The sequence below is a fragment of the Massilimicrobiota sp. mt181 genome, assembly GCF_055420065.1.
This window is the reverse complement of record NZ_JBVAYN010000003.1, coordinates 57,672-115,342: the sequence shown is the minus strand read 5'-3', so window position 1 is coordinate 115,342 and position 57,671 is coordinate 57,672. Positions and strand designations below refer to the sequence as shown.

59 protein-coding genes and 3 other annotated features (2 of these 62 cut by a window edge) are annotated in these 57,671 nt (G+C 31.9%); of the genes, 46 read left to right on the top strand and 13 right to left on the bottom strand.

Going from position 1 to position 57,671, the window contains the following annotated elements:
* Both ACZYT4_RS02915 and ACZYT4_RS02910 read right to left on the bottom strand, forming a co-directional pair.
* Positions 1-448, bottom strand: partial view of an MFS transporter gene (locus tag ACZYT4_RS02915; RefSeq protein WP_463782159.1) — the beginning only. It extends 755 nt beyond the left edge of the window; 448 of the gene's 1,203 nt are visible here — the first part of the coding sequence; the start codon lies at positions 446-448; the stop codon falls past the left edge of the window.
* A 139-nt stretch (positions 449-587) separates the two neighbouring features.
* Entirely contained in the window at positions 588-1,652 is a 1,065-nt protein-coding gene (locus ACZYT4_RS02910; protein WP_463782158.1) for a branched-chain amino acid aminotransferase, read from the bottom strand.
* A gap of 243 nt (positions 1,653-1,895) precedes the next feature.
* Between ACZYT4_RS02910 and ACZYT4_RS02905 the strand changes: the two genes are divergently transcribed.
* Genes ACZYT4_RS02905 through ACZYT4_RS02890 form a run of 4 tightly spaced genes read left to right on the top strand, consistent with a single transcriptional unit; the run spans position 1,896 to position 4,705 of the window.
* Positions 1,896-2,573 (top strand): DUF969 domain-containing protein, encoded by a 678-nt coding sequence (locus ACZYT4_RS02905; protein WP_463782157.1) that lies wholly within the window; start codon positions 1,896-1,898, stop codon positions 2,571-2,573.
* A complete protein-coding gene (locus ACZYT4_RS02900; protein WP_463782156.1) occupies positions 2,573-3,592 on the top strand; it encodes a DUF979 domain-containing protein in 1,020 nt (339 codons plus the stop codon). The genes ACZYT4_RS02905 and ACZYT4_RS02900 overlap by 1 nt, the downstream gene beginning before the upstream one ends.
* Positions 3,593-3,605: 13 nt before the next feature.
* On the top strand, positions 3,606-4,247 hold the full coding sequence (pcp, locus tag ACZYT4_RS02895) for a pyroglutamyl-peptidase I (protein ID WP_463782155.1): 642 nt from the start codon (positions 3,606-3,608) through the stop codon (positions 4,245-4,247).
* Complete coding sequence (locus tag ACZYT4_RS02890) at positions 4,247-4,705, top strand: gamma-glutamylcyclotransferase family protein (protein WP_463782248.1); 459 nt, start codon at positions 4,247-4,249, stop codon at positions 4,703-4,705. The genes pcp and ACZYT4_RS02890 overlap by 1 nt, the downstream gene beginning before the upstream one ends.
* A 44-nt stretch (positions 4,706-4,749) precedes the next feature.
* On the opposite strand, the gene ACZYT4_RS02885 is transcribed toward ACZYT4_RS02890, so the two are convergent.
* Positions 4,750-5,271, bottom strand: coding sequence for a cysteine hydrolase family protein (locus tag ACZYT4_RS02885; RefSeq protein WP_463782154.1), 522 nt, complete (start codon positions 5,269-5,271; stop codon positions 4,750-4,752).
* 115 nt (positions 5,272-5,386) lie between these two features.
* On the opposite strand from ACZYT4_RS02885, the gene ACZYT4_RS02880 reads away from it, so the two are divergent.
* From ACZYT4_RS02880 to ACZYT4_RS02860, 5 genes are read left to right on the top strand one after another with little or no spacing between them, the layout of a single operon-like run.
* A complete protein-coding gene (locus ACZYT4_RS02880; protein WP_463782153.1) occupies positions 5,387-5,620 on the top strand; it encodes a FeoA family protein in 234 nt (77 codons plus the stop codon).
* Complete coding sequence (gene feoB, locus ACZYT4_RS02875) at positions 5,613-7,622, top strand: ferrous iron transport protein B (protein ID WP_463782152.1); 2,010 nt, start codon at positions 5,613-5,615, stop codon at positions 7,620-7,622. Before ACZYT4_RS02880 ends, feoB begins: the two co-directional genes overlap by 8 nt.
* Before the next feature lie 13 nt (positions 7,623-7,635).
* On the top strand, positions 7,636-8,277 hold the full coding sequence (locus ACZYT4_RS02870) for a lactate utilization protein (RefSeq protein ID WP_463782151.1): 642 nt from the start codon (positions 7,636-7,638) through the stop codon (positions 8,275-8,277).
* Positions 8,278-8,285: 8 nt separating this feature from the next.
* Positions 8,286-9,728 (top strand): 4-alpha-glucanotransferase, encoded by a 1,443-nt coding sequence (gene malQ, locus ACZYT4_RS02865; protein ID WP_463782150.1) that lies wholly within the window; start codon positions 8,286-8,288, stop codon positions 9,726-9,728.
* Positions 9,729-10,994, top strand: coding sequence for a patatin-like phospholipase family protein (locus ACZYT4_RS02860; RefSeq protein ID WP_463782149.1), 1,266 nt, complete (start codon positions 9,729-9,731; stop codon positions 10,992-10,994).
* A gap of 1 nt (position 10,995) precedes the next feature.
* On the opposite strand, the gene ACZYT4_RS02855 is transcribed toward ACZYT4_RS02860, so the two are convergent.
* The 3 genes from ACZYT4_RS02855 to ACZYT4_RS02845 are packed head-to-tail and all read right to left on the bottom strand — an operon-like array spanning position 10,996 to position 13,574.
* Entirely contained in the window at positions 10,996-11,787 is a 792-nt protein-coding gene (locus ACZYT4_RS02855; RefSeq protein ID WP_463782148.1) for a type III pantothenate kinase, read from the bottom strand.
* Positions 11,781-12,974, bottom strand: a complete 1,194-nt coding sequence (gene coaBC, locus ACZYT4_RS02850; RefSeq protein ID WP_463782147.1) for a bifunctional phosphopantothenoylcysteine decarboxylase/phosphopantothenate--cysteine ligase CoaBC — start codon at positions 12,972-12,974, stop codon at positions 11,781-11,783. Before coaBC ends, ACZYT4_RS02855 begins: the two co-directional genes overlap by 7 nt.
* A 9-nt stretch (positions 12,975-12,983) precedes the next feature.
* Positions 12,984-13,574, bottom strand: a complete 591-nt coding sequence (locus tag ACZYT4_RS02845) for an ECF transporter S component (protein WP_463782146.1) — start codon at positions 13,572-13,574, stop codon at positions 12,984-12,986.
* Between the two features lie 242 nt (positions 13,575-13,816).
* Between ACZYT4_RS02845 and rbr the strand changes: the two genes are divergently transcribed.
* Positions 13,817-14,470, top strand: a complete 654-nt coding sequence (gene rbr / locus ACZYT4_RS02840) for a rubrerythrin (RefSeq protein ID WP_463782145.1) — start codon at positions 13,817-13,819, stop codon at positions 14,468-14,470.
* 61 nt (positions 14,471-14,531) lie between these two features.
* Here rbr and ACZYT4_RS02835 read toward each other — a convergent pair whose 3' ends face one another.
* Entirely contained in the window at positions 14,532-15,734 is a 1,203-nt protein-coding gene (locus tag ACZYT4_RS02835) for an MFS transporter (protein WP_463782144.1), read from the bottom strand.
* Positions 15,735-15,813: 79 nt separating this feature from the next.
* Positions 15,814-16,698 (bottom strand): MurR/RpiR family transcriptional regulator, encoded by an 885-nt coding sequence (locus tag ACZYT4_RS02830; RefSeq protein ID WP_463782143.1) that lies wholly within the window; start codon positions 16,696-16,698, stop codon positions 15,814-15,816.
* Between the two features lie 161 nt (positions 16,699-16,859).
* Between ACZYT4_RS02830 and ACZYT4_RS02825 the strand changes: the two genes are divergently transcribed.
* From ACZYT4_RS02825 to htpG, 9 genes are all read left to right on the top strand, one after another.
* Entirely contained in the window at positions 16,860-17,564 is a 705-nt protein-coding gene (locus tag ACZYT4_RS02825) for a nitroreductase family protein (protein ID WP_463782142.1), read from the top strand.
* Complete coding sequence (gene vanR, locus ACZYT4_RS02820; protein ID WP_463782141.1) at positions 17,557-18,252, top strand: VanR-ABDEGLN family response regulator transcription factor; 696 nt, start codon at positions 17,557-17,559, stop codon at positions 18,250-18,252. Before ACZYT4_RS02825 ends, vanR begins: the two co-directional genes overlap by 8 nt.
* Positions 18,242-19,324: a sensor histidine kinase gene (locus ACZYT4_RS02815; protein WP_463782140.1), complete on the top strand. Its 1,083-nt coding sequence runs from the start codon at positions 18,242-18,244 to the stop codon at positions 19,322-19,324. Before vanR ends, ACZYT4_RS02815 begins: the two co-directional genes overlap by 11 nt.
* 129 nt (positions 19,325-19,453) lie before the next feature.
* Positions 19,454-20,512, top strand: a complete 1,059-nt coding sequence (gene vanG / locus ACZYT4_RS02810; RefSeq protein ID WP_463782139.1) for a D-alanine--D-serine ligase VanG — start codon at positions 19,454-19,456, stop codon at positions 20,510-20,512.
* Positions 20,490-21,236 (top strand): D-alanyl-D-alanine carboxypeptidase family protein, encoded by a 747-nt coding sequence (locus tag ACZYT4_RS02805; protein WP_463782138.1) that lies wholly within the window; start codon positions 20,490-20,492, stop codon positions 21,234-21,236. The genes vanG and ACZYT4_RS02805 overlap by 23 nt, the downstream gene beginning before the upstream one ends.
* The gene (locus ACZYT4_RS02800; protein ID WP_463782137.1) at positions 21,233-22,225 is read left to right on the top strand and encodes an acyltransferase family protein; all 993 of its coding nucleotides are present in this window, start codon (positions 21,233-21,235) and stop codon (positions 22,223-22,225) included. Before ACZYT4_RS02805 ends, ACZYT4_RS02800 begins: the two co-directional genes overlap by 4 nt.
* Positions 22,225-23,343 (top strand): serine racemase VanT catalytic subunit, encoded by a 1,119-nt coding sequence (vanT, locus tag ACZYT4_RS02795; RefSeq protein WP_463782136.1) that lies wholly within the window; start codon positions 22,225-22,227, stop codon positions 23,341-23,343. Before ACZYT4_RS02800 ends, vanT begins: the two co-directional genes overlap by 1 nt.
* A gap of 136 nt (positions 23,344-23,479) precedes the next feature.
* Complete coding sequence (locus tag ACZYT4_RS02790; protein ID WP_463782135.1) at positions 23,480-24,892, top strand: glycoside hydrolase family 1 protein; 1,413 nt, start codon at positions 23,480-23,482, stop codon at positions 24,890-24,892.
* 205 nt (positions 24,893-25,097) lie between these two features.
* Positions 25,098-26,993: a molecular chaperone HtpG gene (htpG, locus tag ACZYT4_RS02785; protein WP_463782134.1), complete on the top strand. Its 1,896-nt coding sequence runs from the start codon at positions 25,098-25,100 to the stop codon at positions 26,991-26,993.
* Between the two features lie 72 nt (positions 26,994-27,065).
* On the opposite strand, the gene ACZYT4_RS02780 is transcribed toward htpG, so the two are convergent.
* Together ACZYT4_RS02780 and ACZYT4_RS02775 are read right to left on the bottom strand one after the other, a co-directional pair.
* Positions 27,066-27,482, bottom strand: a complete 417-nt coding sequence (locus tag ACZYT4_RS02780) for a transposase (protein WP_463782133.1) — start codon at positions 27,480-27,482, stop codon at positions 27,066-27,068.
* Positions 27,483-27,523: 41 nt separating this feature from the next.
* On the bottom strand, positions 27,524-28,420 hold the full coding sequence (locus ACZYT4_RS02775; protein WP_463782132.1) for a transposase: 897 nt from the start codon (positions 28,418-28,420) through the stop codon (positions 27,524-27,526).
* Positions 28,421-28,583: 163 nt separating this feature from the next.
* On the opposite strand from ACZYT4_RS02775, the gene ACZYT4_RS02770 reads away from it, so the two are divergent.
* From ACZYT4_RS02770 to ACZYT4_RS02730, 9 genes are all read left to right on the top strand, one after another.
* A complete protein-coding gene (locus ACZYT4_RS02770; RefSeq protein WP_463782131.1) occupies positions 28,584-29,486 on the top strand; it encodes a hypothetical protein in 903 nt (300 codons plus the stop codon).
* Between the two features lie 54 nt (positions 29,487-29,540).
* Positions 29,541-30,077 (top strand): nitroreductase family protein, encoded by a 537-nt coding sequence (locus ACZYT4_RS02765; protein ID WP_463782130.1) that lies wholly within the window; start codon positions 29,541-29,543, stop codon positions 30,075-30,077.
* Between the two features lie 8 nt (positions 30,078-30,085).
* On the top strand, positions 30,086-30,319 hold the full coding sequence (locus ACZYT4_RS02760) for a hypothetical protein (protein WP_463782129.1): 234 nt from the start codon (positions 30,086-30,088) through the stop codon (positions 30,317-30,319).
* A 185-nt stretch (positions 30,320-30,504) separates the two neighbouring features.
* Positions 30,505-30,954, top strand: coding sequence for a MarR family winged helix-turn-helix transcriptional regulator (locus ACZYT4_RS02755; protein ID WP_463782128.1), 450 nt, complete (start codon positions 30,505-30,507; stop codon positions 30,952-30,954).
* Between the two features lie 28 nt (positions 30,955-30,982).
* A complete protein-coding gene (locus ACZYT4_RS02750; protein WP_463782127.1) occupies positions 30,983-32,377 on the top strand; it encodes an MDR family MFS transporter in 1,395 nt (464 codons plus the stop codon).
* Positions 32,378-32,411: 34 nt separating this feature from the next.
* Positions 32,412-32,619: a binding site (T-box leader), on the top strand.
* Positions 32,620-32,748: 129 nt separating this feature from the next.
* Complete coding sequence (locus ACZYT4_RS02745; protein ID WP_463782126.1) at positions 32,749-33,534, top strand: substrate-binding periplasmic protein; 786 nt, start codon at positions 32,749-32,751, stop codon at positions 33,532-33,534.
* 19 nt (positions 33,535-33,553) lie between these two features.
* The gene (locus ACZYT4_RS02740; protein ID WP_463782125.1) at positions 33,554-34,237 is read left to right on the top strand and encodes an amino acid ABC transporter permease; all 684 of its coding nucleotides are present in this window, start codon (positions 33,554-33,556) and stop codon (positions 34,235-34,237) included.
* On the top strand, positions 34,230-34,958 hold the full coding sequence (locus ACZYT4_RS02735) for an amino acid ABC transporter ATP-binding protein (protein WP_463782124.1): 729 nt from the start codon (positions 34,230-34,232) through the stop codon (positions 34,956-34,958). The genes ACZYT4_RS02740 and ACZYT4_RS02735 overlap by 8 nt, the downstream gene beginning before the upstream one ends.
* Entirely contained in the window at positions 34,958-36,097 is a 1,140-nt protein-coding gene (locus ACZYT4_RS02730) for an aminotransferase class I/II-fold pyridoxal phosphate-dependent enzyme (RefSeq protein ID WP_463782123.1), read from the top strand. The genes ACZYT4_RS02735 and ACZYT4_RS02730 overlap by 1 nt, the downstream gene beginning before the upstream one ends.
* On the opposite strand, the gene ACZYT4_RS02725 is transcribed toward ACZYT4_RS02730, so the two are convergent.
* Positions 36,092-37,402 (bottom strand): oligosaccharide flippase family protein, encoded by a 1,311-nt coding sequence (locus ACZYT4_RS02725; protein WP_463782122.1) that lies wholly within the window; start codon positions 37,400-37,402, stop codon positions 36,092-36,094. The two genes, ACZYT4_RS02730 and ACZYT4_RS02725, sit on opposite strands and share 6 nt — an antisense overlap.
* 79 nt (positions 37,403-37,481) lie before the next feature.
* On the opposite strand from ACZYT4_RS02725, the gene ACZYT4_RS02720 reads away from it, so the two are divergent.
* The 8 genes from ACZYT4_RS02720 to ACZYT4_RS02685 all read left to right on the top strand — a co-directional run bounded on the left by ACZYT4_RS02720 (position 37,482) and on the right by ACZYT4_RS02685 (position 47,949).
* Positions 37,482-37,769, top strand: coding sequence for a post-transcriptional regulator (locus ACZYT4_RS02720; protein ID WP_463782121.1), 288 nt, complete (start codon positions 37,482-37,484; stop codon positions 37,767-37,769).
* Between the two features lie 38 nt (positions 37,770-37,807).
* Positions 37,808-39,430 carry a single-stranded-DNA-specific exonuclease RecJ gene (gene recJ, locus ACZYT4_RS02715; RefSeq protein ID WP_463782120.1) on the top strand — a complete coding sequence of 541 codons (1,623 nt, stop codon included), beginning with the start codon at positions 37,808-37,810 and terminating at the stop codon, positions 39,428-39,430.
* A gap of 59 nt (positions 39,431-39,489) precedes the next feature.
* Positions 39,490-40,002, top strand: a complete 513-nt coding sequence (locus ACZYT4_RS02710) for an adenine phosphoribosyltransferase (protein ID WP_463782119.1) — start codon at positions 39,490-39,492, stop codon at positions 40,000-40,002.
* A 47-nt stretch (positions 40,003-40,049) separates the two neighbouring features.
* Entirely contained in the window at positions 40,050-42,266 is a 2,217-nt protein-coding gene (locus ACZYT4_RS02705; RefSeq protein ID WP_463782118.1) for a RelA/SpoT family protein, read from the top strand.
* Positions 42,267-42,328: 62 nt separating this feature from the next.
* Positions 42,329-42,811, top strand: a complete 483-nt coding sequence (locus ACZYT4_RS02700; protein ID WP_463782117.1) for a nucleoside-diphosphate kinase — start codon at positions 42,329-42,331, stop codon at positions 42,809-42,811.
* Positions 42,812-43,628: 817 nt separating this feature from the next.
* Positions 43,629-43,812 (top strand) — a binding site (T-box leader).
* A gap of 37 nt (positions 43,813-43,849) precedes the next feature.
* Positions 43,850-45,130, top strand: coding sequence for a histidine--tRNA ligase (gene hisS / locus ACZYT4_RS02695; RefSeq protein ID WP_463782116.1), 1,281 nt, complete (start codon positions 43,850-43,852; stop codon positions 45,128-45,130).
* Positions 45,123-46,889 carry an aspartate--tRNA ligase gene (gene aspS / locus ACZYT4_RS02690; protein WP_463782115.1) on the top strand — a complete coding sequence of 589 codons (1,767 nt, stop codon included), beginning with the start codon at positions 45,123-45,125 and terminating at the stop codon, positions 46,887-46,889. Before hisS ends, aspS begins: the two co-directional genes overlap by 8 nt.
* Positions 46,867-47,949, top strand: coding sequence for a M24 family metallopeptidase (locus tag ACZYT4_RS02685; protein ID WP_463782114.1), 1,083 nt, complete (start codon positions 46,867-46,869; stop codon positions 47,947-47,949). The genes aspS and ACZYT4_RS02685 overlap by 23 nt, the downstream gene beginning before the upstream one ends.
* A 59-nt stretch (positions 47,950-48,008) precedes the next feature.
* Here the strand turns inward: ACZYT4_RS02685 and ACZYT4_RS02680 are convergent, their stop codons facing one another.
* A complete protein-coding gene (locus tag ACZYT4_RS02680; RefSeq protein WP_463782113.1) occupies positions 48,009-48,146 on the bottom strand; it encodes a hypothetical protein in 138 nt (45 codons plus the stop codon).
* Positions 48,147-48,275: 129 nt separating this feature from the next.
* Here ACZYT4_RS02680 and murC point away from each other — a divergent pair, with 129 nt between their 5' ends.
* From murC to ACZYT4_RS02635, 9 genes are all read left to right on the top strand, one after another.
* A complete protein-coding gene (murC, locus tag ACZYT4_RS02675) occupies positions 48,276-49,586 on the top strand; it encodes a UDP-N-acetylmuramate--L-alanine ligase (protein ID WP_463782112.1) in 1,311 nt (436 codons plus the stop codon).
* Between the two features lie 64 nt (positions 49,587-49,650).
* Positions 49,651-49,950, top strand: a complete 300-nt coding sequence (locus tag ACZYT4_RS02670; RefSeq protein WP_463782111.1) for a DUF948 domain-containing protein — start codon at positions 49,651-49,653, stop codon at positions 49,948-49,950.
* A gap of 18 nt (positions 49,951-49,968) precedes the next feature.
* Positions 49,969-50,451 (top strand): YtxH domain-containing protein, encoded by a 483-nt coding sequence (locus ACZYT4_RS02665; protein WP_463782110.1) that lies wholly within the window; start codon positions 49,969-49,971, stop codon positions 50,449-50,451.
* A gap of 2 nt (positions 50,452-50,453) precedes the next feature.
* A complete protein-coding gene (locus tag ACZYT4_RS02660) occupies positions 50,454-51,473 on the top strand; it encodes a LacI family DNA-binding transcriptional regulator (protein ID WP_463782109.1) in 1,020 nt (339 codons plus the stop codon).
* A gap of 27 nt (positions 51,474-51,500) precedes the next feature.
* On the top strand, positions 51,501-52,754 hold the full coding sequence (locus ACZYT4_RS02655; RefSeq protein ID WP_463782108.1) for a chloride channel protein: 1,254 nt from the start codon (positions 51,501-51,503) through the stop codon (positions 52,752-52,754).
* Between the two features lie 41 nt (positions 52,755-52,795).
* Positions 52,796-52,994, top strand: a binding site (T-box leader).
* 35 nt (positions 52,995-53,029) lie between these two features.
* A complete protein-coding gene (gene tyrS, locus ACZYT4_RS02650; protein ID WP_463782107.1) occupies positions 53,030-54,256 on the top strand; it encodes a tyrosine--tRNA ligase in 1,227 nt (408 codons plus the stop codon).
* A 9-nt stretch (positions 54,257-54,265) separates the two neighbouring features.
* Complete coding sequence (locus tag ACZYT4_RS02645; protein WP_463782106.1) at positions 54,266-54,634, top strand: FKBP-type peptidyl-prolyl cis-trans isomerase; 369 nt, start codon at positions 54,266-54,268, stop codon at positions 54,632-54,634.
* A gap of 55 nt (positions 54,635-54,689) precedes the next feature.
* On the top strand, positions 54,690-55,526 hold the full coding sequence (gene truB, locus ACZYT4_RS02640; RefSeq protein ID WP_463782105.1) for a tRNA pseudouridine(55) synthase TruB: 837 nt from the start codon (positions 54,690-54,692) through the stop codon (positions 55,524-55,526).
* On the top strand, positions 55,526-56,443 hold the full coding sequence (locus ACZYT4_RS02635; RefSeq protein ID WP_463782104.1) for a bifunctional riboflavin kinase/FAD synthetase: 918 nt from the start codon (positions 55,526-55,528) through the stop codon (positions 56,441-56,443). The genes truB and ACZYT4_RS02635 overlap by 1 nt, the downstream gene beginning before the upstream one ends.
* Positions 56,444-56,471: 28 nt before the next feature.
* Here ACZYT4_RS02635 and ACZYT4_RS02630 read toward each other — a convergent pair whose 3' ends face one another.
* Positions 56,472-57,341, bottom strand: coding sequence for an ROK family protein (locus ACZYT4_RS02630; protein ID WP_463782103.1), 870 nt, complete (start codon positions 57,339-57,341; stop codon positions 56,472-56,474).
* Positions 57,342-57,481: 140 nt separating this feature from the next.
* Between ACZYT4_RS02630 and ACZYT4_RS02625 the strand changes: the two genes are divergently transcribed.
* On the top strand, positions 57,482-57,671 hold the 5' end (the start) of the coding sequence (locus ACZYT4_RS02625; protein WP_463782102.1) for an ATP-dependent helicase. 1,958 nt of this gene lie beyond the right edge of the window; 190 of the gene's 2,148 nt are visible here — the first part of the coding sequence; it begins with the start codon at positions 57,482-57,484; its stop codon lies beyond the right edge, outside the window.

The following is a 57,671-nucleotide window of genomic DNA, read 5'->3' as shown; positions in this document are numbered from 1 at the left end:
TTGCTAATGCTGTTGCCATTCCAAGCATTCCCATACCTTCAGAAAATCTTGAATGAGGGATAATGTCAGTAGCAATTGTTGAAGTTGAAGTGTTTGAACAAGCTAAGGCACATCCATGCGCCATACGGAATATAATGGCGAGAATAATGGAGCTGAAAGCTGTATAAACAAACAAATATCCCATAGGCATGAGAGCCATACCACATAATCCAATAAGCAAGATGACTTTTCTCTTACCATTATCTAACATCCATCCAATAAAGGGACGACAGATGACAGCAATCAATGAAAAAATCGTTGCACATAATCCAGAGACACTATCTGAATATCCTAAATAAGAAATGAAAAAAGGAAATGTAGATAAAATCATCAGATGATTTAAAAATACAAAGAAATTAATAATGATAATAATAATAAAGTTTTTTGTCCATAATTTTTCTGTTTTCATATGTTCCTCCTTAAAAAACAAAAAAGACGTAAGTCCATAATCTGGACTTACGCCTTCTTGCTGCTCAATAACGTTAATCATTATAGCAAAAAATTTTTTAAAATGCAAAAGTTTAATTAAATCATATTCTCTATATTCATTATTTAACAACTTTTGTCCAATGATATTGATCTTCTAATTTTCCCCATTGAATACCTGTTAAAGTATCATAAAGTTTTTGAGTTAAAGGACCTGTTTCAAAATTATGAATTGTTATTTTTTCTCCTTTATAACAAAGTTCACCAATTGGAGAAATAACAGCTGCTGTACCAGTTCCCCATGCTTCCTTTAATTGACCAGTACGACCGGCTTCCATAAGTTCATCAATGCTTAAATCACGTTCTTCAACTTTATATCCCATATCTTTGAGAATATGAATGATAGAATCTCTTGTGACACCTGGTAAGACAGAACCTTCTAGTGCAGCAGTCACAACTGTATCACCAATGAGGAACATAACATTCATTGTTCCTACTTCTTCAACATATTTTCTATGAACACCATCAAGCCAGAGAACTTGAGTGTATCCATTTTGTTCAGCTTTTACTTGTGCAGCAATGCTGGCAGCATAGTTTCCACCACATTTTGTAAAACCAGTACCACCTTTAACAGCTCTGACAAATTCATCTTCTACCCAGATTTTAACAGGATTAACACCTTCAGGATAATAGGCACCAACTGGTGAAAGAATGATGATAAAACGATAACTGTCAGCTGGATGAACACCTACACCTGGTTGAGACGCATACATAAATGGTCTGATGTATAATGAAGTATCTGGTGCTGTTGGAATCCAATCCTGTTCATATTTGACAATCGCTTCAACCGCTTCAACAAACATATCTTCAGGCAATTCGGCCATACAAAGACGTTTGTTAGAATTGATCATACGGCGGGCATTCATTTCTGGTCTAAATAAGAGAATATCACCCTGTGGATTACGATAAGCTTTTAAGCCTTCGAAAGTTTCCTGTGCATAGTGTAAAACCATGGTTGCTGGATCCATGGGAATAGGTCCATAAGGAACGATGCGAGCATCATGCCACCCTTGGTCTTTATCCCAGTCCATCACAAACATATGGTCCGTAAAATATTTCCCAAATCCCAAATGATTTTGGTCAGGTTTATCTTTTAAAGTTTTTGCTCTTTCAATTTTGATTTCCATAAAAATCCCCCTTTATATAATTAAGAAAATTATACTCTTTTTTAAAGTTGTATACAATATTTTTTGTGGAATAATTATAAATACATTGTTCATATTTATAAAATTTACAAATATTTCCATAATAAATTGTGAATTTGACATATATAATAACTGATTTTTTTGTTGATTTCTGTTGTTTGGTTGCAAGATGAAAGAAAATCATATATAATACTTTCATCTGTTATATGAAAGGGGAGAGTGTTTGTGGAATATATAACACTTATAGGAATCGTTATTATTGTCGTTGGTTTTGCTTTGAAATTCGACGTATTAGCGACTGTTATTATCTCAGGAATTGTGACAGGGCTAGTTTCTGGGATGAATTTAGTTGAAATTTTAGAAATCTTAGGAAGTTCTTTTGTCTCTAATCGTTTGATGTCTATTTTCTTAATTATTTTCCCTGTGATTGCCATTATTGAAAGATATGGTTTAAAGGAAAGAGCAGCATATTTGATTGGAAAAATCAAGAATGCTTCTGCAGGAAAGGTTCTTGCTATTTATTCAGTTGTACGTACAATTGCCTCAGCTTTAAATATTAGAATTGGTGGTGTTGTACAATTTGTAAGACCTTTAATTTTACCAATGGCACAGGCTGCCGGAGAAAATATTAAAGGTGAAAAACTTGATGAGAAAGAAGAAGAATCTCTTAAAGGTTTATCATCAGCTGTTGAAAACTATGGAAACTTCTTTGCACAAAACTGTTTCCCAGCAGCAAGTGGTGTTGTTTTAATGTATGGAACAATGGCTGAAGCCGGATTTACAGAAGTGACAATTGGAACACTTGCAGCTGCTTCTATCTACATAGCTTTTATTTCAGTTGTTTTATCTTTTATTCAAGTCTTTTTATATGATAGAAAGATTAAGAAGGGAGGAAATAAATAATGTTAGACTTTTTAACAATCTATTTTCCTGAATTTTTCTATGTTTTATGTGCTTTAGTTAGCTTTGATACAGCATATCGTGCAACAAAGAATGAAGAGTCAAAAGTCGGAACGACATTATTCTGGGCTTTACTTGGTGTTATCTTTATGTTAGGAAGATTACTTCCAAATGTATTTATTGGTGCAATGTTAGTTGTGATGGGATGCTTAACAGCAACAAATCAGGTGAAAATGGGTTCTTTTAAAGAATCAACTGCCGAATTCCGTCAACAATCAAGTGAGAAGTTAGGTAATAAAATCTTTATTCCTGCTGTTTCTATCGGTGTCATGGCATTGATTTTATCCTTAATTCAATATAATGCTGATTCAGCTCAAACATTTTTCTTGAAATTAAGTAGTTTCTTTACTTTACAGTTATTTTCATTTGGAAGCAGTTCAGGGGATCCAACTGCTTTAGATGGTGCAGTCATGACAGGGGTAGCTTGTCTTGTTGCTTTAGTTCTAGCAATTGTGATTTGCAAACCTAAATTATCTGAAACACGTAGTGATACATCTAGACTTTTGATGCAAGTAGGAGCATCTTGCTTGTTACCACAGTTATTAGGTGCATTGGGAAGTGTTTTCAATGCTGCAGGAGTTGGAGATGTCATCTCAAGCATTATTTCAAGTATCGTTCCATCTGGAAATGTTGTGATTGGTGTTGTTGTTTACGTTTTAGGTATGGTTATTTTCACAATGATTATGGGAAATGCATTTGCTGCATTTACAGTTATTACAATTGGTATAGGTATTCCTTTTGTTATTAATCAAGGTGGAGATCCTTCTATTGTTGCAGCATTAGGTATGACAGCAGGTTATTGTGGAACATTAATGACACCAATGGCTGCTAATTTCAATATTGTTCCTTGTGCTGTATTAGAAACAAAGGATCAAAAATGGGCAGTTATCAAATCACAAGTACCAGTTGCTTTGATTATGATTGTCATCCACATTGTTTTAATGCTTGTTTTAGCATTTTAGGAGGTTATAAAAAATGAAAATCTTAGTTACAGGTTTTGATCCGTTTGGTGGAGATAAAATTAATCCAGCTATTGAATCTGTTAAATTATTACCGGATGAAATTGCTGGAGCAGAGATTATTAAATTAGAGATTCCAACAGTTTGTCATCAATCTTTAAAAGTTATTGATGAAGCTATCGCAAAGTATGATCCAGATGTTGTATTGTCTATTGGACAAGCAGGTGGACGTACAGGAATTACTGTAGAAAGAATCGGTATTAATATTGATGATTGTCGTATTCCTGATAATGCAGGACAACAAATCATTGATGAACCAGTTTTTAAAGATGGGCCAGCTGCTTATTTTTCTAATTTACCAATTAAAGCTATGGTTGCGAGAATTCGTGAAAAAAATATTCCTGCTTCTGTATCTAATACAGCTGGAACATTTGTATGTAATCATGTTTTGTATGGTGTAAGACATTTGATTGAAACAAAATATCCTGGAAAAAGAAGTGGATTTATTCATATTCCATTCTTGCCACAACAAGTCATTGAACGTGCTGATACAGCAAGCATGAGTTTATCAACAATTGTTGAAGCTTTATGTGCAGCTATTGAAGCTATTGTTGATACTCAAGAAGACTTAAAAGTTACAGGTGGAGCAACACATTGATGACAAGAATATTTGTATATGGTACCTTGAGAAAAGGTATTTATAATCATGATATTTATTTAAGAGATCATGGTGTTTATTGTGGTGATGGTTATATTCGTGGAAGTCTTTTTACGATAACTGGGAAAAAATATCCAGCATTTCTTAATGCTGGTCAGAATCTGATTTTTGGAGAAATCTATGATGTTGATGGTGAAACATTACATAATATTAATGAACTAGAAAGCTATTATGGTCAAAATCATGTTGAAAATGAATACAATCAGATATTTCTTGATGTGTATGATGTGAATGGTCAAAAAATAGATCAGGCTTATGTTTATGAATTTAATATGGATAAACCTGAAAATGTTGATGCCTTAGGTGAAGATATTCTAGAACATGATTATGTTCAATATATTCAAAAACAGAAACTGAATGATCAAAGTCTTTTTGATGATGATTTGATGGTGTTTTAAAGAAAAAACTTTTTAATGATGAAAAAGTCATTAAAAAGTTTTTTTTATTCAATAACTTCAATTTGTAAAGATTTCATCACATCAATGCTTTTGGCGTGAGTGTCTTCATCACTGCTACCACACCCTTTTAGATCAATGCGTATAGGTGTTTGTGGTAGTGCGGATTTAACCATGATGGCATTGGACAGGACACAAATATGAGAGACAACACCTACTAAAGTGACACTTTCATATGATTTGTTTTTAAGATCATTGGCCAAATCTAAAGATGGAAATGTTTCTTTTTTATAACATGGATAAGGTTCTAAAAGTTGACGGACTTGACCATATAATTGCCATCCATCCGTATTTTCAATGCAATGTTCAATGGATAAATGTTTTCCTTCATAAGTTTGAAGATAATTATCTTGATGTGTATCCATTGTATAAATAATATCATCATGATTCTGTTGAAATTCTTTGATTAGATCAACAATGTGCTCTTCTAGTGCTCTTGCTTTTGGAAAGCCAAGACTTCCAGATACAAAATCATTCTGATAATCAACAACGATTAATAATTTTTTCATATGATCACCTCAATATTATTTTACCTCATGTTTTTTTCTGTCAATGAATGAAAGTAAGATTATTTTCACTGTTTTCAATAAAAATGCGATATAATATGAAGCATGAGGTGAGGGTATGACATTAGATCAAATGAGTCCACAGACATTAGTTCGTATTGTTGCGGTCAATGGCAAAGGACTTTTGAGAAGACGTTTATTAGAAATGGGATTAACACCCCATACATTAGTAAAAATTAGAAAAGTAGCACCTATGGGGGATCCAATTGAAGTCTATTTAAGAAGTTATGTTTTAACTTTAAGAAAAGAGGATGCTTCTTTGATTGAAGTGGAGGTTGTATCAGATGAGTAAAAAAATTGCTTTAATTGGAAATCAAAATTGTGGAAAAACAACTTTATTTAATGCTTTGACGGGTTCTTCACAGCATGTTGGTAATTTTCCTGGTGTTACTGTTGAACAAAAAACAGGATATATTAAAAAACATAAAGATGAATTAGAATTGATAGATTTACCTGGTATTTATTCTTTATCACCATATACATCAGAAGAAATTGTCTCTATACGTTATTTGTTAGAGGAAAAACCATCTTTAATTATTAATATTGTTGATGCCACAAATATGGAGAGAAATCTTTATTTGACGACACAGTTGCTGGAATTAAATATTCCAATGATGCTTGTTTTGAATATGATGGATGAAGTGATTACAAGTGGAAATAGCATAGATATTGATGGGTTAAAAAAACATCTTCATATGGATGTAATTCCTATTTCTGCAAGTAAAAATGAAGGTATTGAAGATGTGATTATAGCTATTGAAAATAATCTAGACAAACCATCACAACATATTGATATTTGTCATGGTGTTGTGCATAAGGCTATTCATTCTATCTCACATATTGTTGAACAGAGTGCTCAATCTTTAGGACTACCACTACGTTATTGTGTGACGAAGATTATTGAAAGTGATGAAGATATATTTAATCAGTTGAAAATTGACGAAGGGGATCGCCATATTATCGAACATATTCTAGAAAAGATGGAAGAAGAAGCGGGAACGGATAGAGAAGCGGCTCTTGTAGATATGCGTTATTCGTTTATTGAAGATGTCTGTCATCAGACTGTTTTCATTGAAAGTGAAACAAAAGAACAAATTCGTTCTGAAAAAATAGATAGACTTTTAACACATAAATATTTGGGAATTCCAATCTTTATTTTGATTATGTTATTGATTTTTTATTTAACATTTTCATTGATTGGAGCACCTCTTCAGGATTTAATGGATAGTGGTATAGGAATTATTTCAGATATGATTATTCGTTTCTTGGAGAATCATGATGTTTCATTCTGGGTACGTTCTTTAATTGGTGATGGTATTTTAGCAGGAGTTGGAAGTGTCCTTTCTTTCTTGCCTGTCATTGTGATATTATTTTTCTTCTTATCCATGTTGGAAGATAGTGGATATATGGCAAGAGTGGCTTTCGTGATGGATAAGGCTTTAAGAAAAATAGGATTATCTGGCCGCTCTTTTGTGCCGATGTTAATAGGGTTTGGATGCAGTGTTCCTGCGATTATGTCAACACGTACATTATCAAGTGACAGAGATAGAAAAATGACGATTATTTTAACGCCATTCATGTCATGTAGTGCAAAATTACCTATTTATGGTATGATTATTGCTGCATTTTTTCCAACAAAAGCTGCTCTGGTTATGATTAGCATTTATTGTATTGGCATTTTCGTTGCTATTATTTCTGCATTGATCTTAAAAAATACAATTTTTATTGGCGAACCTGTTCCTTTTGTTTTAGAGTTACCAGCCTATCGTATACCAACTTTAAAAAATGTTTTCTTAAATGTTTTAGACAAAGCTAAAGATTTTATTCATAAAGCTTTTACAATTATTTTTATGGCTTCAATTGTCATTTGGTTTTTACAGAGTTTCAATTATACATTTGATTTTGTATCTGATAGCTCACAAAGTATTTTAGCATCTATTGGTTCCTTTGTTTCACCAATCTTTGCGCCTTTAGGTTTTAATGATTGGCGTGCATCTACTGCTTTGATGACAGGAATTACTGCTAAAGAGTCAGTTGTTTCAACTTTGACAGTGCTGACACAATCATCTACAACAGCAGCTTTAAATCAAGCTTTAATTGGAATCTTTACTCCTTTAAGCGCCTTTTCTTTTCTTGTCTTTACAGTTTTATATATGCCTTGTGTTGCTGCATTTGCTGCAACAAGACGTGAACTTCGCTCTTGGATACAGGCTATTTTAACAGTATTATTTCAAACAGGTATGGCTTATATTGTTGCATTTGTCATATATCAGTTAGGACAATTATTCTTATAAAGAAGGTGAAAATATGGATGATCATTATCAACAATTATTAAAAATAAAAGAAGAAAAGTTAATAAAGGCCTTTGAAAAAAATAATATATCATGCATGATTGTCAAGGATGAAAAAGAGCTCAAAAATTATTTGAAGTCTATTTTGGTTCATCAAAAGAAAGTGGCAGTAGGTGGAAGTGTGACTTTATCAGAACTTGGAGTCATTGATCTGATTAGAGAGAGTGACGTTGATTTTATCGATCGATATGAAGAAGGACTTACCCGTGAGCAAATGATAGAGCGTTTAAGAGAAGGTTTGTTATCAGATATCTTTATTACAAGTACCAATGCGATATCAATGGATGGTTGCCTCTATAATATTGATGGAACAGGGAATAGAGTTGCTGCGATGATTTTTGGGCCACGTGAAGTGATTGTTATTGCTGGTTTAAATAAGATTTGTAATAATGAAGCTGAAGCTATTGAACACATACGCCAATATAGTGCTCCAGCCAATGCTTTGCGTTTGCATAAAAAAACACCTTGTGCCCAATCTGGACAATGTCAAAATTGTTTGAGTCCAGATCGCATTTGCAGCAGTTATGTCAAACTAGGTTATCAAAGTCAAATGTATCGTATCAAAGTGTTAATTATTGAAAAAAATATTGGATATTAGGTGAGAATATGAAAAAAACAGGAATTTTGTTTCCAATTTCTGCACTACCGAGTCAATACGGAGTAGGGGATTTTGGAAAGAACGCATATAAGTTTATTGATAAGATTGCTCAGGCCCATCTGACTATTTGGCAGATTTTACCATTGAATCCTTTGGGATATGGAAATTCACCTTATCAACCTTTATCAAGTCATGCAGGAGATGAACTTTATTTAGATATTGACGCTTTTTTGCAAGCTGGTTTACTTAAGGAAGATGAACTCGAAATCACATCACAACAAAATCAATATGTGGATTATAATCGAGTTAGAAAACAAAAAGAAAAATATTATCGATTAGCTTTTTCGCGTTTTGTGGGGGATGAGGATTATCATCGTTTTATTGACAATAATCCATGGCTGTATCCATATGCTATTTTTAGAGTGTTTAAGAGTCATCATCATGAACGTTCCTGGATAGAATGGGAAGAAGAATATAAAAATTATCAACAAGAACATCATTTTTCATTGTTACCTTTTACAAAAGATATTGATTATCATCTGTTTTTGCAGTATTTCTTTTTCTTGCAATGGCAACAATTAAGAGATTATGCTCATCAAAGACATATTGAAATTATTGGAGATATGCCTATATATGTCGGACTGGATTCAGCAGATGTATGGCAAAATCAAGAAAGCTTCTTACTGGAAGAAGATGGAACACCTTCATTTGTAGCAGGAGTTCCACCAGATTATTTTAGTAAGTACGGACAAAGATGGGGGAACCCATTATATGATTGGGAATATTTAAAAAAACATGATTATGATTTTTGGATAGATCGAATGAAAGCAACTCAACAGATGTATGATTGTGTAAGGATTGATCATTTTAGAGCTTTTGACACTTATTGGAAAATTCCTGCCAGTGAACCAACAGCGGTGATAGGTGAATGGGTTGAAGGACCTGCCTACGATTTATTTGACACTTTGTATTCGCGTATTGATCATTTATCTATTTTGGCTGAAGATTTGGGAGATTTACGTGATGAAGTTTATCAGTTAAGAGATTATTATCATCTTAAAGGAATGTATGTTTTTCAATTTCATTATGCATATGATTTTGATTTTTCTAAGGTTGTTGTTTATAGTGGAACACATGATAATGATACTTTAAAAGGGTGGTTAGAAAGTTTGGATAGTGAGGAGCTTGAGAAATTAGAAAAAATGTTGGAAGAATATTCTGAACAAGACCTTGATCAAAAAATATTACATTATTGTTTAAATTTAAAAGCTGAAGAAGTCATTATTCCTTTTTGGGATATGATGGGAAAAGATACACATTGTCGTTTTAATGTTCCTGGTCAGATTGGATCTCCAAATTGGGAATATCATTTAATGGATTTTCAAGAATTTGACGTCTATTTAGAACGCTTTTCACATATGATAATAGAAAGTCAAAGAGGAGATGTTTAGATGAAAAAAGCAATCGTTCTTGCAGGTGGTGGAGCAAAAGGTGCGTATGAAGCAGGATTTTTAAAAGCTATTCATGAAAATCAATGGGATTATCAAATTGTCACAGGAACATCTATAGGAGCGCTTAATGCCTGTTTATTGGCGCAAAAGGATATAGATGTTCTTTTGCGTTTATGGGAGAATATTGAAGAAAAAGATGTTTTTGCAGGAGGATTACCTGATTTGAGTTTCGATTTTGATCATATGCTTGATCAATCTCATTTGGCTATCTCTTTTTTTAAAAAATATATCAAAGAAAAAGGTGCTGATATTACACCATTAAAGCATTTGATTCGCCAATTATTAGATGAAGAAAAATTACTTCAATCATCAATAGATTTGGGATTGTGTACAGTTGAATATCCCTCATTGAAACCATTGTATATAACGAAAAAAGAAATGCCACGTGAATTTATCTATGACTATTTATTAGCTAGTGCTTCTTGTTTTCCTTTGTTTCCAGTTCATCATTTTGGAGGTTATTCTTATATTGATGGTGGCTATTATGATAATGTTCCGATTGATTTAGCTTTGGCAATGGGCGCTCAGGAAATTCTTGTTATAGATATGAATTATCCTGTAAAGCATCCTTATTATCTTCATCGCCCAGATATTTGTTATACTTATCCAACTGTTGAACTCAGTGGATTTATGGATTTCTCAAAAGATTCTATACAACGCTTATTACGTATCGGATATCAGCAAGGACAAAAAACTATGAACAAATACGTAGGGAATAGATATACTTTTTTACCCTTTCAAACCCCATTATTTGATAAAATATATCAAGATGTTTTATTTACAGAAAGATATATTCGCCAATATTTAAAAAGAAGTAGTCATGATCATCTTTATCAGCAATTTTTTGAAGATCATTTTCAGGAAACTTTGCAAAAAGAAGATTACTTGTATATTGTACTTGATTGGATCTGCCATCTTTTAGAACGTGATGAAAGTTATGTGTATCAATTTGATATTCTTGTTGATGATATTTTACAGGATTTTGATAAATATCTACGAAAAGATTTTTCGATTCAGTTGCAAGGAAATTTACAGATTCTTGAACATATGAATAATAAAGGAATTGTTGGAGTGATTTTACACTTTTTGATTTATCCTGAACATGATCAGATAGGAATAGAAAAACTCATGACATTATTTGATAAACAATATGTTATGGCACAATTCGTTAAATGTTTATATATAGAAAAACAAGGTTCGTTATAAACTATGAACCTTGTTTTTCGTATAAATTCTTTTTTGTTTTATCATAAATGATTTTAAGACCTTTAAATGTTAAATCAGCATCATAAATATCAATCAGATCAGTTTCTTGAGCAATCATTCGTCCTAAACCACCAGTTGAAATGACTTTCATATCATGCTGATATTCTTTTTTGATTTGTTTAATTAAATATTCAGTTTGCCCAATATATCCAAAAAAGACACCAGCCTGCATACTTTTAATTGTATTTTTAGCAATGACACGTTCTGGCTTTTGAATTTCAATTTCGGGAAGTTTAGCCGCTTGAGAAGATAAGGCTGTAGCACAAATACCAATACCTGGAGCAGTTGCACCACCTAAAAATTCTCCTTTATGACTGACAACATCATAAGTAGTAGCAGTTCCAAAATCAATAACAAGACAAGGACCACCATATGTATAGTAAGCACCTGCTGCATCTACTAAACGATCAGCGCCTAATGTTGAAGGGTTGTCAATACGAATATCAATGCCTGTTTTAACACCTGGGCCAATAAAAATAGGATTTTTATGTAAGAATTTTTTTATACTATTAGTAAAAGAATAATTAATCTTTGGAACAACACTACTGATGATAATATCTTCAATATCATCAGTAGATATAGATGACGCGTTTAAGAAAGATAATAACATAAATCCATATTCATCAGAAGTCCTTTGAAATTTGGTTGTTAAACGGTAGGTTCCAATTAAATTATTATGATGATAGATACCAATAGTAATATTTGTATTTCCAATATCAATAACGGCTAACATTTTCTTTCCTCCAACTCTTTCATTTGATTTAAAATTACATGGGCTAAATCTTGTTTAGACATGATATCATAATTTTGAACAGCATCGGTAGTGAGAATACTAACTACATTTGTATCTCCTTGAAAACCAGCACCTTCAACTTTTAAATGATTTGCAACAATCATATCACAATTTTTCTTTTTCAGTTTTGTTTGAGCATTTTCAATCAGGTTACTTGTTTCCATTGCAAAACCACAAATGACTTGAGCAGAAGAACGTCTTTTTCCGATTTCTAATAATATATCTTTGTTTTTATGAAATTCTAATAATAATGTGTCTTCTTTTTTCTTGATTTTTTCTTCAGCAATATTTTGTACAGCATAGTCTCCAACGGCGGCAGACATAATAATATAATCGTAATCATGAACACGTTGAATGATTTGATGATACATATCATTGGCATTGATGACATCAATAATATTAACTCCATGTGGTTTTTTAAGGTGCGTAGGGCCACTGACTAACGTGACTTGAGCTCCAGATTGGAAAGCGGCTTTCGCCAGTGCATAACCCATTTTTCCACTTGAATGATTGGTGATATATCGTACGGGATCAATACTTTCCTGTGTTGGACCGGCACTAATGAGAATTTTTTTGCCTATTAATGTTTTAGGAGCTAACATATAATCAATCATTTCTAAAAGAGTTTCTTCGTCTGCCAGTTTTCCGTTTCCAGTATCACCACAAGCTAATAATCCTGAAATAGGTTCAACAAAAACAACACCTGTTTCTTTTAATGTTTGGATATTTTTTTGTGTGATTGGATTTTCATACATATGTACATTCATAGCAGGTGCAATGAGTTTTGGACATGTAGCGGCTAAAAAAGCACTTGTTAACATGTTATCAGCCATACCATATGCCAGTTTTGCAATCGTATGAGCACTGGCTGGAACAACCATAAATAAGTCAGCATCTTTGACAATGTCTACATGAGTAATAATAGCTGGATTTTCATCATCAAATGTATCCACATAGACTTTACGTTTTATTAGTGACTGGATACAAACAGGAGTGACAAAGCGTGTTGCACTTTCACTCATCATCACTTCTATCTGATATCCCTGTTTCACTAAATCACTAATGAGCTGTATACTTTTAAAAGCTGCAATACTTCCTGTAATACCAATAATTATTTTTTTTGACATATTTTCACCTTATTTCTTTATTTGAATTAAAATGCGTGAAACAATAACAGAAATGATTGTTCCAACGATAGCTTCTAACAAACCAGTTGTTGCAATGATTGTGAGAAGATAGGGCATTAATTTTGAAAAAGTCATGCCTAAAGCTGAAGCATATTGATTTCCAAAAAAAAGATAAATACCACCCAAGACAAGAATTGTATTTGTCATTGCACCTAAAAAAGAACCTAGACTCATTGCTAATATAGGATGTTTTTTCCATTTTTCATAAATCATTCCAGCAACATATCCAATACAAACTCTAGGAATGATAGCAATCACTAAACTCCATAAAGAACCACTTATAAATGGTGAGAAAACAAACGATGTGATCGTTGGTTGGATTGTATTGATAATGAGGCTTGATAAGCCAAAAACGAGACCAACTTGAGCACCCTTATTTTTTCCTAATACAATTCCTGCAATGATCACAGGAATATGCAAGGTTGTAGCACGTAATGGACCGATAGGGATAAACCCTAAAAAGGGAACCATAACCATTAAAATTTCAATGGCAATAAAAAGCGACATGAATGCAAGATTCTTTGTTTTTTGTTTATTCATTTGTACCTCCACTGTCATTTCTTATATAGAATACGACGTTTTTTTATCTGATTAAAAAAGAAAAGTTAGTGCTTCATAGAGTCACTACTTACAATATTCTTTTTCCATCTCACATTATACATGCTTATCTTTTGAAAAGCAATGTATAAAATTAATGATAATGATTACTATTATTAAAAAGTTCTTGCTTTCTTATTTTTTCAGTGTATAATGATAGTAGATGAATAAGGAGGAAAAAGAAGATGACAAAATGGGTTTGTAGAATTTGTGGATATGTCTATGAAGGAGATACAGCTCCTGAACAATGTCCAATATGTAAAGCTCCAGCAAGTCAATTTGAAAAAGTTGAAGAAGAAAAGAAATCTAAATATGCTGGAACAAAAACTGAAAAGAATTTAATGGAAGCTTTTGCAGGTGAGTCTCAAGCAAGAAATAAATATACTTATTTTGCTGAAATGGCTAGAAAAGAAGGCTTAGAACAAATTGCTGCTATTTTTGAAGAAACTGCAAATCAAGAAAAACAACATGCTAAAATGTGGTTTGCTGAATTCCATGGTATTGGTTCAACAGATCAAAATTTAGAAGATGCTGCTGCTGGAGAAAATGAAGAATGGACTGATATGTACAAACGTATGGCCAAAGAAGCAAGAGAAGAAGGATTCGAAGAATTGGCTATTAAATTTGAAAATGTTGGAAAAGTTGAAAGATCACATGAAGCACGCTATTTAAGATTATTAAAAAATTATAAAGAAGGAAAAACTTTCAAGGGAGATGCTCCAAAAGGATGGAAATGTAGACAATGTGGTTTCATCTATGAAGGTGAAGAAGCTCCTGAAAGATGTCCAACATGTGGTTATCCAAAAGCATATTTCGAAAGAATGACTGAAAATTATTAATCTAATCTGGTCAGTGATGGGAACTTCCCATCACTTTTTTATGAAATGAAAAAACAACTCATCATGAGTTGCTTTTTGTAGATTTTATCAAAGGACGTTGACCTAAACCAACTTTGTTTTTTAATGTGATGAACATAATGAAACATCCAATAAGAGTCAGTCCACATACAAAGATGAGCATACTATTTAAACCTAAACTATCTTGTAATATCCCACCAAAAATATTTCCTATTGATGATCCTAATCCTGTTGACATCATCGCAATCATTGTCTGTCCCATCATTTGATCACTTTCATCAAGATGATCGTTAACATAATAAGTAATCGTTGCTGTAAAGAGTCCAAACGATAATCCCTGAAACATCATGCCAATTAATAAAATTATTAAATGAGGAGCTAAACAGATTGTCAGATTACGTAAGACATAAAAGAATGCGCTGGCCAAAAGGAGTGTTTCAGAACGATACTTTTTTAATAAGCGATATGTAATGGACATAATAGGCATTTCACTAGCTGCCATACAGAAGACGGCAATTCCATATAATGAAGTGTTTCCACCAAGATTTTTCACAATATTAATTAAATAAGTTGATAAGGATGTTGAAGCAGCATACATAAAAGTAAAGGCTACAAGAATAAGAAAATAAATACGGTATTTTTTAATGACAGAAAAAATATTATTTTGTTCTTTAGTGGCTGTTTCTTCTTGAATATGGTAGGGTGGCATTGTATAAAGAAGAATCAACAAAATGATACTAGCAAATGCATAAACAAAAGCAATGACTGTTGGATTAAAAAACTCAATTAGCTGACCAACAATGATAGCTCCTGTCGCATATGAAATTGAACCAAGTCCTCTAGCTAAGCCAAAATTGATATATTGTCCATCTTTTAAGTAGTTCATACATATTGTAGAAAATAGAGGAACCATAGCAGCAATCAGACTTAATAGGAAAACGTATAAAATCATAATCAGAAAAATGGGAGAGGTGATGATTGTTAAGACAGTGAAAATGAGAATCATCACAAGGTATAGGGTGAAAATAAGTCTACTGATAGATAAACCTTTAATGCGTGATAAAAGTGATGAGATAAATGGAGATAAAAAGATAGATAAAATGGCTCCACCTCCAGTCACAATCCCAATATCTGTATTAGATAAACCACGATATTGTAAAAATATTGCTACATATCCATAAATAGCCAGATATGATAGCCAGAAAAGAATTTGTAACCCATTGTATTTCATTTGTAATGATTTCATTGATGCGCCCTCCAAAATTTTTGTCTTCTCAATCATAACAAAAAAAGCATTGAAACATGCTTTTTTTCATATTATGAAATTACTTTATTTCATCACTGACGGGACTGGATAATGGATGACGAAAATCATTCTTTTTATCATAACTAATTTTATTTTGAATGTTTTGCTCATAATCCTTTTGAAAAATACAAGAGAAAATGACATTAAGTAGATATTCAATAGAAATTTGAGAAGCAAAAGGAGCTATTTTTGTAAAAATCTTCTCCCTAGAACCAATATTTAATATATAGTCAGCATAATGAGATAAACGATTATCACCAACTGATGTTAAAACAATGATGGGTGTATTATTTTCTTTTAAAGTTTGGGCAATTTGGATATTTTCATTGGTTTCACCTGAATAAGAAATAATGATTGCAATACGTGAAGCATCCGAATTATATGACATAAAGACCTGTTCACCATGTAAAATTCTTAAATTGACATCTCTAGAAATACGCATCATCTTATGTTGAAAGCTCATCGCTGCTAATAATGAGTTACCTGATCCATATATATCAATATGCTGATGGGGATATAATAAATCAACAATCTTATTTAATTCAGTAAAATCAATCAATTTAATCGTATCAGCAATGACTTCCTGATAAAGAGAAGATAACTTATGACAAATCATAGGATAACTGTCATCTTTAGAAAATGGAAAATTGACATCAATGCGATCAGTATGATGTAAATCATATTGCAGTTCAGCAGAATATTTGATTTTAAAATCATTATAGCCTTCTAATCCTATTTTTTTACAGAGTCTGACAATAGTGGCAGGAGAAGTATATGTTTCTTTTGCTAGTTCTTTGACTGACATGCCTAAGACTTGTTCTCCATGATTTAAAATGTATTTTGCAATTTGTTTTTCTGATTGAGAGAATTCCAGTTCAAATTCTAATTGTGTCATTATACTCATTTTTATCACCAATCATAGTATACCATGAAACTTTGTTTCATAGAAGTTAAGATTTTCTCTCTTATTATGAAAAATTATGTTTGATATATTTTTGAAGTATTTTATATGGCTTTGTGTTAGAATAGAGTCAGTATTTATGAATGGGAAAAAGGAGAGTTATGATGGATATCAAAGAAGCAGTAGAAAAACGACATAGTGTTCGTCAATATTTAGATCGACCTATAGATGATAAAATCAAAAAGGTATTGGAAGAACAAATTGAGAAATGTAATCAGAAAAGCCACCTCAATATACAATCGATTGTCAATGAACCACGTGCTTTTCAAAGTCGTTTGGCTCATTATGGTCAATTTCAAGGTGTAAAAAATTATATTGCTCTTATTGGTAAAAAGAATATACCTGATTTACAGGAAAAATGCGGATATTATGGAGAACAGCTTGTTTTATTAGCACAACAGCTTGGTTTAAATACGTGTTGGGTCGCTCTAACTTATAAAAAAGTTTCAGAAGTGCTTCATCTTGATTCTGATGAGAAAATAGTAGCTGTGATTGCAATTGGCTATGGTAAAAATCAAGGGGCGACTAGACGCAGTAAAGATATGAAAGATGTCATTGAAACAACAGGATCAGTTCCTCAATGGTTTGATGAAGGTGTTCGCTTTGCATTGTTGGCACCAACAGCTATGAATCAACAGAAATTTAAGTTTATTTTTGAACAAGGAAAAGTCAAAATAAAGAGAGGAATGGGTCTTTATACAAAAATAGATATAGGTATTGTCAAATATCATTTTGAAATAGGTGCTGGAAAGCAGCATTTTCAATGGGACAGTGAAGAAGATGAAAGATATGTGATGGATAATGAGTGATAAAGTGTTAGTTGTTGATGATGAAAAAGAAATTGCAGATCTTTTAGAGTTCTATTTGTGTAATGAAGGCTTTGAAGTTTATAAATTTTATAATGGACATGATGCTATCAGATGTATTGAAAAAGAAAATATTGATATTGCTGTTTTGGATATTATGTTACCAGATATTGATGGCTTTCAAATCTGTCAGAAAATTAGAGAACATTACTTTTTCCCAATTATTATGTTAACGGCTAAAGTTGAAGACATGGATAAAATTATGGGATTAACATTAGGAGCAGATGATTATATCACAAAACCCTTTAATCCTTTAGAAGTTGTGGCGAGAGTGAAAACACAATTGAGACGTTATAAAAGATATAACGCAACAACGCAGTCTCAGGATGTTTTAGAATATGATATTAGAGGACTGGTGATTAATAAAGAAACACATAAATGTTATCTATATAATGAATTATTGGATTTGACGCCTATTGAATTTGATATTTTGTGGTATCTATGTTCAAAGCAGGGAAAAGTTGTATCGAGTGAAGAATTGTTTGAAGCAGTCTGGAAAGAAAAATATATTGATAACAATAATACAGTCATGGCACATATTGCCAGATTAAGAGAAAAACTCAGGGAACCAACAAAAAAACCAAAATTTATAAAAACGGTTTGGGGAGTGGGGTATCAAATTGAAAAGTAAAAACATATTATTAAAAAAAGCAATGGTACGAATAATTGGATTAGCCCTCATTTATACATGTGTTTTGTTTGTGATTATTTTGATTGGATGGAATATCGCTTCACAAATCACATGGTATGCATTGGATCCTTTGTATCATTTTCTGTTGTTTATTCAGGACGGACTTGTTGTTATCTTACCCATCTTATTAATCATTGGTTATCTGGTCATTGTCTTTTTTGAATTAAGGAAACCTTATGCTTATTTAGAAGATGTGGTTAAAGGAGTTCGAGATATCAATAATCGTCAATTACATATGATCCATTTGGAGCATGATGAATTAAGAGATGTGAATGATTTGTTAAATCAGACAAAGGCGGATATTGAACTTAATGAACAGGCTGCTAAAATGGCTGAACAGAAGAAAAACGATCTAATTGTTTATTTAGCGCATGATTTAAAAACACCTTTAACATCTATGATTGGTTATTTAACGATTTTAAAAGATGAAAAAGATATTCCTCAACAATCACATGATCATTATGTTGAGATTGCTTTGAATAAGGCAGAAAGATTAGAAGATTTAATTAATGAATTTTTTGAAATCACACGTTTTAATCTGACACAGCAGGCTTTAGAGCTTTCGCGTATTGATATTGTCAGATTACTAGAACAATTGATATATGAATTTAAACCTATGTTCAAGGAGAAAAACTTACAATGTGAACTGGATGCCCCTCGTTATTTAGAAATGAAATGTGATGTTCAAAAAATGCTAAGAGTCTTTGATAATCTTTTAAAAAATGCAGTGAATTATAGTTTTGAAAATACTGTCATTCATATTCATCTTTCACAAAGTGAAAAAGGTTATGTGTTTATTTTTGAAAATCAGGGAAATACAATACCTCAAGCAAAGCTTGATCATATATTTGAACAATTTTATCGATTGGATAGTTCACGTGCTTCTAACACAGGTGGTGCAGGGCTAGGACTTTCTATTTCTAAAGCAATTATTGAACAGCACCATGGTCAAATTCAGGTTGAAAGCTATGATGAAAAAATTATCTTTAAAGTCTTGATTCCCTTATTGTAAGAAAATCGTAAGAATTTATTAATAAAATAATAAGAAGATTATATTGAAGTATTAAAAAAGAGCATTTGTTATTTTGATAAACTGAAGTTGTCAAAATAGAAATGCTTTTTTTTAATGGAGGGAAATAAGATGAAGAAAGTCGCAATTCTTTTTGGTGGGAAATCTACAGAATATAGTGTGTCATTAGAGTCTGCTTATTCTGTTTTATCTCATCTTGATAATCATAAGTTTGAAGTTTATATGATTGGAATTAATCAAAGAGGAGAATGGAAACATTTTGATGGTGATATCTCTTTGATTAAAGATGATAAGTGGGATCAAGAATATTTAAATCCTGTCACCATATCATTAGATCCTCAGCGAAAATGTTTATTGGAAATGCACAACCAAAAGATTGAAGAAGTGAAACTTGATGCGATTTTTCCTATTTTACATGGTAAAAATGGGGAAGATGGAAGTGTACAGGGACTCATTCAAATTTCTGGTATTTCGCTGATTGGATGCGATGTTCTATCGTCAGCTTTGTGTATGGATAAATATCGTGCTCATGAATTGGTGAAAGCGCATGGGATTGAAGTTTCTAGCTGTGTTTATTTACAGCATCAACAGGATTATCAAAATAAGAAATCAGATATCATGAAGTTATCATTACCTGTTTATATCAAACCCGTGAAATCTGGATCATCATTAGGTATGTGTCGTTTAGAAAGTTTTGATCATCTTGATCAGGCAGTATTTGAAGCGTTTCAATATGATGATTGTGTTTTGATAGAGGAGGAAGTGAAGGGATTTGAAGTAGGATGTGCCGTTATGGGGAATGATGTTTTAAAAACGGGACGTGTTGATGAAATTGAACTGTCTTCCGGATTCTTTGATTTTCAGGAAAAATATACACTTCAAACATCACAAATTTATGTTCCGGCACGTATTTCACCTGCTTTAGAATCAAAAATTCAGGAAACGGCCAAACAAATTTATCGTATTTTAGGATGTCAAATATTAGCAAGAGTGGATATGTTTTTAACGCCAGATGAACATATTGTTTTTAATGAAGTCAATACCATACCAGGATTTACAGCTCATAGTCGTTATCCCATGATGATGGAAAAAAGTGGTTTATCTTTTCAGGAGTTACTTACACAATTGATTGAAATGGGGATTCATTATGCAAATCAAAACACTTTATAAAAAGGATATCATTCAGGGTTCATTAATCCTTGTCAATCAGCATTATCCATTTCGTCTTTCTCATCCCAATCTTTGTTTCTTTCAAGAAACAACTCATCAAATACAGATAGATGCTTCTAGGCTTTTGAAACAATGTTTACAACATCTTCAAATTCAAGATGAAATCATTGTGAGTAGTGCTTATCGTTCTGCTTTAGAACAAAAACAACTTTACCAGAAATCTTTAAAAAATCATGGACAAGCATACACACAAAAATATGTTGCGAAGGCTCATCATAGTGAACATGAAACAGGTTTAGCCATTGATTTGGCACTTCATGAGGATGATATTGATGAGATTTGTCCAAATTTTCCAAATACTGGTATTTGTCAAAAGTTTCGTGATTTTTGTGGTGACTTTGGTTTTATTGAAAGATATAAAAAGGATAAAGAAACAATCACAGGAATTGGTAGTGAATCATGGCATTTTCGCTATGTTGGATTTCCCCATTCTCTGATTATGAACGATTATCACTTCTGTTTAGAAGAATATCACGACTTTTTGAAATGCTATTCACTTTATCATCCTTTTGTCTATGCTATCGGACAAAGAGTCTTTGAAATCTTTTATGTCCCAATGATCAAAGAACAGGTAACGATTGCTTTACGAAATGATGATATTTATCAAATATCAGGTAATAACATGGATGGTTTTATTGTGACAGTATGGAGGAGAAGCTTATGAAAAAAGGTTATCCTTATATTGATATCATGAGAATCATTGCCTCTGTTTTTGTGATAGCCATTCATATTTATCCTTTTATACAAATCAATCCAACTATGGATTTGATTGTCACACGTACCATTGGTAGATTAGCTGTTCCATTTTTCTTTATGGTGACATCGTTCTTTCTTTTTCAAAATGGCTATCCTACAGGAGAACATATCAAAAAGACGTTGTTGTCATTATTGAAATGGTATGTGCTTGCGATTGTTATTTATATACCATTAATGATTTATAATCATTATTTGTCTCAGGAACATCTTGTATTTACCATCATCAAAGATATATGTATTGATGGACCATTTTATCATTTATGGTATTTTCCAGCGACTATTATTGGATTGATGATCGTTTTGTTTTTAATTCGATATTGTCATCGTTATACATGGCTGATAGTCATTGGTTTATATATGATAGGATTATTGGGTGATAGTTATTTTGGTATGGTCAGTCAGATTGATATTTTTCATCGCTTTTATACTTGTCTGTTTCAATATATGGATTATACACGCAATGGCATTTTCTTTGCGCCACTCTTTCTTATGTTAGGAATACAGATAGCAAGAGAGAAGCATCATTTCAAGTATCATATTCATATGATTTTACTGTTGTTAAGTTTATGTGTGATGATAGGAGAATCTTTGATTTTACATACTTCCTATACATTAAGACATGATGCCATGTATTTTAGTTTACCAATTGTTTCCTATTTATTATTTTCATTTTTAGTTGCATATCAGGGGCATAGATATATCAGTCTTAAAAATATATCTTTGTGGGTTTATATCATTCATCCATGGATGATTGTTGTTGTCAGAGTGATGGGTAAATGGAGCAGACAGATGGCTCTCGCTGAAAATAATGTGATTCAATTTCTTGTGGTTGTTTTGTTTTCATTTTGCTTTGGATTTATCATGAATATTTTTATGAAAAGAAGGGGGGAATATTAATGAGAAACAGCATGCTTGATTGTCAAAGAAGCTGGATTGAAATAGATTTATCAGCTCTAAGACATAATGTGAAAGCAATATGTACGATGCTTTCTGGTCGAGAACAATTGATGGCTGTTGTCAAAGCAGATGCTTATGGCCATGGAGCCATTCGTATTTCTCACGAACTTAATCAAATGGGTATACATTATTTTGCGGTTGCAACTTTAGCTGAAGCTATTGAATTAAGAGACAATCATATTCAGGGAGATATCTTGATTTTAGGATATACTGATCCTTGCCATGCCAAAGAATTACAAGATTATGATCTGACTCAGACAGTTACTCATGGTGATTATGCTAAGCTTCTAGAAAAGCAGAAAAGAAATGTGAAAGTTCATATTGCTATTGATACAGGCATGCATCGTCTAGGAGAAAGTGATTTGAAAAAAGTAGAAGCTATTTATCAATCTCATTATTTACACGTGACAGGTCTTTTTTCACATCTTTGTGTCTGTGATGAAATGACAAAGGAAAGTCAAGAATATACATATCAACAAATTGAAACATTGATGGCATTCATTCAAAAACTGAAAAAACAACATTATTCAATAGGGAAAGTTCATTTGTTAAGCAGTTATGGTTTCATCAATTATCCACAATATACCTTTGATTATGTTCGTATGGGAATCTTGTTGTATGGTGTTGATTCTGCATTGCCAAAGCAAAATAAATTAACTTTAAAACCTGTTTTATCATTAAAATCAAAAATTATATTGATTAGAGATATTCAACCAGGTGATTCTGTTGGCTATGGAAGAACATTTATAGCATCAAAGCCTATGAAAATTGCCACTGTTCCTATTGGTTATGCTGATGGCTTACCTAGAGCATTATCCAATCGTGGAAAAGTCATTGTTCGTGGACAATTGGTAGCTATCGTTGGCCGTATTTGTATGGATCAGATGATGATTGATGTAACAGATGTTTATGATGTTCAAGAAGATGATGTTGTCACTATTATTGGCCGTGATCAAGTTTGTCAGAATGTAGAAACAATCGCGATGCAGACAAATACAATTTCAAATGAAATTTTAAGTCGTATAGGATCTCGTTTGCCTAAGATATATGTTTTATGATATGAAACAAAGTTTCATAGAACATTGTATTTTTGTAATAATTATGAAACTATTTTATAAAGTCATGAAAAGATATTTACTCGTATGTCAATATCTTTTAAAATGAAGTTATAAGAGAAAAAGGAGGACTTTATAAGTGGAAAAGAAAATGCCAAAAGATTTTTATTGGGGTGGTTCTGTATCATCATTCCAAACTGAAGGAGCAAGAAATGAAGGAGGAAAAGGTGTTTGTATTTATGATGTTAGACCAATGAATCCTGAATTTTCAGATTGGAATGTTGCGATTGATGAATATCATCGTTATGATGAAGATATTGCATTAATGAAAGAAATGGGATTTAATTTCTATCGTTTTTCTATTTGCTGGTCAAGAATTATTCCTAATGGAACTTTAGATGAACCTGTTAATGAAGAAGGAGTGAAGTTCTATAGTGATTTAATTGATAAATTATTGGCAGCAGGTATTGAACCAATGATTACATTAGTTCATTTTGATATGCCTTATCATCTTGTAAAAAATTATAATGGTTTTGCATCTCGTTATGTTGTAGATTGCTTTGAAAGATATGCGAGAGTATGTATTGAAAGATTTGGAGATCGTGTGAAACATTGGATGAGTTTCAATGAACAAAATTTACATGGTCAAATGTTAAGAGTTTCTAATGCTGAAGAAATTCCTGAAGGTGTCAGTGAACCTAAACATTTATATCAAGTCAACCATAATGTCTTTATTGCCCATTGTAAAGCTGTTAAAGCATTAAGAGAATTACAACCAGATGCTAAATTCTGTGGTATGGCTGCTGTTACAAATATTTATCCATATACAAATACACCTCAAAATAACTTATTTGCATGGCAAGCTTATCAATATATGAATGGTTTCCATGTTGATGTTTTTGCAAAAGGAAAATATCCAGATTATATGGTTGCTTATCTTGAAAATAGAGGATGGATGCCTCATTTTGAAGAAGGTGATGAAGAATTATTAAAATACACTGTTGATTATATTGCATTCAGTTATTATCGTTCTAATACAGTGACTGAAGGTAAATTTGACTTAGAAAGACCATATCATGAAGTTGTTGGTGAACATATCATTAAAAATCCTCATTGTGAAGCGAATGAATGGGGATGGGAAATTGACCCAATTGGATTTAGATGGACATTAAATGATTTACATACACGTTCTGATTTACCAGTATTCGTTCTTGAAAATGGTATTGGATGGCGTGAAGATATGACTCAAGAAGAAGTTGATGCAATGCTTGCAGCAGGTAAAACAATCGAAGATGATTATCGTATCAATTATCATAGAGATCATATTAAAGAAATGGAAAATGCGATGTTTGAAGATGGTGTTCCTTGTTTAGGATATATTACTTGGGGACCAATTGATATTTTAGCAAGTATGTGTAATATGGATAAACGTTATGGATTTGTTTATGTTAACAGAACGAACAAAGATATCAGAGATTTAAAACGTATTCCTAAAAAATCATTCTATTGGGTTTCTAAAGTCTTTAAATCTAATGGTGAAGATTTAGATTAATAAAAAGCAAAGAATGGCAAGTAAACTTGACCATTCTTTTTTTTAGAAACGATTGTGTTTCAAAAAGAATATCTCATAACATCATATCTCAATAAAGTATAAAAAAAGAAAAATTAGCACAACTGGGTTGACAGTGCTAAAGGATCGGTGTAAGATACTATTAGCACAAAGGTGTTTGGAGTGCTAATGTAAGGAGACGATAAAAATGGCAGAAAAAAAACAATTTAAAGCTGAATCACAAAGATTGTTAGATTTAATGATTAATTCTATTTATACACATAAGGAAATCTTCTTAAGAGAATTGATTTCAAATGCCAGTGATGCTTCAGATAAATTATATTATAAAGCATTGACTGAAAATATAAATGGTATTTCAAGAGAAGATTTATCTATACAGATTGTGATCGATAAGGATCATCGTATGTTATCTATTATCGATCAAGGTATTGGTATGAATGCAGAAGAACTAGAAGAACATTTAGGAACGATTGCTAATAGTGGTTCTTTTGAATTTAAACAGGCATTAGAAAAAGGACAAGATGATGTGGATATTATTGGACAATTTGGTGTTGGTTTCTATTCGGCATTTATGGTTGCTCATAAGGTAGAAGTGATTTCTAAAAAATATGGAGAAGATCAGGCTTATATTTGGGAATCTGATACAAGTGATGGATATACAATCAATGAAACAGATTATCCAAATCATGGAACAAGAATCAATCTTTATTTGAAAGACAATACTGATGATGAAAACTATGATCAATATTTAGATGAATATGAAATTCAAAGATTAGTAAAAAAATATTCTGATTATGTGCATTATCCAATTAAGATGGATATGACAACTTCTAAGAAAAAAGAAGATAGTGATGAATATGAACAAGTCATTGAAAATAAGACATTAAATTCAATGGTTCCTTTATGGAAGAGACCTAAAAAAGAAATTACACAGGAAGATTATAACGAATTCTATAAAGATAAATTTAATGATTTTAGTGATCCGCTATGTGTTATGCATAACAGTGTAGAAGGAACAATTTCTTATGATTCATTGTTATTTATTCCTTCTAAACCACCAATGAACTATTATTCACAAGATTATGAAAAAGGTTTACAACTTTATTCTCGTGGTGTCTTTATTATGGATAAAGCCAGCGAACTTGTTCCAGAACATTTTAGATTTGTGAAAGGTTTAGTAGATTCACAAGATTTATCATTGAATATTTCTCGTGAAATGTTACAACATGATCGTCAATTAAAAGTTATTGCTGACAAAATTGAAAAACGTATTCAAAGTGAACTTGAAAAGATGTTAAAGAATGATCGTGAAAAATATGAGGAATTCTTCAAGAATTTTGGATTGCAGTTAAAATTCGGTATTTATAACAGTTATGGTATGTTAAAAGATAAATTGCAAGATTTATTGTTATACTATAGTGCAAATCAAAAGAAAATGATAACTTTCAATGAATATGTTGAAAATATGAAAGAAGATCAAAAAGAAATCTATTTTGCAAGTGGTGAAAGCTATGAAAAGATTGATCAGTTACCAACAGTAGAAATGGTTAAAGATAAAGGATTTGATATTCTTTATATGATTGATAATGTGGATGAATTCTGTATTCAAATGCTAAGAGATTATAAAGAAAAACCATTTAAAAATATTAATCAAGGTGATTTAGATATTGATAGTGAAGAAGAAAAGAAAGAGTTAGAAAAAGTCAATGAAGATAATAAAGACTTGATTTCAACTCTTAAAGAAGCATTAAAAGATAAAGTTCAAGATGTCAAAGTATCATCACGTTTAAAAACACATCCTGTTTGTTTGGTAAGTAGTGAAGGTGTCTCTTTTGAAATGGAAAAAGTTTTAAATCAAATGCCTGATGGACAAAATATTAAAGCTGGAAGAATTTTAGAAATTAATCCAAATCATGCTATCTTTACTGCTTTACAATCTTTATTTGAAAAAGATAAAGATAAAATTAATGATTATGCATCATTGTTATATGATCAGGCTTTATTGATTGAAGGATTCAGCATTGATGATCCTGTAGAATTTTCTAATAAAGTTTGTCAATTAATGGTGGATGCAAATAAATAAGTCATTGAGGAAACGATTTTGGCTCTGTGTCAAGAGTGGAGGGGAAGTAACTGAATAAGTTACTTCCTTTGCTTATATAATGTCATACTTGAAACCAAGATGCAGAAGTATTCTTTTCCTTAGGTTTTGAAAATATCTATAGCCATAGGCATTACGTTTGACTAGTTTCACCTTATTATTCATGCTTTCAATGAATCCGTTATTGAAGCATGTTTTTATTCTTTTGTTTTTTCTCATGTAGTATGTTGTGTATGTCAATGATCTTAGTATTGGCATGAACCAGTTTTTCCTGAAGTTTTTAGCAGTACTCATATAATATTGATTTTCTGTCTTGAAAATATGATCAAGCCAATCATTTAATGCTTTCTTATAATCATTGTGTGGCTCATTAAGTATTTTCAGGAAGTCCTGATAAATGTCATAGCTGATTCTTAGCTCTTTACACGATTCAAGTTCAAGAATTGCTTCAACCAACTGTTTGTTTGTCATGTTTTTTTTAAAGTATGGATAATACCACGCTTTCTTTTCATTCAGTCTTTTTTATATTGGTCAAAAAGATGAAGATTTCTTTTGATAAGTTTTGATAGAGAAGCATCTTTAAGATTTTTACAACAGTTGATTCTTGCCTGTACCATGTTTTCTCTCACAATTCTTGTATAATGAAATTTATCGGCAATGATCTGAGCATGAGGGAAAAGAGAATGCATGATTGAATGGAAAGCACCTGAGAGATCCATGACGATGATTCTGACTTTCTTTCGTTCATCGTAAGGAAATCTCATGAAATAGTTTTTGAGATAGGAAGCACGTCTATCTGCAATAATATCAATGGTTTTACCAGTAATGGGATTAGTTATATGAAAAGCAAAAGTGCCTTCATCAACTGTTGCTCTAAATTCATCAATGGAGATCGTAGAAGGAAGATGATAGAATCTAGGAGGGATGTCTATATGATGATAAAACAATCTATAGACTGTGCTTTTGGAAAGACCATGAGATCTGGCAAGTACAGCCATTGCAGTATTTTCCCTAAAGCCAAAAAGACAGGTTTGAGCAGCGATGGTAGTCAGCTTGGAATGAGGGAATCTAAAGGGGATGGCATCCTTGAAATATTTATGGCAATGCTTGCATTTGTATCTTCTGTAAGAAACCTCGAGTACGGTCTTTAAATGCCCATTAGAAGTATGGGTAAGAAAAATTTTTCTGATGCCATTAGAATCATGACGATCAACACATCCGCAATGAGGACAAGGTTTGCTCGTTGAAGAAGATACGATATTAACATATTTAATAGTGGAACCATCAGGTTTATGTTCATATCTGAAACAGGAATCAGAATCAGGATAAGGAATAGGAAAAAACACACCATTCATTGAATTTAATTCTAGTGATTTTAAGATATCATTGGTATAATTGAAATTGGACATAGAAAATAACTCCTTTCTTTTTGTTTGTGGTGAACTAATTGTAAAACGAGTTATCGACTATGTCTATTATTATATAAAAAACTGGAAGATGAAGTATTGAAAGATAACTTCCCCTCCAGTTTTAGTATAGAGCCGGAATTATGATAAAAAGGGTATTTCTATAATGATTATAAGTTGTTTGTTGTTATTGATAGCAGGTTGTCAATCTCAAGACAGTCTTCAACAAACAAATCTAACAGAATATCGTTTTGCAGGTTACTATGATTGGTTTTTAGGAAAAGAAGAATATGAAGATTTTATGTCTTATGTTTCTGATGATCAATCTTTAAAGATTGATTCTCAATATGGAGAAAAGATTTATCGTGATGGTGAATATCTTGTGATAGAAGCAACTGATCAACAAAAACAAGCACTGATTGATCAAAATAAGAAACTTATTGAAGAAGCAACAGAAGAATTTATGAAAATGGGAGAAGGTTATCAGATTGATTATCGTGATGATTATTCGGCTATGACTATCTGGATTAATCAGGAACATTTTATTGATGTTTTTGCAAAAGAAGCCTTTCAAGTTGGTGGAAATATGCTTGGAATGATAAGTCTTGTCACAGCAAGTCGTGTACTAACAACGGAAGATTGCAATAGTGCAGTTGATATTCATATTATCAATTTGGATAGTGATTATCAGGTTGCGGAAGTTATTTTCCCATATGAATCCATTCAGATTACTTCACAAGATTGGCTGACAAGCCAACAAAATGATGTCACTGCATCTTCAAACCAAGAAGATTACTCAAGAGTTTTAACGACAGTTATTGAAAAGAATGAAAATCAGATCTTTTTTAAACCTGAAGAAACGTCAACTTATCAAAATGATGAAAAATTATGTCTGTGTTTGGACAGTGTTTATGCAGAAGATGTTTTTATACCATATCAATTATCTGAGGGTGATCAGGTCTATTTAACCTTGAATGGAAATTATGCTCTTCATGATGATGGTGATCAGATTCCTGATATTGCGCCATTGGCAATCATCCCCATACAATATATAGATGATGCAATATAAGTTTATTTGCAAAATATATTCTTCAAGATTATAATAAGAATATGAGGTGAAAATATGGAATTTAATGAAGTATTAGAAAAAAGAAAAAGTATCAGAAGAGAATATTTATCAAAAGAAGTTGATGATGATTTGATTCATCAAATTATTGAAGCTGCTATTTTAGCGCCTTCATGGAAAAATTCACAGGTGACACGTTATTATATTGCTAAATCTAAAGAAACAGTACAGCAGGTTAAGGAAGCTTTGCCTGAATTTAATCAGGAAAATGTTGGTCAAGCTCCTGTTTTGATAGTTTCTACGATTGTTTTAAATCGTTCTGGTTATAATAGAGATGGAACACCAACGAATGAACTAGGCAATGGATGGGGATATTATGATTGTGGTATGCAGAATATGAACCTCTTGTTGAAGGCGACAGAATTAGGATTGTCTACATTGGTTATGGGTATTCGTGACGAACAGAAAATCAGAGATGTCTTTTCAATTCCTGATAATCAAGCTGTTGTCAGTGTTATTGCTTTAGGCTATAGCGATGTCAAAGTTGAAAGACCACAACGTAAAGCATTCGAAGATATAACTGTTATGAAATGAGGGATACTGTGATTATTATATATATTATCGGTGGTTTTGTATTACTCTGTATTGCTGTTTATTTATTAGATCGTAGAGAAAAATTAACCACTGAAATAAAAGAAATCAATAGACAAAAAGAAGAAATTAATGAATTGAATCAGCAGTTAGATGAGGTACAATTGCAGTTAAATCAATTACATGAACCCATTGTAAAGGTACATGATATTTCATCAAAAATATTATTCTATATGAAAAAGTGACAGTCTTTTAAAAGAAATACGAGGAGAAAAGCCTCGTGTTTTTTATGAGAAAATAATAAATGTTATATGGTTTTATTATTTGATAAGTATCCTATATTTCATCATTATACGACTTTCTGGTAATTGAATAGTTGCGCACGCTACCTTTTTATGGTATGATATTCCATCGTTGAGAGGTGAATCAAATGGAAAATTTTTCCCGTATTGGACAAAATGTTTCAATATTAGATAGACTTATGAAAATGTATTATGATCATGGACTGGCTGAATATGAGATAGGCTGGGGACAACAATTCTATATTGAATATTTGTATGATCATCCAGGGGCTTCAGCCCAAGAAATGGTTGAATGTATTCGTGTAGATAAGGCGACAGTGACTAAGATTGTCAAAAAATTAACTCAGATTGAATATATAAGAATTATTCCAGATAAAAATGATAAACGCATTAAGCATTTATATTTAACTGAATTGGCTATTCCGGCAGCTAAACGCATTAAATCTATTCATCAGAGTTTTTATGAGACAATATGTCAGGGACTAACCAATGAAGAAATTGAGTTTACAGAACAGATTTTGATGAAGATGGTTGATAATATCAATCAAAAAGTCTGGCACAGAATGGATAATCATTAGTGTTTTAGAAAGGGGAGGAGAAACGAATATGACAAAAAGTGATATCATTTCTGATAAAACAAGGACACTGATTTTTGTAAATATTATTATAAGCTGTATTGCTACATCTTTGCTATCAACAGCTTTAACAACTGCTTTGCCACCTATTACGGTTGATTTCCATATAAGCTCTTCTACGGGGCAGTGGTTAACAAGTGCATATTCTCTTGTTATGGCTATTATGATGCCTTTAACGGCTTTTTTGATTACTCGTATTTCAACTAGAAAATTGTATATTTCCATTTTGTCCATTTTTCTAGTAGGAACAGGGATTTGTATTATAGCTCCTAATTTTTTTGTGTTAATGATTGGACGAATCTTTCAAGCCTGTAGCAATGGTGTGACATCTTCAATTGCTCAAGTTATCCTATTAAGTATTTATCCGATTGAAAAAAGAGGAACAATTATGGGATGGTATGGACTTTCTATTGGAGCAGCACCCATTATTGCACCAACTTTGGCTGGAATTATTGTGGATTCATTTGGCTGGCGAATGATTTTTGTATGTTCATTTGTCATTATGTTGATTTCTGTTATTTATGCTTGTCTAGTCATGAAAGATGTTATAGAAACGACAATCAAAAAATTTGATGTTGTTTCCTTCTTGTTGAGTGCCACGGCATTTGGTGGCTTGACATTGGGTATAGGAAATGCTAGTCAAGGCATTACATCTTATATGTTTATATGTCCGCTTCTTATAGGGGTTGTTGGTGGAATATTCTTTGTTTATCGTCAGTTGCATTTAAGTCATCCTTTTTTAGAGATAAAAGTGTTTAAGAACTTTCAATTTTCTTTAAGTGTTTTCAATAGTATGATTCTTTATTTTATTATGATGGGATCATCAATTCTATTGCCACTATATATTCAAAATATTTTAGGTTATTCAGCAACAATATCTGGTTTGGTTACTCTTCCTGGATCATTGGTGATGGCATTTGTTGGACCAATTGCTGGAAAAATATATGATAAATTAGGAATGAGAAAATTAGCAATAACTGGAGCTATTGGATTATTCATAGGAACATTAGGGATGTTTTTACTTACAATAGACACTCCTGTTGTTGTCACTGCAATTCTTAATGTTATTCGTAATATAGCAATTGGATGTTTAATGATGCCTCTTGTGACATGGGGAATTAGTGATTTGAATGAAAAATATACTGCTGATGGGACAGCCTTGTTAAATTCATTGCGTACTATGGCTGGAGCTATGGGAACAGCTTTGTTTGTAGGAATCATGAATTTGGTGGCCTCACAAGTAGGTGGTTACCATGCTGATTTCTTAGGATTACGTTTTGCCTTTGGAATCATGAGTATCATTGCTGTTATCATGTTTGTTGTGGCAATTCTATTGATCAAAGATAAAAAATCAAAAAACTATTGACATGTTTAATCAAAAGCTTATAATATAAGCATATAAAAATTCGTTGAAGAAGAGAGTAGTTTAAACAAATATGAAGCGAGCTGATGTTGGTGTGAGATCAGTATAGGCGTTTAAATGAACCGCACTTTGGAGAACAATATCTGAAATTCAGTAGGATGTTGAGTGAATCTGCTTTAAGGATAGAGGTGGATATATCTTTGATATATCAAAAAGAGTGGTACCGCGATGATTTCGTCTCTTAGTATTGACTAAGAGACGTTTTTTTATAAAGAGAGGGGATAGTTTATGAGGATGGTTTTACGGCGATGATGGAAATAACATCACAAAAATAAAACATCAATATAAATAAAAAGAAAGAAGAGGGAAAGAAAATGAAAAAATTATTAAAAGGATTATTAGTTGCCGCTATGGCATTAACAGTAACAGCTTGTGGAGGAGGAAATGATGCATCTACTGCAGATAATGCAAGTGGTAAAGAAGTTGTAGAAATTAATATTGCAGTATCTCCAGATTATGCACCTTATGAATCATTAGATACAGAAGGTAATATTGTTGGATTTGATCCAGATATGGTTGCTTTATTTCCAAGCTATTTGAATGATGACAATACAGAATATAAATTTACATGGCATCAAATGTCTTTTGAAAATATTGTGACACAAGTGCAAAATGGACAAGTAGATTTAGGAGTATCTGGGTTTACATATGATGAAAGCAGAAAAGTAGAATGGTCTAAACCTTATACTGCAACAGCACAAGTTGCCGTTGTCAATAAAGATTCTGATATTAAAACAGTAGATGATCTTGAAGGTAAAGTGATTGCTGCTCAAAGTGGAGCAACTGGTGAAAAAGCTGCAAAATCAGTTAAAGATGCTCAAGTTGTTTCTGTTTCAAATGTACAAGAAATTTTTAGTGCTTTAACAAGTCAACAATATGATGCAGTTGTTGTAGACTTAGCTGTTGCTCAAAATTATGTTAAAGAACAAGGATTCGTTATGTTAGATGAATCATTATTGGATGAAAAAAACTATATCATTGCTAAAGAAGGAAATACAGAAATGATTGATTTGGTTAATAAAGCTCTTGATCAATTCTTAGCAAGTGATGATTATGGAACTTTATGCGAAAAATATGGTTTAAAACAATTAGAAAATTAAAAATGGAAGGGGATAGATGATGTTTACTGCTTTTTGGGAAATTCTGACTGTTGATAATTTGATTTATCTTTTAAAAGGGGCTATGGTTTCTTTAAGCATGGCAGCTCTATCCCTTTTAATTGGATTGATTTTTGGTGTTTTAGGAGCTTCAGCAAAAATTTCCAGAAATAGATTTTTAAGAATATTAGGAAATATATATGTAGAAGTGATTCGAGGAACACCTATGTTATTACAGATTATGTTGATTTTTAATGTTGTTCCTATCATGATTACTCAAATAACAGGAAATGTTTTTAGAATGAATTATTTTCTGATTGGTGTTGTTGCAATGAGTATTAACAGTGGTGCCTATACAACAGAACTTATCAGAAGTGGTATTAATGGTGTTGACAAAGGACAATGGGAAGCTTGTGAAACATTAGGTTTATCGAGATGGCAGACAATGCGTCTTGTTATTTTGCCACAGGCTTTTAAAAGAATAATTCCACCTTTAATTAGTGAATTTATTACTTTGATTAAAGATTCATCATTAGTGAGTATTATAGGTCTTGTAGAATTACTGAATTCTGCTAAAGTGTTAGGTAATCAATATTATGAATTTATGTCTCCTTATTGTCTGGCAGGTGTTTATTATCTGGCTATGACATTAACCATTTCGTACTTTGCAAAGAAATTAGAAAGGAAGTTGGCTGTCAGTGATTAAAGTAGAAAATCTAGTGAAACAATTTAAGGATTTAAAAGCGGTTAATGATGTTTCTTTGGAAATCAAAAAAGGTGAAATTGTTTGCTTGATTGGTCCTTCTGGTTCTGGAAAAAGTACAGTTTTGAGATGTATTAATGGCTTAGAAAAACCAGAAAGTGGACATATTTATGTGAACGATCAATTACTTGATGAAAAAAATGTAGAAACATATAAAAAATTAAGAAGTTTAATGGGATTTGTCTTTCAGCATTTTAATTTGTTTCCTAATATGACTGTCCTAGAAAATTTAACTTTGGCACCGATTCAAGTGATGAAAAAAAGTAAAGAAGAGGCTGAAGACATTGCTTGCCAGTATTTAGAAAGAGTCGGTCTTTTGGATAAAAAAGATGAGTATCCTAATAAGTTATCTGGTGGACAAAAACAAAGGGTTGCGATTGCGAGAAGTTTATGTATGAATCCACAAATCATGCTTTTTGATGAGCCAACAAGTGCTTTAGATCCTGAAATGGTTATTGAAGTTTTAGAAGTTATGCAGGAATTAGCCAATGAAGGAATGACGATGATTGTTGTGACACATGAAATGGGATTTGCGAAAACAGTTGCTGATCGTGTCATTTTCCTGGAAGACGGAAAAATTGTTGAAGAAAATAATGCTAAAGAGTTTTTTGAACATCCTAAGACACAAAGAGCTCAGGATTTCTTAAATAAGGTTATGCATTAATGAAAATTAATGAATTTAAAGTAGAAACATGGATGACAGATCATGAAAACGATTGTCAATATAATTTGACGGAAACATGTGTGTCATCCTTATCTTTATCTGAACTTCAACAATTTGTCGATGAAAATATTATGGAAACACTGATGTCCATGAAAATGGACTATGGACCTATTGTAGGTTCTCAGCGTTTAAAAAAGGCTATTTTATCATTATATGAAAAAGGAAATGAAGAAAATATTACGATTGCTCATGGCGCTATTAATGCGAATGAATTGGTATTGATCAGTTTACTAGACCCTGGTGATCATGTCATCAGTTTATTTCCTACCTATCAGCAAATGTATGATTTTCCACGTTCTTTGGGATGTGATGTTTCATTGATTCATTTAAATGAAGAACAAGGATGGATGCCTTCACTTGATGATTTTAAGAAAGTCATGCAAAAAAACACAAAAATGATATGTTTAAATTCACCCAATAATCCTACAGGAACAACAATCCCATTGTCTTTGATGAAAGACATCATTGCGCTTGCTAGAGAAAATGATTGTTATATTTTATGTGATGAAATTTATCGAGGTGTAGATACTGAAAATGAAGTCATGTTTCCTTCATTTAGCGATTATTACGAAAAAGCTATTGTCACACAAAGTTTATCTAAAGTCTTTTCTTTTGCTGGTTTAAGGTTAGGATGGATTAAGGGCCCAAAAGAAGTGATTGATCTGATTAATTATCGAAGAGACTATCATATCATTAGTAGTGGTCCTATGGATGATTATTTAGCTTGTCTAGTATTAGAAAATAAAGAGTCTATTTTAAAGAGAAGTATAGATATTTGTAAACAAAATAAGAAGATATTACAAAAATGGTTGGATCAGGAGCCATTGGTTTCTTGTGTTATTCCTCGACATGGGACAGTTTGTTTTTTGCATTATCATATTGATATACCTTCTAAGGAACTTTGTGAAAAATTGCAGAAAGAAACAGGAGTCTTCTTTGTTCCAGGAAGTGCATTTGATACTGAATATCATTTAAGATTTGGTTTTACTCAAGATGAAAAAATCATAAAAGAAGGTTTAATAACATTTTCAAATTGGTTAAGACAATATGATCATCAGTCTATAGACATCATTCTATAGACTGTTTTTTTGACTATAGACGAGTTTATAGACAAAATAAAAGGAACTAACGAGTGTAGAAAACAATCCGACAAGCATCACAATTGCAACACTTCCAACCTGATAACGTGGAATCAGGATAATCAGGCAAATGAGTTCAATAATAATTTCAAGAGTACTCATTATAAACATTTCTTTGTTTTTATTGAAAGCCTGTAAAGTTGCACTAAGGGGTGTCTGTAAATAAAAAATTGTAAAAGGAATGGACATGTATTTGAGATAATCGTAGCCTTTTGTGGTATTGTACATGATTTGCAAACAGAAATCCCCATGGAAGTAAAATAGAAGAGTGAAAGGTAGACTGATAAAAAAGCAAATGATGAGACCATAAAGTACATGTTTTTTTAATGCTGATGTACGTTGGTAAGCGATATCTTTATTGAGAATTGGTAAAAGCAATCTTAAAACAACATTGTTAAAGAAAGTAGGTGTCGTTAACAATGAAATGACATATCCATTGATAATTGCATATTGTAGATGAATTTGATTTTCACTTATATGCAATCTTGTAAGAATAGCGACCAAAAGTATCGGTTCTATAAAATTATAACAGACATGAAGAATTCTTGAACCTGTTAGTGGTAAGGCGATATTCATCATATCTTTTAAAATAAAATGTTTTTGAAAGTAAGACATTGGATGATAGTGCCAATTGATTTTTCTTTTTAATCGCCACATCAAAAACATAATAGATGTCAATTCACCAATACTCATAGCAAGTATAGCAATAGCAACTAAATAAGTCATAGGCAGATAAGAGAAATATTGAATCATGATATAGGTAAATATAATACGTGAGACTTCTTCTAAAAATTGAGCGAGAGATAAATTCCATACATCTTCTCTGCCTAAATAATAATTTTTAATAATCCCACTTATTCCAACCAAAGGAATAAATGGTAACATACATAATATAGGGATAAATGCCTGATTTTGTTTTAATAAATGGATAGCAATTGTTTTGGAAAAGAAGAACAGACCAAACATAATGATAAAACATGTTGTAAAACATATACATATAGCGGAAACAATGACTTTTTTATTGTTGTATTGAGGATGTGAGATCAAACGAAAAACAGCTGAGGGAATAGAAAATTGAGCTAAAGTAATGCATAAAGAAAGTGTTGGAATAACTAAAATGTAAAGTGCCATACCATTTTCATCTAAAAGTCTTGATAAAAGCATTCTATTGAGTAATGAAAAGACTTTTGTAATCAAAGTACTGCTGCTTAATATAATAAATGAATTAATCAATTTTCTTTTCATAAAACACTTCCTTTATTGTCGAATTTCCTTTATAATAAATATGTTGAGTTTTTTTAAAATATGTTAGGAAGTGCAGTAAATGGAGATCAATGTAAAGAATAACTTACCATTGGATATTCTTTTTTTAATTCGTATAAAAGCTAATGAATTTAAAAATGAGGGCGTTCAGGAAATCAATAGTCGTGATATTAAAGATTATCTTTATTCGATTAAGTGGAGAGATGTTGAGACAAAAGCTATGTGTGATGTTATTGATGATATTATGTCACTTTGCTTTTCTGAAGTTTTTGATTACTTAAAGATGAAAGTGATTAAAGAAGCTTCATCTATGAATATAGAAGATTTTAATGATTTGATTGCCAAATAACTGTAAAACAGTTATTTTTATTTTTAAAGGAGAATACAATGAAATATAAATTAATAGAACCTCAAAACTATCAGCAAATTCAAAATCAGTATCATATTAACTCTTTACTTGCAAAAGTGATAGAAAGTCGAGGATATGATCAGCAGACTTTAAAAGATTTTTTGAATCCAAGATTGATTTATCATGATTTTTCGCTGTTTGAAGAGGCGGATATGACATTGGATAGAATTCATGAAGCAATTGAAAATCATGAAAAAATTTGTATATATGGTGATTATGACTGTGATGGTATATTAGCTACAACAATTCTGGTTCAGGCTTTTTTAGAACTGGGGATAGAAGTTGGATATCACATTCCTAATCGTTTTACAGATGGTTATGGATTAAATGTGCATCGTGTTGGGCAGATGGCAGAAAAGGGTTACTCTTTGATTATTACGGTTGATAATGGTGTTAAGGCTTTTGATGCGGTTGAACGTGCTAATGAACTAGGGGTCGATGTGATTATTACTGATCATCATCAGTTTGATAATGATTTGCCAGATGCCTGTACTTTTATTCATACAAAATTATCACCGGATTACCCTTTTAAAGAAATTTCTGGAGGTTTCGTTGCCTATAAGTTAGCAAGTGCTTTATTAGGCAGACAAGATAAGTATTTATATTGTCTGGCAGCGATTACTACTGTTTCAGATATGATGCCATTATTAGATGAAAATCGTTCTCTTGTGAAAAAGGCTTTGACTTTTATGAAACAGGAAAAATATCCTTCATTAGAATTGTTGCTTGGTAATCAACAAACTTATTCTACATCAAGTATTGGTTTTACGATTGCTCCTAAAATCAATTCTTTTGGTCGTTTACCAGAATTTTGTTCTCCGAATGTTCTGGTTAAATACTTTTTAAAAAAAGCTCCTAGAGATTTTATGATCAAAGTCTCTCAAATGGCAACATCATTAAATACCAAAAGGCAATCAATGACAAATCAACAATATGAAATGGCAAAAGAGGCGATGAATGATCACTTTTTATATTGGGCAAGTGATCAGGTGCATGAAGGATTAATTGGACTTATTGCGGGTAAATATACACGTGAATATGAAAGACCTGCTTTTGTTATGGCATATGATAAAAAGAAAGGACTTTATAAAGGAAGTGCTCGTAGCGTAGAAGGCTTTTCTTTACATCAGTTTTTCATGGAACATCAAGATCAGTTTGTTGTTTGTGGAGGACATTCACAGGCAGGAGGATTTACTGTTGATGAAGAGCATTTTGATTCTGTTCGTCAATGTCTTGAAGAGACTTTGAAAGATGTTTCGTTTCAATCAACGACATCAGTTCTATGCATTGATGAAAAAGATATTGATATTGCTAATATCGAATCATTGTCGTTATTAGAACCATTTGGCATGGGCAATGAAGAACCGCTATATATGTTGAGAAATGTTTCTGTTTCTCAAATTCAACAATTGAGTCAAGGAAAACATTTAAAAATGGAAGCGGGTTTAGATCATAGTAAAATGGCTATGTTATACTTTCAACATGGTGATTTATATGGGGATTTGAAAAATATAAAAACAATCAATGTTGTAGGAACACTGCAAATTAATGAATATAGAAACCAAAAAAGTATTAACTTTATCATTAAAGATATCGTTTAGTGTCTTTATAAAAGGAAGAAACTTTGTTATAATAATAGAATAAGGAGGGCTTTTAAGCTATGGATTTAAAAAAATATATTGCTGATATTCCTGATTTTCCAGAACCAGGTGTCTTATTTAGAGATGTGACACCATTATTGGCAAATAAAGATGCTTATCATGAAGCAATTCGTTTATTAGCAGATTTTGCGAAAGAAAAAAATGTAGATATTGTCGTAGGACCTGAAGCAAGAGGATTTTTATTTGGATGTCCAGTTGCATTATCATTAGAATGTGGGTTTGTACCGGTGAGAAAACCTGGAAAACTTCCACGTGAAGTGATTAGTCAGACATATGAACTTGAATATGGTTCTAATGAGATTCAAATGCACAGTGATAGTATTCAACCGGGACAGAATGTTTTAATCGTTGATGATCTGTTAGCTACAGGTGGAACAGTAGAGGCCACAATATCATTAATTGAAAAAATGGGTGGAAACGTTGTAGGAATTGCTTTTTTGATTGAACTTGAAGCTTTAAAAGGAAGAGAACTTTTAAAAGATTATGACGTTTTTTCAGTCTTGAAATATTAAAAGAGACTTTGTCTCTTTTTTAGCATAAAGTAAAGGAGGAAGAGTATATGAAATATAAAGGTGCGCATGATCAGGTGACATTTGATGATGTCTTGGAAAGCTGTTCGACTTATATTACCAAAAAAGAAAGCATTGATTTGATTCAAAAAGCTTATGATTTCATCATGGTCAAACATGAAGGACAAAAGCGAAAGAGTGGAGAACCTTATACAATTCATTTGATTTGGGTTGCATATATTCTAACAACTTTACAAACTGGTCCAACAACAATTGCAGCAGGACTGTTACATGATGTTATGGAAGATTGTGATGTATCTCATGATGAAATGGTTGAGCGTTTTGGGAAAGAAATTACCAGTCTGGTAGAAGGTGTAACAAAGATTAATAAAATGCCTTTTAAAGATGAAGCTGATGTTTATGCTGAAAACCATCGTAAAATTTATATTGCAATGGCTAAAGATATACGTGTTATTTTAATTAAATTGGCGGATCGTCTGCATAATATGCGTACATTGCAGTATATGCCACCAGAAAAACAACAACGTATTTCTCGAGAAACATTAGAGGTTTATGCTCCTATAGCTCATCGTTTAGGAATTAACGATATTCGCATTGAATTGGAAGATTTATGTTTGCGTTATTTAGATCCAAAAGCTTATTTAGAAATTTCGGAATTATTAGAACAGAAACGTAGTGAACGTAAAGAATCTGTTGAAAAAATGATGCAATCAGTAAAAAAACTATTAGATGAAAATCATATTGATTATCGTATTAAAGGGCGTGCAAAACATATTTATAGTATTTATAAAAAAATGGTTATTAAACATAAACGTTTTGATGAACTTTATGATTTAAATGCTTTGCGTATTATTTTAAAGGATAAAATGAAGTGTTATGAAGTTTTAGGTATTATTCATGATCATTATCGTCCATTACCTGGAAGATTTAAAGATTATATAGCGATGCCTAAACCTAATATGTATCAATCATTACACACAGCAGTGATTGGTGAAGATGGACATATTTTTGAAATTCAAATTCGTACTGAAGAAATGGATGAACTGGCAGAGCGAGGAGTTGCCTCTCATTGGCGTTATAAAGAAGGAAAAGAATATTCTTCTAAACAAGAACAAAAGGACATTGTAGATAAATTACAATGGTTGGGTGATTTTATAACATTAAGTGATGAAATTAAAGATGGTGACGCTAAAGAATATTATGATTCTTTAAAAAGAGATATCTTTGAAGCTAATGTTTATGTCATGACGCCACAAGGAAAAATTGTTGAGTTACCAAATGGAGCTACACCTATTGATTTTGCATATCGTATTCATACGGAAGTTGGACATCATGCTGTAGGAGCCATTGTGAACAATGTTATGGTTCCAATTAATACGAAATTAAAGACGGGTGATGTCTGTGAAATTAAGACAAATAAAAATTCTGGACCAAGTGAAGACTGGCTGAAGTTTGTAAGAACTGCAGGAGCCAGAAATAAAATTAGACAGTATATATCTAAAAAAGATGCAGAAACACAAAAAGAGGCTATTGAAGAAGGAAGAAAACTGTTAAAAGAAGAAATTCGTAAACGTAATTTAGATGAAAAGAAATTTATGGATTCAGAAACATATAAAGCTTATTTTGGCTCTTTTGGAGCTAGAAATTTTGATGATTTGTTGCTTGTGATTGGAAAAAAACAGGCCACTGCAGCTACATTGATAGATAAAGTTTTACCAAATCGTAGTGGTTTCTTTGATAATCTTTCAAAGATTTTAAAAAAGAATAATAATGCTTTAAAAAATCAAAAGAAAAGCAGTAGTAGCTTAGGTATTAGTGTCAATGGTGTTGATGGATTGAAAGTTCAGCTTTCTAAATGTTGTAATCCGATTCCAGGAGATGCGATTATTGGCTATGTTTCCAAAGGTCAGGGAATTAAAGTGCATCGTGCTGATTGTCCTAACTTAAAAGGTGTTGAGAAAGGGCGTTTGATTGATGTTTATTGGGATTACACAAATATTATGCAAAAACGTTTTGAGGTTGATATAGATATTCGTGGTTTGGATCGCCCAAATTTGCTTAATGATATTATAACAGTTCTTGGGCAAGTGAAAGTGAATATCTTAAATATTAATGCTGGTGTTGTTGATACTGAGGCGCAAATTCAATTAAAATTATCTGTTGAAAATGCAGAGCTCTTACAGACAACTATTGATAATTTGAATAAAATTCAAGGTATTTATAATATCACAAGAGTGATTCATTAATAAAAAGTCATAAATAGGGATATACTATTTATGATTTTTTGATATGACGAGGTGAAATGAATATGAAACAATATACTTATATGATGTTAAAACCTGATGCTTTTGTGGATCATAAAAATGAACAAGCGTTAATGATGTTAAAGGAAAAGAAACTTTTTGTTGAAAAAAGTCAAATTGTGCAGGTAGATATGAATGTCATGAAAATTTTATTAGAACACTATCATCGTGTTATTGATGAAAAGGGAAAAGTATTTCAATTTCCTGCAAAATTATTTAATACATTTTATTTTGATGGACCTCATTATATTATGCCAATGCTTGTGTGTTATCAGGGAGATGAGGATATTATTTCCTATTCAAGAAAAGTCGTAGGGCAAACAAATCCACAACAGGCTGATCCACAAAGTATACGTGGACGATTGAGCCAAGATAGCTATGACCTAGCTGATAGACAAAATAGACTTGTTTACAATATTATTCATGCGTCATCATCACATCAGGAAGCTGAAAAAGAGTTGAAAATATGGTCATATTTTCTAAAATGAAGTTTTCATAATTTGAAAATGAAAAGGCTTTCATTTTTGGCAAATATATGTTATTATATAGACGAAGAAAAGGAAAGGAAATGAAAGGAGGTCTTAAAAATGATGGAAGTAAATGATATGAAAAAAACATTGTGTTTAGGACTGAAGTTCATGGAAAATCTTGATCTTCCAAAAGACTATAGATTGATTAGAGATCTTCTACCCCCTAACATATGTTAGGCCTGGTAAAGATAGGCCATAAATAAAAAAGTTCATGATATAATAAAGAGTGATCAAGATAGAGATATGAATAATATAAATCAGCGATGTGAAAAATGAAATAGTCGATAGTAAAAATAGAAAATGATTATTTCAAAAAATTCAAGAATAAAATAAACAAAGATAAAAAAATTGAGTAACATGATGATTTATAAGATGAATAAAATATCAAGATATCGCTTTATTGAAAATATGGAAACATTAATCATGAGATTATCATTATAATAAAATTATATGTCTTGAGAATAGGTGTTGAATCAAAAAAGATAAATAAAAATTTTGTAATGATAAGCAATATAGATAATTGAGAGTTATCGTTATTTATAAATTAAATATAAATGAATCACATTGAAGATAATATTTCTTCTTTAGATAATAGATAGGAATCAAATAAAGTAATCTAAAATAACACAGAGTAGTGAAATTTGAGATTCAAAAGATTCCTATCTCTTTTTATAAATGATATTTTTAGCTGATTTTCTATAAAGAAAGTATATATGTAAATACAAAAGATTTATGAAACAAACTTGATTTTTATAAGCAAATCTTTTATAATGATGTCAATCCGTTGAAGAAGATTAAATAGTGATAATCTAATAGAGAGTCTGTGGATGGTGGAAACAGATAGAGGAAGCTATGGGACACTTTGGAGGAAGTTATGAAAGTAACCGTGAGTCGCGTTAAGACAGAGAGGGCATACATTGTATGAACTAAGGTGGTACCGCGTTAATAACGTCCTTAGAGAGGACGTTTTTTTATTTTTTGAAGGAGGATAGAGATATGGCCTATAAAGCACCAAGAGGAACAGTAGATATTTTGCCTACTGAATCTGGAAAATGGCAGGAGTTAGAACAATTATTAAGAACAATTTGTGCAAATTATAATGTGAAAGAAATGAGAACACCGATTTTTGAACATACAGAATTATTCAATCGTGCTGTTGGTGATACAACAGATGTTGTATCTAAAGAAATGTATACTTTTGAAGATAAAAAAGGGCGTTCTATCACATTAAGACCAGAAGGAACAGCTGGTATTGTGAGAGCTTATGTAGAAAATAAGCTTTATGGAATGCCTGAAAAATTACAGAAAGTTTATTATATGGGTCCAATGTTCAGATATGAAAGACCACAAAATGGAAGACAGAGACAATTTCATCAATTTGGTGTAGAAATGTTAGGAGTTGAATCACCATATGTTGATGTAGAATGTATGTTGATGGCTGTAACAGTTGTCAAAGCATTGGGATTGAAAAATATTCAATTACATATCAATTCTTTAGGTGATCAGGAATCTCGCGATGCTTATCGTGAAGCTTTACAAAATCATTTCCAACCTGTTTTGAATGAGTTATGTCATGATTGTCAGGTGCGTTATGAAAAAAATCCATTACGTATCTTAGATTGTAAGGTTGATAAAAATCATCCTATGATGCAAACTGCACCCAAAACAATTGATTATTTAAGTGATAATGCAAAAGCACATTTTGAAAAAGTTTGTGCTTTATTAGATGATTTAGAAATTGATTATGTTGTTGATCCTAACTTGGTTAGAGGATTAGATTATTATTCACATACAGTCTTTGAAATTATTTCTGATGATCCAAAATTGGGTGCTGGTTCAACAGTTGGTGGAGGAGGTCGTTATAATGGCCTTGTAGAAGAATTAGGTGGACCACAAACACCTGGTGTTGGCTTTGCTTTTGGAATGGAAAGATTGATGATTGCTTTAGGTGATGATCATGATGATGATGAAGGTTTAGATGTTTATATCATGCCTTTAGGAACTGAAGCTAAAGATTTAGCTATGCAGATTATGACAATGCTTCGTGCTAATGGTTTTACTTGTGATATGGATCAATGTGATCGTGGATTAAAAGGACAGTTTAAATCTGCTGATCGTTTCCATGCGCATTTTTCAATGATCATTGGGGAAGATGAAGTTCAAAAAGAAGTTGTCAATATGAAATGTAATCATACAAAAGAACAAGTGGAAGTGCCATTAGAAAATATTGTAGAATTTATTGAAAATCATTATGAAGGAGATCATGATCATGAATAGAACACATAATAATGGGGAATTAAGAATTGAAAATGTTGGTCAACAAGTTGAATTGATTGGTTGGGTTGCCAAGAAAAGAAATTTAGGAGCTTTGGTTTTTGTTGATTTAAGAGATCGTTATGGAATTACTCAGGTGATTTTTGATGAATCTTTTGAAGAAAGATTAAAAGAAGTAAAAAATGAATATATTTTATCTGTTCAAGGAACAGTTATTGAAAGATCTTCTAAAAATCCAAAGATTCCTACAGGTGATATTGAAATTCAAGCAAGTGCTTTTACCATCATTAATACGGCCAAATTAACACCTATGATTGTGGCTGATGAAACAGATGCTTTAGAAGAAACAAGAATGCAGTATCGTTATTTGGATTTAAGACGTCCTGTGATGCAAAAAAATATAATGACAAGACATCAAATTACAAGAAGCATTCGAGAATATTTAGATAACTTAGATTTTATTGATATTGAAACACCTTATTTAAACCGTTCTACACCAGAAGGGGCAAGAGATTTCTTGGTGCCTTCACGTGTTCATAAAGGATCTTTCTATGCTTTACCACAGTCACCTCAATTGTTTAAACAATTATTAATGGTTGCTGGATTTGAAAGATATTATCAGATTGCACGTTGTTTTAGAGATGAAGATTTACGTGCTGATCGCCAAATTGAATTTACACAAGTCGATGTTGAAATGAGCTTTATGTCAACTGATCAGATTCTAGAAATTGGAGAAGGTATGATCAAGAAATTAATGAAGGATGTTAAAGGTATTGATATTGAATTACCTTTAAGACGTTTGACTTGGCATGAAGCAATGGAAAGATATGGGATTGACAAACCTGATACACGTTTTGGATTAGAACTTGTGAATTTGAATGATGTTGTTAGTGATGTGGATTTTGCAGTCTTTAAAAACGCAATAGATGCTGGTGGACATGTCAAAGGAATAAATGTTGTTGGTGAAGCAGCCAATTTTTCTCGTAAAAAGATTGATCAATTAACTGAACTTGCAAAAACTTATAAAGCTAAAGGTTTAGCATGGTTAAAAGTGACTGATGATGGTGTTCAAGGTCCTATCGCAAAATTCTTTACTGAAGATCAATTAGAAAGATTATTAACAGCGATGAATGCACATAGTCAGGATTTATTGTTATTTGTTGGAGATGTTAAATATGAAGTTGTTTGCGATTCTTTAGCTGCTATTCGTAACTACTTAGGAAAAGAATTAAAATTATATGATCCAAATACTTTTGATTTCTTATGGGTTGTTGATTTCCCAATGTTTGAATATGATGATGAAACACAAAGATATTATGCAAAACATCATCCATTCACAAAACCAAAAGATGAAGATTTAGATAAATTAGAAACAGATCCAGAACATTGTTTAGCAGATGCTTATGATATCGTTTTAAATGGTTATGAATTAGGTGGTGGATCACAAAGAATTTATGATCAAAATGTTCAAGAAAGAGCATTTAAAGCTTTAGGATTCACTCAAGAACAAATTGATGCACAATTTGGATGGTTTGTTGAAGGATTACAGTATGGAACTCCACCACATGGAGGATTTGCTTTAGGGTTAGATAGAATTGCGATGTTACTATGTGGTTGTGATTCTTTAAGAGATGTGATTGCTTTCCCTAAAAATACGAGTGCAACTTGTCCAATGTCAAAAGCACCAACACCAGTTGCTGATGCACAATTAGAAGAATTAGGAATAGGGGTGAAAGAATATGAATCAGACAAGACTGAATAATGTTTTAAATGAAATGAGTCAAAGAGGGATGGATCATTTGATTATCAGTGATCCTAGCTCTATTAATTATTTAATTGGTTATGATAATCATCCGGGAGAAAGAATGTATGCTTTGGTTTTATCATTAGACGGAGATCATACTTTATTTTTAAACAATTTGTTTTATTTAGACCAAAAATTAGATTTAAATATTATCTGGTATGATGATACAGAAGATGGACCTGCAAAAATTGCTGAAGTTTTAAAAGATGCTAATTGCGTAGGTGTTGATAAAAATTGGGAAGCTAAATTCTTAATGAGAGTCATGGAACTCGCTAACGAAGAATGTTGTTTTGAACTTGGATCAATTTGTGTTGATTATGTCCGAATGCATAAAGATGATGAGGAAATTGAACTCATGCGTAAAGCAAGTCAATTCAATGACCAGGCGATTGATCAAGTGATTCAGCTATGTGCAAAAGGAACACTCACAGAAAAAGAAGTTGGACAACAGTTAGATGGTATTTTCCAATCATTAGGATGCAGTGGTAATTCTTTTAGCCCTATTATTGGATATGGTCCTAATGGGGCAGATGGTCATCATGGTTGTGATGATTCAAAGCTAAAAGCTGGTGATAGCATTGTCATTGATATGGGTGGTATTTATCAGGGATATTGCAGTGATATGACAAGAACAGTTTTCTATAAAGAAGTTTCTGATAAACAAAGAGAAGTGTATGAATTGGTTAAAAAAGCTAATGAAGCAGCTGAAGCTATGATCAAACCAGGTGTGAGATTATGTGATATTGATAAAACAGCTAGAGATATTATCAGTGAAGCTGGTTATGGACCAAACTTTAATCATCGTTTAGGACATTTTATCGGAAGAGATGTTCATGAATATGGTGATGTCTCTGCTTCGTTTGATATGGAAGTACAGCCAGGAATGATTTTCTCAATTGAACCAGGCATTTATATTCAAGGTGAATTTGGTGTCAGAATTGAAGATTTGGTTTTAGTTACAGAAGATGGTTGTGAAGTTTTAAATCACTATTCAAAAGATTTGATGGTTATTGGATAAAATAAAGAAGCTATGGAATTTGGGTGCGCTGAACCGCCCCTGTCCATAGCTTCTTTTTCTTATTCTTGAGCATTAGAGTTTTCTTTGTATTTTTCACTCATCAAACTATCCTCGGCACTATGAGAGGCCTGCTGATTTTGATTATATCCTTTGTAATGATTTTGTCTTTGTTTGTTTTTTGCTTTTTTGTGACTCATAATTTCTCCTTTCTTTCTATTGACATCATTAGTTTGTGTAAAATTAGAAAAAAATATGAAAAATTCATTGGATAGAGAATACTTTTTTTAAAATTTATGCTAGAATAAAAGACGAGGTGAAATGGAATTATGTATTATTTTATTGGTATTAAAGGATCTGGAATGGCATCACTGGCAACTATTCTTTATGATTTAGGATATGAAGTTGCTGGAAGTGATATTGATAAATATATTTTTATAGAGGAAGAATTAAGAAAAAGAGGCATACCTATTTATTCTTTTGATAAAAATAATATTAAAGATGGTTATGATGTGATTATAGGGAATGCATTTGATGATACTAATGAAGAAGTTAAAGAAGCATTAAGTAATCCAAATGTCAAAACGCATACTTATTATGATTTTTTAGGTCATTTGATGGATCAGTATATTTCTATTGGTATTGCTGGAACACATGGCAAGACAACAACAACAGGTATGGCTTATCATCTTTTTAAGGATTTTGATAAGACTTCTGTTTTGATTGGTGATGGAACTGGACATGCTGTTGAAGATAGCAAATACTTTATTGCTGAAACATGTGAATATCAGGATCATTTTTTACATTATTATCCAACATATGCAATTATTAATAATATAGAGATGGATCATGTTGATTATTTTAAATCTATGGAACAGTATGAAAAGTCATTTGAGCAATATGCAAATCAGGTGAAAGATACTGTGATTATTTGGGGTGATGATCCACATTTACCACATCTCCATTATAAAAAACGTGTTTTAAAGTTTGGAACTGGTGAACAAAATGATATTATTGCAAAAAATATTATCAATAATGATCATGGATTATCTTTTGATGTTTATATTCATAAAGATTTGTTTGGACATTTTGCTTTACCATTTTATGGTATGCATATGTTATATGATTCTTTAGCTGTTATTACATTAGGATATTTAGAAAACATGAGTGCTGAATATATTCAGAAAAGACTTTCTACTTTTACTGGTGTAAAACGTCGTTATACAGTGAAGACAGTTGGGAATAATGTATATGTGGATGATTATGCGCATCACCCAACAGCCATCAAATATGTGATTGAAGCTACACGTTCCCGTTATCCACACAAAAAAATTGTAGCAGTATTCCAGCCAGATCGTTTTTCTAGAGGATTGAGATTTGCGAAAGAGTTTGCGGAAGCTATGGATTTGGCTGATTATCCATTTTTTGTTCATTTTCCAGAAAATGCAAAAAAAGAACCTGGAATTGATATTGATATCTATGATATTGCCAAATATAATCCTCGTGCTCAGGTCATTCACGAAGATGAAGCTGCTGTTAAGTTATTAAGTCAATATGATGATGTTGTCTTTCTATTTATGAGCAGTAAAGATATATATAAATTAGAAGATCAGGTTATTGCATATAAAGAAGAACATTAATGGCAATATTTCCAACATAATGGATATATGCTATAATATGGAAAATTAGCAGAAAGGAGAATTTATGAACGCACAGTTAATATGCTATTGCATTTTGATTTTATCAGGTGCATTTGCTCTTTTAAGCTTAGGTTTATTATTTATGAGAATGTCTCTAGCTGTCAAAGAAGCCACTGTTTTGATGACAATGCTGGAAGCAACTATTCAAAAAGTTGATCATATTTTAGATGACATCAATAATAAAATGAATATGCTCAACGCTCCTGTTGAATTAGTAAGCGGATTCTTTTCAAAGGGTGGTATGAGATCTGGTTTGTTTGGTATTTTAGGTTTTTTAACTTCTTTCATTAGAAGAAAAAAATAGAAAAGAAAGGTGAGAAAAATGAAATTTGGAAAATTTATTGTTGGTTTAGGAATAGGGGCTATTGCTGGGTTACTATTAGCACCTAAAAAAGGAAGTGAATTAAGAGAAGATATTAAACGTGAATCTTTAAAAGCTTATGATAATCTTAAAAATATGACAAAAGAAGATGTAGAAGCTTTACTTGGTCAAACAATTGAAACAGTGAAAAAATCTGTTGATGAATTTGATATGGATGAATTTAAAGCAACAACAAGAGATAAACTGACTGAATTAGAAGCAAAATTAGAAGATTTTGCTGTCAAGGTCAAAGACAGTGATCAATATATGACAATTCGTGATGGAGTTGTTGATCTCACAAAGAAAGTTAATGAAAAAATTGAAGAAGTGAAAGTAAAGGTTTTAGATTCATCAGCTGATGATGATTATCTGGAAGCTTTTGAAAATGAAATCGATAATGTTGAAGAAAAACTTGATGAAATGATTGAAGAGATTCAAGATTAATTATGGGGAAGAATGTAACGATTTATGATGTTGCTAGAGAAGCGGGGGTTTCTCTGGCAACAGTTTCACGTGTTATTAATGGTTCAAGTGTTGTGAAACCGAAAACACGTGATAAAGTCCTTGATGCTATTCAACGTTTAGATTTCAAACCTAACCAAATTGCGAGAGGTCTTGCCACAAGTAAGACAACAACGATTGCAATTGTCTTTCCTCAATCACTATTTGCCCATGTTAAAGATATGATTGGTGGGATTGGCGATACCAGTCGTCGATTAGATTATAATGTCAGTATTTATACAACAGATGAAATTGGAGATGGGAATCCTATTGAAACTGTTATTGAAAAAGTTGTGAAATCTCGTGCTGATGGTGTAATTTTGTTTAATAATGAAGAAATTGAAAAAGAAATTGCACTGGTTAATAAATATAAAATACCTGCTGTTGTGATTGGAACATGTGTTTCTGGAGATTATATGGGTTCTATTTTTGCTGATGCAAGACAAATAGCTTATGAAGTCATTGATAGATATTTATCAGCAGGAAAAAGCGATATTTTATTTGTTTCGCCAAAACAAAATTTAATTAATATAGAGGAAATGATTGTAGGAATTCAAGAAGCTTATCAGAAATATGGATTAACTTTTGATTCTGAAAAGCAAGTTGTCCATACTTCTTCACATTATGAAAAAAGCTACCCACAATTCTTAGAATATTTCAAAAATCATAAACATCAGCTTGTTTTTACAAGTTATGATAAAGAAGCTGTCGCTGTTGTCAATGCTGCGGTTGATAATGGAATACATATTCCTGATGATATGGAAGTTATAGGAATGATGAATACAAGTTATGCACAGATTTGTCGTCCTTCTTTAACGTCAATCCATGTTCCTGTTTATGATATGGGAGCTTTAGCTGTCAGATTATTAACAAAAATATTAAATGAAGAAGACATTGAGAATAAAGAAGTTGTGATACAGCATTTATTAATGCCACGAGCAACAACAAAAGAAACTTCTAAGTAATTTAGAAGTTTTTTTAAGAGGGGATTTATGATGTATGTGAAACAGTTTTTTATGGATTTAAAATTAAATATATGTTTTGTATGTAAATGGATAGCGATAGCTTTGGTTTTAGGAAGTGTTTGTGGTGTTGTTGGAGCATTGTTTCATTTATCAATAGATTATGTGACGCAACTTCGTTTGGCACATTCCTGGATTGTTTTTGGGTTACCAATAGGTGGTATTATGATTGTCTATCTTTATCGACTTGTTCATTTAAGCAATGAACCAGGAACGAATACGATTATCCAGTCCATTCGTCAGCAAGATAAAGTGCCCGTTTTACTTGCACCAGCTATTTTTCTGGCAACGGTCATCACACATTTGTTTGGTGGTTCCAGTGGAAGGGAAGGGGCTGCCTTACAGATAGGTGGTTCCTTAGCAACTACCTTTGGAAAATTTATTCATGCTGATCAAAGAGAGATGTCTATACTGATCATGTGTGGGATGAGTGCTGTTTTTTCTGCTCTTTTTGGCACACCTTTAACAGCAACACTCTTTTCTATGGAAGTTGTCAGTGTTGGTGTTTTTTACTATGCTGCACTCGTTCCATGTTTATGCAGCAGTTTGATTTCATTTGGAATTGCGCAGTTATTTGGTTGTCAAACCACTTTTTATACGTTAACAGCCTCTTTCCAATTAACGCCATTGATGAGTGTTCGACTTGTTGCTTTTGCTTTGATTATTGCTGCTTTTTCAATCATTTTTGTTTTGATGATGCATTATAGCCATAAGTGGTTTCATCAGTATTTTCAAAATGCCTATATCCGTGTTCTTGTGGGATCGTTATTACTGATATTATTAGTCTTTATTTTTCAAGGGCGTTATTTGGGTGCCGGTATGGAAGTTGTTGATGAAGCTATCTATGGGCAAGTTTTGCCATATGATTTCTTATTAAAGGCTATTTTTACTGCAATCACAATAGGTTCTGGATTTAAAGGTGGAGAAATCGTGCCAACTTTTGTAATTGGTTCTACTTTAGGTTATATGTTAGCCTTACTACTTGGTTTTGATCCTCATTTAGGAGGAGCTATAGGCATTGTAGGTATGTTCTGTTGCGTTATTAATTCTCCTCTGACAAGTCTGATGCTTGGCGCAGAGATGTTTGGCATTCAATATTTAACGGCTATGGCTATTGTTGTTGCATTCTGTTATGTATTATCAGGATACTTTAGTTTATATCAGGCACAAAAGATTGTCTATTCAAAAACTTCTGTTGAATTTATTAATCAGAATGCAAAGTGATATTTTTGAGTTGACTTCAATCACAAAATTTAATATTATATACATAAGCGTTGAAGAAGACAAGTAGTTATAAATGGATGAAGATAGAGAATCTATGGCTGGTGGAAATAGATCATTGTTTATAATGAATACACTTTGGAGCAGCTAAGTGCAAAGCTTGGCCGGTGGCAACACCGTTATCAATCATGAGTGTATGCATAAGCATAAATAAAGGTGGTACCGCGAGAATTCGTCCTTTTGATGAATTCTCTTTTTTGTTATAAGGAGGATATGAAATGAAAATTTATGATGAATTGGTATGGCGTGGTTTGATTAAAGATGTCAGTTCGCCTGAAATTGAAGAAAAATTAAATAATGGAGGAATGACTTTTTATATTGGAACTGATCCAACGGGTGATAGTTTACATATTGGGCATTTTTCATCATTTTTAATTAGTAAACGATTAAAAGATGCAGGACATAATCCTATTTTATTAGTTGGTGGAGCAACTGGTTTGATTGGGGATCCAAAACCTGATACAGAAAGACCGATGATTACTAAAGAAGAAGTTCAACATAATTTTGAATGTTTGAAAAAACAAGCACAGGATTTATTTGGATTTGAAGTTGTCAATAACTATGATTGGTCAAAAGATTTAAATTTCATTGATTTTTTAAGAGATTATGGTAAATATTTTAATGTTAACTATATGTTGAATAAAGATATTGTTAAAAGAAGATTAGATTTAGGAATTACATATACGGAATTTTCTTATATGATTATGCAGGCCATGGATTTTTATTGGTTATATGAAAATAAAGATTGCCAAATGCAGGTGGCTGGTCAAGATCAATGGGGAAATATTACAGCTGGTATTGAATTGATTAGAAAGAAAACAGGAAAAGAGGCTTATGGATTTACAATGCCTTTACTAACAAAATCTGATGGTACAAAATTTGGTAAAACAAATGGTCATGCGATTTGGTTGGATCGTAAAAAAACATCACCATATGAAATGTATCAGTTCTTTATTAATTCAGAAGATGATAAAGTCATTGATTATTTAAAATTCCTAACATTCCTATCAAAAGAAGAAATTGAAGAATTAGAAGAAAAGAATAAAAAACAACCACATTTAAGAGAAGCGCATAAAGCTCTTGCGAGAGAAGTAATTACTTTTATTCATGGAAAAGAAGCTTATGAAGAAGCATTAAATATTAGTCAAATGCTATTTTCAGGGCAAATACAAAACTTAACATTAGAACAAGTTCAATCTTGCTTCCATGGTGTTCCAAGTGTGGATTTAGAGGAAGATACACAAATTTTAAATGCTTTAGTGAAAGTTGGAGCTGCTTCATCTAATCGTGAGGCACGTCAGTTTGTTACAGGGGGTTCTGTCCTTGTCAATGGTGAAAAGATTACAGATGTAGGCTTTGTTATAAAAAAAGAAAATGCTTTTGGAAAACAGGCGACTGTTATTAGACGTGGAAAAAAGAATTATTATGTCATTAATCATAAATAGGAGGCTAAGATGAAAAAAGTACTAGGAAGTTTTATAGCATTGGTCATGCTTTTAGGGTGTTCATCTCAAAGTTCTGAGACACAAAATAACAATACACAAAATCAGGAAGCAGTTGCTCAAAATGGTGATTATGTGAATATTGATTTTGTAGGTAAAATCGATGGTGTGGCTTTTAGTGGTGGAACTGCAGAAGGTTATGAGTTAAAATTAGGATCAGACACTATGATTGATGGTTTCGAAGATGGAATTGTTGGCATGGAATTGAATGAAGAAAAAACAATTACTGTAACTTTCCCTGAAAATTATACAGAAGAACTTGCAGGGAAAGAAGCGACATTTGATATTACACTTCATAAAATATATCGAGAAATTCAATAAATTTGAGTCTTTTGACTCATTTTTATATGTCATTTCTCATTAGGGAGGTTTAAAGATGGATGGAATATTATTGATCAATAAACCAGCTGGAATGACAAGTCATGATGTTGTGAATCGTATGAGAAAGATTTTGCATACAAAAAAGGTTGGTCATTGTGGAACATTGGATCCTGATGCAACAGGTGTTTTGGTGTTGTGCATTGGAAAAGCAACCAAAGCTTTACAGTTTCTCATGAGTGAAGAAAAAGAATATCAAGCGACACTATGTTTGGGAATAGCAACGGATACTTATGATGCGAGTGGAAAGATTGTAGAAGAAAAAGAATTTTGTGGCGTTGGAAATGTAGATTCAGTCCTTTCATCTTTTCTAGGTGCACAAGAACAGATGCCACCGATTTATTCTGCAATTAAGGTGAATGGAAAAAAACTTTATGAATATGCTAGAAATCAGGAAAGCGTTGAGATTCAACCACGATCAATATTTATTAAAAATATTAAATGCATTTCTCAAGAAAATCAGTACATAACAATACAAGTCCAATGTTCTAAAGGAACATATATACGTTCTTTATGCGTTGATATAGGGAAAAAACTAGGTTATCCTGCTCATATGACAAACTTAATCAGACTATCTTCAGGAAATTTTCATATTCAGGATTGTTATAGCATTGAAGAAATTGAAGAAGGCCATTATCATTTGATGAGTTTAGAAGAAGCGTTTGCTCATTTTGATCATTATTTTGTTGATAATGAAAATATTGTTTATCATGGTAAAAAAATAAAAAGTGATATTGATCATCAAGTTGTTGTCTGCAATCAAGAAGGAAAAGTCCTTGCGGTTTACAAGCCGGATGGTCAAGGTTATTTGAAAAGTGTAAGAGGGTTGTTTTAATGAAGGTTATTTATTTAAAAGAACATGAAAATATACAAATTTGTGAGCCAATTGTTGCTGCACTAGGTTTTTTTGATGGTTTACATGTGGGACACATGGCCCTAGTTAATGAAGTTGAACGTGTGGCTCAAGAAAAGAACTATCGCAAAGCTCTTATGACTTTTGATCATTATCCACTTTATGTATTAGGTAAAATTAAAGAAGAACATTATTTGACATCGCTTTTGGATCGTCAAAAGATTCTTGAAGAAAGAGGTTTTGATTATTTATTTGTCATTGAGTTTACTAAAAATGTTTCTGCTTTATCTCCTGATGCATTTATTCAAAAATATCTGATAAACTGTGGTGTACGCCATGTTGTTTGTGGATTTGATTTTCGCTTTGGCTGTCAAAATCTGGGAACAACACAGACGTTACTAGAAAATAAAAATTTTGATACAAGTATTATTGATGAAGTGATATATAAAGGGGAAAAGATTTCCTCTTCCCGTATTCGTCAACATCTCAAAGATGGTCGAATGAAAGATTTGAATGAGCTATTAGGGCGTCGTTATACGATACATGGACAAGTAATACATGGCCGTAGAATTGGACATCAATTAGGATTTCCTACTGCCAATATTGATTATGGATCTTATTTTTTACCTTGTGGTGGTGTGTATGCTGTAAAAGTATATGTTCAGGAAAATTGTTATATGGGAATGTGTAATATTGGATATAATCCGACTTTTCATGCATTAAAAAAGGCATCTCTTGAGGTTAATATTTTAGATTTTGATGAAGATATTTATGGTCAGGAAGTTTTTGTTGAATTTTACGAACTTATACGTAAAGAACAAACTTTTCCTTCTAAAGAGGCATTAGTTCATCAATTACAACATGATTGTCAATATGTTAGAAAATATTTTGAATCATAAAAAGGAAGTTCTGGAATGTGTTTATCATTCAATCAGAACTTCTTTTAAAATGAATATGATGATATAATGCACCTAATAAATTGGCTTCGTTTTGAAATTGACAGGCTTTTATTATAGGTTCGTGGTTATCCTCTTTATAAAGTTCTCGCAGTTTATAAAATTCCTGTCTGATTGTTTGAATCAGGAGAGGTTGTTCACTTATTCCTCCACCAATAGCAATCACATCAAGGTCCAAGAGATAATCAAGATTATAGATCATAACAGCAATCTGTTGACAGTAATTTTGAAAATGCTGGATGGCTTCTTGTGAAGATGATAATTGTTGAAAAACGATTTCTCCATCATCAGGACAATGAAGTATAAGACTCAGGTCATGAATGAGTTTCACAGCATTGTATTCTCTTCCAAAATGAGAATACATATTTTTTTGAGGAATGAGAAAAGAACCAATTTCGCCACTTTTGAAATGCTGGGTTTCTAATATTTTTCTATGAATGATTATGGTTCCACCAATACCTGTGCCTAGTACAAGCATAAAACCATTATCAACATCACGGAGACAACCTTTCCACATTTCCCCTAAAGTTGCACATTTGGCATCATTTTGAACGGTAACAGGAAGATGAAATTTTTGAAATAAGTCATGGCAGATGGAAGTCTGATTGAAAAAAGGAAGCAAAGTAATGCTATGAATAGAACCTGTCAAACTATCAATAAGTCCAGGCATGCTGATGGCTATGCCTTTTAAATCATGTGTGATCAACGGTTCTAAACTTTGATAAAAATCTTTTTTATTTGTTTTGATTGTTTTCATTTTATCTTTTTTTATACAGTTACCGTTATCTTGATAATATCCATATTTTGTGTATGTACCACCTATATCTATGCTTAAATACATATGTGTCACCTCTCTTATTTATTATTTCATTGTTTTGATTTCAATTCAATCTTTAATGTTGAAATCATTTTTTTATTGGTGAAAAGATTTCTTTTTTGAGTAATTATGTTATAATGTTTAGACTGAGAGGATGTGATATGATGGATTTAGATAAATTATTAAATCCCAAACAAAAAGAAGCAGCAACTTATCTTCAATCTCATTTGCGTATTATTGCAGGAGCTGGAAGTGGGAAAACACGTGTTTTAACATATCGTATTGCCTATCTGATTGAGGAAGTCGGGATTGAACCACGTCATATTTTAGCCATTACTTTTACAAATAAAGCCG

Bases quoted from the DNA above. Each gene is read 5' to 3' on its own strand.
- ACZYT4_RS02685 (WP_463782114.1), top strand. From the start codon at position 46,867: ATGAATCAGACAAGACTGAATAATGTTTTAAATGAAATGAGTCAAAGA.
- ACZYT4_RS02655 (WP_463782108.1), top strand. From the start codon at position 51,501: ATGATGTATGTGAAACAGTTTTTTATGGATTTAAAATTAAATATATGT.
- hisS (WP_463782116.1), top strand. From the start codon at position 43,850: ATGGCCTATAAAGCACCAAGAGGAACAGTAGATATTTTGCCTACTGAA.
- ACZYT4_RS02705 (WP_463782118.1), top strand. From the start codon at position 40,050: ATGAAATATAAAGGTGCGCATGATCAGGTGACATTTGATGATGTCTTG.
- ACZYT4_RS02765 (WP_463782130.1), top strand. From the start codon at position 29,541: ATGGAATTTAATGAAGTATTAGAAAAAAGAAAAAGTATCAGAAGAGAA.
- ACZYT4_RS02660 (WP_463782109.1), top strand. From the start codon at position 50,454: ATGGGGAAGAATGTAACGATTTATGATGTTGCTAGAGAAGCGGGGGTT.
- vanG (WP_463782139.1), top strand. From the start codon at position 19,454: ATGAAGAAAGTCGCAATTCTTTTTGGTGGGAAATCTACAGAATATAGT.
- ACZYT4_RS02630 (WP_463782103.1), bottom strand. From the start codon at position 57,341: ATGTATTTAAGCATAGATATAGGTGGTACATACACAAAATATGGATAT.
- ACZYT4_RS02635 (WP_463782104.1), top strand. From the start codon at position 55,526: ATGAAGGTTATTTATTTAAAAGAACATGAAAATATACAAATTTGTGAG.
- ACZYT4_RS02830 (WP_463782143.1), bottom strand. From the start codon at position 16,698: ATGAGTATAATGACACAATTAGAATTTGAACTGGAATTCTCTCAATCA.
- tyrS (WP_463782107.1), top strand. From the start codon at position 53,030: ATGAAAATTTATGATGAATTGGTATGGCGTGGTTTGATTAAAGATGTC.
- ACZYT4_RS02725 (WP_463782122.1), bottom strand. From the start codon at position 37,402: ATGAAAAGAAAATTGATTAATTCATTTATTATATTAAGCAGCAGTACT.
- ACZYT4_RS02680 (WP_463782113.1), bottom strand. From the start codon at position 48,146: ATGAGTCACAAAAAAGCAAAAAACAAACAAAGACAAAATCATTACAAA.
- truB (WP_463782105.1), top strand. From the start codon at position 54,690: ATGGATGGAATATTATTGATCAATAAACCAGCTGGAATGACAAGTCAT.
- feoB (WP_463782152.1), top strand. From the start codon at position 5,613: ATGAGTAAAAAAATTGCTTTAATTGGAAATCAAAATTGTGGAAAAACA.
- ACZYT4_RS02835 (WP_463782144.1), bottom strand. From the start codon at position 15,734: ATGAAATCATTACAAATGAAATACAATGGGTTACAAATTCTTTTCTGG.
- ACZYT4_RS02770 (WP_463782131.1), top strand. From the start codon at position 28,584: ATGATTATAAGTTGTTTGTTGTTATTGATAGCAGGTTGTCAATCTCAA.
- ACZYT4_RS02860 (WP_463782149.1), top strand. From the start codon at position 9,729: ATGAAAAAAGCAATCGTTCTTGCAGGTGGTGGAGCAAAAGGTGCGTAT.
- ACZYT4_RS02740 (WP_463782125.1), top strand. From the start codon at position 33,554: ATGTTTACTGCTTTTTGGGAAATTCTGACTGTTGATAATTTGATTTAT.
- ACZYT4_RS02885 (WP_463782154.1), bottom strand. From the start codon at position 5,271: ATGAAAAAATTATTAATCGTTGTTGATTATCAGAATGATTTTGTATCT.
- ACZYT4_RS02825 (WP_463782142.1), top strand. From the start codon at position 16,860: ATGGATATCAAAGAAGCAGTAGAAAAACGACATAGTGTTCGTCAATAT.
- coaBC (WP_463782147.1), bottom strand. From the start codon at position 12,974: ATGTCAAAAAAAATAATTATTGGTATTACAGGAAGTATTGCAGCTTTT.
- ACZYT4_RS02755 (WP_463782128.1), top strand. From the start codon at position 30,505: ATGGAAAATTTTTCCCGTATTGGACAAAATGTTTCAATATTAGATAGA.
- murC (WP_463782112.1), top strand. From the start codon at position 48,276: ATGTATTATTTTATTGGTATTAAAGGATCTGGAATGGCATCACTGGCA.
- ACZYT4_RS02710 (WP_463782119.1), top strand. From the start codon at position 39,490: ATGGATTTAAAAAAATATATTGCTGATATTCCTGATTTTCCAGAACCA.
- recJ (WP_463782120.1), top strand. From the start codon at position 37,808: ATGAAATATAAATTAATAGAACCTCAAAACTATCAGCAAATTCAAAAT.
- ACZYT4_RS02665 (WP_463782110.1), top strand. From the start codon at position 49,969: ATGAAATTTGGAAAATTTATTGTTGGTTTAGGAATAGGGGCTATTGCT.
- vanR (WP_463782141.1), top strand. From the start codon at position 17,557: ATGAGTGATAAAGTGTTAGTTGTTGATGATGAAAAAGAAATTGCAGAT.
- ACZYT4_RS02805 (WP_463782138.1), top strand. From the start codon at position 20,490: ATGCAAATCAAAACACTTTATAAAAAGGATATCATTCAGGGTTCATTA.
- ACZYT4_RS02800 (WP_463782137.1), top strand. From the start codon at position 21,233: ATGAAAAAAGGTTATCCTTATATTGATATCATGAGAATCATTGCCTCT.
- aspS (WP_463782115.1), top strand. From the start codon at position 45,123: ATGAATAGAACACATAATAATGGGGAATTAAGAATTGAAAATGTTGGT.
- ACZYT4_RS02645 (WP_463782106.1), top strand. From the start codon at position 54,266: ATGAAAAAAGTACTAGGAAGTTTTATAGCATTGGTCATGCTTTTAGGG.
- vanT (WP_463782136.1), top strand. From the start codon at position 22,225: ATGAGAAACAGCATGCTTGATTGTCAAAGAAGCTGGATTGAAATAGAT.
- ACZYT4_RS02780 (WP_463782133.1), bottom strand. From the start codon at position 27,482: ATGACAAACAAACAGTTGGTTGAAGCAATTCTTGAACTTGAATCGTGT.
- ACZYT4_RS02745 (WP_463782126.1), top strand. From the start codon at position 32,749: ATGAAAAAATTATTAAAAGGATTATTAGTTGCCGCTATGGCATTAACA.
- ACZYT4_RS02750 (WP_463782127.1), top strand. From the start codon at position 30,983: ATGACAAAAAGTGATATCATTTCTGATAAAACAAGGACACTGATTTTT.
- malQ (WP_463782150.1), top strand. From the start codon at position 8,286: ATGAAAAAAACAGGAATTTTGTTTCCAATTTCTGCACTACCGAGTCAA.
- htpG (WP_463782134.1), top strand. From the start codon at position 25,098: ATGGCAGAAAAAAAACAATTTAAAGCTGAATCACAAAGATTGTTAGAT.
- ACZYT4_RS02720 (WP_463782121.1), top strand. From the start codon at position 37,482: ATGGAGATCAATGTAAAGAATAACTTACCATTGGATATTCTTTTTTTA.
- ACZYT4_RS02890 (WP_463782248.1), top strand. From the start codon at position 4,247: ATGACAAGAATATTTGTATATGGTACCTTGAGAAAAGGTATTTATAAT.
- rbr (WP_463782145.1), top strand. From the start codon at position 13,817: ATGACAAAATGGGTTTGTAGAATTTGTGGATATGTCTATGAAGGAGAT.
- ACZYT4_RS02855 (WP_463782148.1), bottom strand. From the start codon at position 11,787: ATGTTAGCCGTTATTGATATTGGAAATACAAATATTACTATTGGTATC.
- ACZYT4_RS02700 (WP_463782117.1), top strand. From the start codon at position 42,329: ATGAAACAATATACTTATATGATGTTAAAACCTGATGCTTTTGTGGAT.
- ACZYT4_RS02730 (WP_463782123.1), top strand. From the start codon at position 34,958: ATGAAAATTAATGAATTTAAAGTAGAAACATGGATGACAGATCATGAA.
- ACZYT4_RS02910 (WP_463782158.1), bottom strand. From the start codon at position 1,652: ATGGAAATCAAAATTGAAAGAGCAAAAACTTTAAAAGATAAACCTGAC.
- ACZYT4_RS02775 (WP_463782132.1), bottom strand. From the start codon at position 28,420: ATGTCCAATTTCAATTATACCAATGATATCTTAAAATCACTAGAATTA.
- pcp (WP_463782155.1), top strand. From the start codon at position 3,606: ATGAAAATCTTAGTTACAGGTTTTGATCCGTTTGGTGGAGATAAAATT.
- ACZYT4_RS02670 (WP_463782111.1), top strand. From the start codon at position 49,651: ATGAACGCACAGTTAATATGCTATTGCATTTTGATTTTATCAGGTGCA.
- ACZYT4_RS02870 (WP_463782151.1), top strand. From the start codon at position 7,636: ATGGATGATCATTATCAACAATTATTAAAAATAAAAGAAGAAAAGTTA.
- ACZYT4_RS02900 (WP_463782156.1), top strand. From the start codon at position 2,573: ATGTTAGACTTTTTAACAATCTATTTTCCTGAATTTTTCTATGTTTTA.
- ACZYT4_RS02845 (WP_463782146.1), bottom strand. From the start codon at position 13,574: ATGAATAAACAAAAAACAAAGAATCTTGCATTCATGTCGCTTTTTATT.
- ACZYT4_RS02880 (WP_463782153.1), top strand. From the start codon at position 5,387: ATGACATTAGATCAAATGAGTCCACAGACATTAGTTCGTATTGTTGCG.